This is a genomic window from Corynebacterium macclintockiae (assembly GCF_027570165.1).
Classification (GTDB): Bacteria; Actinomycetota; Actinomycetes; order Mycobacteriales; family Mycobacteriaceae; genus Corynebacterium; species Corynebacterium macclintockiae.
Genome location: NZ_JAKMUV010000002.1, coordinates 1 through 57671 on the forward strand (window position 1 = coordinate 1; position 57671 = coordinate 57671).

40 protein-coding genes and 3 pseudogenes (1 of these 43 running past the window's edge) are annotated in these 57671 nt (G+C 63.2%); 36 read left to right on the top strand and 7 right to left on the bottom strand.

All coding sequences use genetic code 11. The features are described 5' to 3' along the window. Positions 1–148 precede the first annotated feature (148 nt). The 6 genes and pseudogenes from L8U58_RS01690 (at position 149) to L8U58_RS01715 (ending at position 6791) form a co-directional block, all read left to right on the top strand. Entirely contained in the window at positions 149–1003 is an 855-nt protein-coding gene (locus tag L8U58_RS01690) for a siderophore-interacting protein (protein WP_051873816.1), read from the top strand. Continuing rightward, positions 990–2360 (top strand): MFS transporter, encoded by a 1371-nt coding sequence (locus tag L8U58_RS01695; RefSeq protein ID WP_051873817.1) that lies wholly within the window; start codon positions 990–992, stop codon positions 2358–2360. The genes L8U58_RS01690 and L8U58_RS01695 overlap by 14 nt, the downstream gene beginning before the upstream one ends. A 422-nt stretch (positions 2361–2782) precedes the next feature. Further along, on the top strand, positions 2783–3094 hold the full coding sequence (locus tag L8U58_RS01700; protein ID WP_230580187.1) for a hypothetical protein: 312 nt from the start codon (positions 2783–2785) through the stop codon (positions 3092–3094). A 248-nt stretch (positions 3095–3342) separates the two neighbouring features. Next, the gene (locus L8U58_RS01705) at positions 3343–4935 is read left to right on the top strand and encodes a type I restriction enzyme subunit R domain-containing protein (protein ID WP_420839823.1); all 1593 of its coding nucleotides are present in this window, start codon (positions 3343–3345) and stop codon (positions 4933–4935) included. 199 nt (positions 4936–5134) lie between these two features. Further along, positions 5135–5633 (top strand): annotated as a pseudogene (locus L8U58_RS01710) (DNA methyltransferase); the annotation flags it as partial. Between the two features lie 110 nt (positions 5634–5743). Continuing rightward, a pseudogene (locus L8U58_RS01715) lies at positions 5744–6791 on the top strand (integrase core domain-containing protein). A 178-nt stretch (positions 6792–6969) separates the two neighbouring features. Here L8U58_RS01715 and L8U58_RS01720 read toward each other — a convergent pair. Continuing rightward, positions 6970–7662, bottom strand: coding sequence for a DUF1707 SHOCT-like domain-containing protein (locus L8U58_RS01720; RefSeq protein WP_269954551.1), 693 nt, complete (start codon positions 7660–7662; stop codon positions 6970–6972). 249 nt (positions 7663–7911) lie between these two features. On the opposite strand from L8U58_RS01720, the gene L8U58_RS01725 reads away from it, so the two are divergent. Further along, positions 7912–8064: a hypothetical protein gene (locus L8U58_RS01725; protein WP_269954552.1), complete on the top strand. Its 153-nt coding sequence runs from the start codon at positions 7912–7914 to the stop codon at positions 8062–8064. A gap of 46 nt (positions 8065–8110) precedes the next feature. On the opposite strand, the gene L8U58_RS01730 is transcribed toward L8U58_RS01725, so the two are convergent. Together L8U58_RS01730 and L8U58_RS01735 are read right to left on the bottom strand one after the other, a co-directional pair. Further along, positions 8111–8350, bottom strand: a complete 240-nt coding sequence (locus L8U58_RS01730; RefSeq protein ID WP_420839818.1) for a carboxymuconolactone decarboxylase family protein — start codon at positions 8348–8350, stop codon at positions 8111–8113. A 57-nt stretch (positions 8351–8407) separates the two neighbouring features. Further along, positions 8408–9142 carry an IclR family transcriptional regulator gene (locus L8U58_RS01735; RefSeq protein ID WP_269954553.1) on the bottom strand — a complete coding sequence of 245 codons (735 nt, stop codon included), beginning with the start codon at positions 9140–9142 and terminating at the stop codon, positions 8408–8410. A 58-nt stretch (positions 9143–9200) separates the two neighbouring features. On the opposite strand from L8U58_RS01735, the gene leuC reads away from it, so the two are divergent. Further along, the gene (gene leuC, locus L8U58_RS01740; protein WP_269954554.1) at positions 9201–10622 is read left to right on the top strand and encodes a 3-isopropylmalate dehydratase large subunit; all 1422 of its coding nucleotides are present in this window, start codon (positions 9201–9203) and stop codon (positions 10620–10622) included. A gap of 109 nt (positions 10623–10731) precedes the next feature. Continuing rightward, complete coding sequence (gene leuD / locus L8U58_RS01745; RefSeq protein WP_269954555.1) at positions 10732–11328, top strand: 3-isopropylmalate dehydratase small subunit; 597 nt, start codon at positions 10732–10734, stop codon at positions 11326–11328. Between the two features lie 3 nt (positions 11329–11331). Here the strand turns inward: leuD and L8U58_RS01750 are convergent, their stop codons facing one another. After that, positions 11332–12315 carry an NUDIX hydrolase gene (locus tag L8U58_RS01750; protein WP_274706438.1) on the bottom strand — a complete coding sequence of 328 codons (984 nt, stop codon included), beginning with the start codon at positions 12313–12315 and terminating at the stop codon, positions 11332–11334. A 164-nt stretch (positions 12316–12479) separates the two neighbouring features. Between L8U58_RS01750 and L8U58_RS01755 the strand changes: the two genes are divergently transcribed. Then, positions 12480–13484 carry an NAD(P)H-dependent glycerol-3-phosphate dehydrogenase gene (locus tag L8U58_RS01755; protein ID WP_269954557.1) on the top strand — a complete coding sequence of 335 codons (1005 nt, stop codon included), beginning with the start codon at positions 12480–12482 and terminating at the stop codon, positions 13482–13484. Between the two features lie 57 nt (positions 13485–13541). Further along, on the top strand, positions 13542–14663 hold the full coding sequence (locus L8U58_RS01760; protein ID WP_269954558.1) for a D-alanine--D-alanine ligase family protein: 1122 nt from the start codon (positions 13542–13544) through the stop codon (positions 14661–14663). Between the two features lie 615 nt (positions 14664–15278). Here the strand turns inward: L8U58_RS01760 and L8U58_RS01765 are convergent. After that, a complete protein-coding gene (locus L8U58_RS01765) occupies positions 15279–16361 on the bottom strand; it encodes a DUF3515 domain-containing protein (protein ID WP_269954559.1) in 1083 nt (360 codons plus the stop codon). Between the two features lie 79 nt (positions 16362–16440). Between L8U58_RS01765 and L8U58_RS01770 the strand changes: the two genes are divergently transcribed. The 15 genes from L8U58_RS01770 (at position 16441) to lysX (ending at position 38349) form a co-directional block, all read left to right on the top strand. Next, entirely contained in the window at positions 16441–17439 is a 999-nt protein-coding gene (locus tag L8U58_RS01770) for a thiamine-phosphate kinase (RefSeq protein ID WP_269954560.1), read from the top strand. A gap of 9 nt (positions 17440–17448) precedes the next feature. Beyond that, a complete protein-coding gene (locus L8U58_RS01775; RefSeq protein ID WP_269954561.1) occupies positions 17449–18183 on the top strand; it encodes a uracil-DNA glycosylase in 735 nt (244 codons plus the stop codon). A 96-nt stretch (positions 18184–18279) separates the two neighbouring features. Beyond that, on the top strand, positions 18280–19785 hold the full coding sequence (locus L8U58_RS01780) for a DAK2 domain-containing protein (protein ID WP_269954562.1): 1506 nt from the start codon (positions 18280–18282) through the stop codon (positions 19783–19785). A gap of 3 nt (positions 19786–19788) precedes the next feature. Next, the gene (locus L8U58_RS01785) at positions 19789–21954 is read left to right on the top strand and encodes an ATP-dependent DNA helicase RecG (protein ID WP_070551599.1); all 2166 of its coding nucleotides are present in this window, start codon (positions 19789–19791) and stop codon (positions 21952–21954) included. Between the two features lie 53 nt (positions 21955–22007). Further along, positions 22008–22265 carry an acyl-CoA carboxylase biotin carboxyl carrier protein subunit gene (locus L8U58_RS01790; RefSeq protein ID WP_034982127.1) on the top strand — a complete coding sequence of 86 codons (258 nt, stop codon included), beginning with the start codon at positions 22008–22010 and terminating at the stop codon, positions 22263–22265. 16 nt (positions 22266–22281) lie between these two features. Continuing rightward, positions 22282–22851 carry an RsmD family RNA methyltransferase gene (locus L8U58_RS01795; RefSeq protein WP_034991541.1) on the top strand — a complete coding sequence of 190 codons (570 nt, stop codon included), beginning with the start codon at positions 22282–22284 and terminating at the stop codon, positions 22849–22851. 10 nt (positions 22852–22861) lie between these two features. Next, positions 22862–23347 (top strand): pantetheine-phosphate adenylyltransferase, encoded by a 486-nt coding sequence (coaD, locus tag L8U58_RS01800; RefSeq protein WP_034976117.1) that lies wholly within the window; start codon positions 22862–22864, stop codon positions 23345–23347. A gap of 72 nt (positions 23348–23419) precedes the next feature. Beyond that, a complete protein-coding gene (locus tag L8U58_RS01805) occupies positions 23420–24175 on the top strand; it encodes a DivIVA domain-containing protein (protein ID WP_034970425.1) in 756 nt (251 codons plus the stop codon). Positions 24176–24193: 18 nt separating this feature from the next. Then, positions 24194–24739, top strand: a complete 546-nt coding sequence (locus L8U58_RS01810; protein ID WP_034991546.1) for a YceD family protein — start codon at positions 24194–24196, stop codon at positions 24737–24739. 23 nt (positions 24740–24762) lie between these two features. Further along, complete coding sequence (gene rnc, locus L8U58_RS01815; protein WP_034976111.1) at positions 24763–25497, top strand: ribonuclease III; 735 nt, start codon at positions 24763–24765, stop codon at positions 25495–25497. Continuing rightward, positions 25490–26353, top strand: a complete 864-nt coding sequence (gene mutM / locus L8U58_RS01820) for a bifunctional DNA-formamidopyrimidine glycosylase/DNA-(apurinic or apyrimidinic site) lyase (RefSeq protein ID WP_269954563.1) — start codon at positions 25490–25492, stop codon at positions 26351–26353. Before rnc ends, mutM begins: the two co-directional genes overlap by 8 nt. 26 nt (positions 26354–26379) lie before the next feature. Beyond that, positions 26380–27855 carry an alanine/glycine:cation symporter family protein gene (locus L8U58_RS01825; protein WP_269954564.1) on the top strand — a complete coding sequence of 492 codons (1476 nt, stop codon included), beginning with the start codon at positions 26380–26382 and terminating at the stop codon, positions 27853–27855. Positions 27856–27875: 20 nt separating this feature from the next. Beyond that, entirely contained in the window at positions 27876–31364 is a 3489-nt protein-coding gene (gene smc / locus L8U58_RS01830; RefSeq protein WP_269954565.1) for a chromosome segregation protein SMC, read from the top strand. Between the two features lie 21 nt (positions 31365–31385). Then, positions 31386–35039, top strand: a complete 3654-nt coding sequence (locus L8U58_RS01835) for a hypothetical protein (RefSeq protein WP_269954566.1) — start codon at positions 31386–31388, stop codon at positions 35037–35039. Between the two features lie 22 nt (positions 35040–35061). Further along, on the top strand, positions 35062–38349 hold the full coding sequence (lysX, locus tag L8U58_RS01840; protein WP_269954567.1) for a bifunctional lysylphosphatidylglycerol synthetase/lysine--tRNA ligase LysX: 3288 nt from the start codon (positions 35062–35064) through the stop codon (positions 38347–38349). Here the strand turns inward: lysX and L8U58_RS10220 are convergent. Beyond that, positions 38318–39613, bottom strand: a complete 1296-nt coding sequence (locus tag L8U58_RS10220) for an alpha/beta hydrolase (RefSeq protein ID WP_269954568.1) — start codon at positions 39611–39613, stop codon at positions 38318–38320. The two genes, lysX and L8U58_RS10220, sit on opposite strands and share 32 nt — an antisense overlap. A gap of 91 nt (positions 39614–39704) precedes the next feature. On the opposite strand from L8U58_RS10220, the gene ftsY reads away from it, so the two are divergent. The 7 genes from ftsY (at position 39705) to trmD (ending at position 50703) form a co-directional block, all read left to right on the top strand. Continuing rightward, positions 39705–41132 carry a signal recognition particle-docking protein FtsY gene (gene ftsY, locus L8U58_RS01850; protein ID WP_080716697.1) on the top strand — a complete coding sequence of 476 codons (1428 nt, stop codon included), beginning with the start codon at positions 39705–39707 and terminating at the stop codon, positions 41130–41132. A 108-nt stretch (positions 41133–41240) separates the two neighbouring features. Continuing rightward, positions 41241–42824: a signal recognition particle protein gene (gene ffh / locus L8U58_RS01855; protein WP_034970463.1), complete on the top strand. Its 1584-nt coding sequence runs from the start codon at positions 41241–41243 to the stop codon at positions 42822–42824. Positions 42825–42874: 50 nt separating this feature from the next. Further along, entirely contained in the window at positions 42875–46969 is a 4095-nt protein-coding gene (locus L8U58_RS01860; RefSeq protein ID WP_269954569.1) for a hypothetical protein, read from the top strand. A 209-nt stretch (positions 46970–47178) separates the two neighbouring features. Continuing rightward, a complete protein-coding gene (rpsP, locus tag L8U58_RS01865) occupies positions 47179–47709 on the top strand; it encodes a 30S ribosomal protein S16 (RefSeq protein WP_034972974.1) in 531 nt (176 codons plus the stop codon). 232 nt (positions 47710–47941) lie between these two features. Then, positions 47942–49285: an NADP-specific glutamate dehydrogenase gene (gene gdhA / locus L8U58_RS01870; protein WP_269954570.1), complete on the top strand. Its 1344-nt coding sequence runs from the start codon at positions 47942–47944 to the stop codon at positions 49283–49285. A 3-nt stretch (positions 49286–49288) separates the two neighbouring features. Further along, on the top strand, positions 49289–49852 hold the full coding sequence (gene rimM / locus L8U58_RS01875; protein ID WP_034970475.1) for a ribosome maturation factor RimM: 564 nt from the start codon (positions 49289–49291) through the stop codon (positions 49850–49852). 2 nt (positions 49853–49854) lie between these two features. Then, complete coding sequence (gene trmD / locus L8U58_RS01880; RefSeq protein WP_035008288.1) at positions 49855–50703, top strand: tRNA (guanosine(37)-N1)-methyltransferase TrmD; 849 nt, start codon at positions 49855–49857, stop codon at positions 50701–50703. A gap of 6 nt (positions 50704–50709) precedes the next feature. On the opposite strand, the gene betA is transcribed toward trmD, so the two are convergent. Then, a complete protein-coding gene (betA, locus tag L8U58_RS01885; protein WP_269954571.1) occupies positions 50710–52494 on the bottom strand; it encodes a choline dehydrogenase in 1785 nt (594 codons plus the stop codon). A gap of 232 nt (positions 52495–52726) precedes the next feature. Between betA and betT the strand changes: the two are divergent. From betT to L8U58_RS01900, 3 genes and pseudogenes are all read left to right on the top strand, one after another. Further along, positions 52727–54911, top strand: a pseudogene (gene betT / locus L8U58_RS01890) (choline BCCT transporter BetT). Between the two features lie 62 nt (positions 54912–54973). Further along, the gene (locus tag L8U58_RS01895; RefSeq protein ID WP_269954572.1) at positions 54974–56545 is read left to right on the top strand and encodes an aldehyde dehydrogenase family protein; all 1572 of its coding nucleotides are present in this window, start codon (positions 54974–54976) and stop codon (positions 56543–56545) included. A gap of 124 nt (positions 56546–56669) precedes the next feature. Next, on the top strand, positions 56670–57671 hold the start of the coding sequence (locus L8U58_RS01900; protein WP_269954573.1) for a Tex family protein. 1272 nt of this gene lie beyond the right edge of the window; the window shows 1002 of its 2274 coding nt (coding positions 1–1002); the start codon lies at positions 56670–56672; the stop codon falls past the right edge of the window.

The following is a 57671-nucleotide window of genomic DNA, read 5'->3' on the forward strand; positions in this document are numbered from 1 at the left end:
CGATGGTTTGAGCATTACCGAATACCGAAAAGTCAATGTAGCGTGACATCGAAACTGTCTAAAAAAACGTCCGCATCCCCTTTTGAGCATTAACCCGGTTCCGGTGTACGATCCCTCTTAAGGTTAAGCTAACCTAAGAAAGGCTTACATGTCCAAACGACGCAATCTGCTTGAGAGCACCGCGAAGTCGACGATCCGTGCGGTCTACTCGCGGTCCATGGCGCTGCCACCGGAGCGCGACCACTGCCCCCAGTTCTCCGCTCGCGTCACCGCCGTCACCGACCTGACGCCGGCGTTCCGCCGCGTCACGATCACAGCCTCGGAGATCTCAGACGTGGCGCTGATGGGTCCGGATGAGTATGTGGGTCTCTTCATGCCGCCGCCCGGGCAGGGCCTCCAGATGCCCGACTACGCAGGTCTCAACCCACGATCGACTCTCTCGCGCATTCCGGAGGCCTCCCGCCCCGATCTGCGGTGGTACACAGTGCGCGAACATCGCGCGGCGCTCGCTGAGATCGACATCGACATCGTCAGCCGCGGACACGACGGTCCCGGCGCCCGCTGGATCACACGGGTGAAACCTGGCGATCCGGTCGGCCTGCGCTTTCAGACCGCGCCTTACGGCAGTGCTCCCGATGTCGGGCACCACGTGCTGATCGCCGATGAGACCGGTCTTCCCGGTGTGCTCGAAATCCTCTCCGCTCACAAATCGGACCCCGAGCTGCGCTTCAGTGCGATCGTCGAGGTGCCGAGCGAGGACCATGTCCTGCCGGGTACGCGCGAAGCCGGCATCGCCGTAGTGTGCCGCGGTGGAGACGACCCCGGTTCTGCGCTCGCCGCTGAACTCGGCCAGCAGCAGTTGGGCAGGATCGACTACGGATGGGTGTGTGCCGAGGCCAAGACTGCCGCGCTCGGACGGCGCTTCCTGGTCAAGGAATGCGATGTCCCCCGCCGTCAGGTGATGAGCTCGGGCTTCTGGAAGGTTGGTCGTGCGCGCCTCTGACACACGAATCCGCAACGGATCCTCGAAAACCCGGCTCAGCGAACGGCGCTTCCTGCTGCTTCTTGCGCTGTATGCCTCCCAGTACTTCGGCATCGGGTTCCTCATGACCGGCGCTACGGCTATCCTCCGCGAGAAAGGGGTCGCACTCGAATCGATGGCAGCCGTGAGTGCCCTGGGGATGCTCTGGGCGGTGAAGTTCCTGTGGGCACCAGTGGTCGACCGATTCGGCCGCAACCGGGCCGGGGGCCACTACCGCAGCTGGCTGCTCGTTCTTCAGCCGCTTCTCGCCTGCGTCCTTGCGGTCATCGCCTGCCTGCCGGATGTGCGCGCACAGTTCGGGGTCTTCCTGCTGCTGGCCGCCGTCTACATCCTCCTCTCGGCGACGCAGGACGTAGCGGCCGATGCCTTGGCGATCTCTTCGATCCGCAGTGATGAACGCGGATTCGCCAACGGCGTCCAGGTTGCCGGGAGCTACATCGGCCTCATCGTCGGAGGCGGACTCACGACCGTGATCTACGGGTGGGCCGGCTGGTTCGCCGCCCTCGCGACTCTTGCTGTGCTCACCCTCCTGCCGACGCTGCTGATCGCCGTGAGCCCTGAACCCCCAGCCAGCGCCGAGGCGCGGGCCGCGCGGATCTCGGTGAACACCATCTGGACGGTGGTGCGCCAGCGGGGCGCGGGGATCTGGATGCTGCTTGTGGTGCCGATAACGTGGATGGGCCTCACTGCAGGCTACAGTCTCATCACCCCGAGCCTCATCGACCAAGGTTGGAGCGCCGAAGAGACAGCCACCCTGACTACGCTGCTCGCTGGTGTCTGCGGGACAGCTGCCGCCCTCGGCACAGGGGTGCTGATCCAGCGCTTCGGCAGGGAGCGCGTCCTGCTGGTCGGCTGTGCACTGGCGGTTATCGGAATGGTCGCGTTCCTCCCCGTCATCTCGGGTGTAGCATCCACGGTCTACATCGTCGCGGTGACGATCGTGTTCTTCCTCGGCTACACCGCCGGCTCCATCATCGTGTACTCGATCAACATGGACTACTCGCGTCCGGGCAGCGCTGGGTCGGACTACACCACGCTCGCCTCGTTCGCCATGCTCGTGTCCTTCGGCGCTGGCGCGGTCTCCCTGTCTGTGGCCGGCCAGCTGGGCTACGTGTCGGTGTTCGTCGGTTCGAGCATCCTCTACGCCATCGGCGCGGCACTGACCGTGTGGCACCAGCGGCGATACCGGACGCAGACGCTCAACCACGGCGCCGGTCGCGCCGTGCTGCCGGTCGAGTCGGCCGCTGCGGGGCCCGAATCGGTCGTCAGCACCGCTCTCAGCGCGACTGCACCTGACCGGGAGGAACGTGAACGCTGAACCCGGCGCTTGCGCGTGTTCCGTCGGCGGGGTGCAGTGCCAAGTCGTGCCGGCCGAGGCTTCAGTCGTCTGAGAGGTAACCGGTCTCCGGGTCGATCTCGGCGAGGAAGTCGCGGATCGCCTCGATGTGGTCCTCATCCGTCAGCGTGGAAGACGGATAGGTCCCGCCGGCAAAGCCGTAGCCCGGATTGGGTCCGGTGAGCCAGTCCTAGTGATACTCCTGCAGATCACTGAGAAGGTCGATCCAATCACTGGTGTTCGCTCGCGTAGTAGGCAGATCATCTTCCCGCGCTTCCACCAGTGGGAGGCCGTCACTAGTTTGCTCGAGACCACGAGCGCTGAGGGGGGCGGGTAGTAAGTACCTGATCTAGCACTCTGCAGGATCAGGAAAAACGAACTCGATCGCGTGGCTGGCTCACGGGCTGGCGAACCTCCACAACGCCGATATTTCGAAGACTTTTGATTCGGTGATTGTCGTGACAGATCGTACCGTGCTCGATGACCAGCTTCAGAAGGCAATCAAGGCAATTGAGGGCACGAGGGGTTTGGTCGAAACGATTAACGCTGACGAGGTTTGTAAAGCGTCAGCTACCTCAAAATCGGACCTGTTAGCCAAGGAACTGAGTAGCGGCAAGCTCATCATCGTCACGTTCCAGACTTTCCCGTTAGTGCTTGAGGCGCTTGCGCAGCAGGGTGGGCTCGCGGATCGCAAGTTTGCGGTAATCGCGCACTAGGCGCACTCATCTCAGACCGGTACAAGTGCTCAGAAGCTGCGACAGGTTCTTTCACAAGCAGAGGTCGAAGCCCTCGAGGGCGGTGGCGAGGTAAGCGTCGAGGACGTGCTTGCCGGTGAGATGGCAGCGCGGGCGACAGCTCAGAACATCTCGCTCCATGCATTTACTGCTACGCCGAAGGGCAAGTCGTTGGAGATGTTTGGCGCCCTGGTGCGGATGGGTTGCCACAGCCTTTCCACGTGTACACGATGCAGCAGGCCATCGAGGAGGGTTTTATCCTTGATGTGCTGCGTAACTACACGACTTATGAGACGGCTTTCCAGCTCGCTCAGAGAGCTGGTGGTGCTGTTGGTGGTGAAGATCTCGTCGATGAGGGCACCGCGAAAGAGAGCCTCATGCGGTGGGTGAGTCTGCATCCGGCAAACATTGTTCAGAAGGTTCAGATCATCGTCGAGCATTTCCGCGAGAATGTTGCTGAGCTCCTCGATGGACACGCTAAGGCGATGGTGGTGACCTCGAGCCGAGCCGCTGCGCTGAAGTACAAGATGGCAATCGATGCTTATGTTGAGAAACACAATTACCCATTGGGAACCTTGGTGGCGCTCTCCGGAAGCTTAACCGCTGAGCAGATTGATGATTTCGTGCCCGGAGTGCAGGAGCCATATACAGAAACGAACATGAACCCTGACCTGCGCGGGCGCGGGATTCCACAGGCGTTCGCGGGCGATCAGTTCCAGGTTCTGATTGTTGCCAACAAGTACCAGACGGGCTTTGATCAGCCGTTGCTGTTCGCGATGTACGTGGACAAACGCCTTGACGGGATCGAAGCGGTCCAGACGCTTTCCCGTCTGAACCGTACCCTGCCGTCGAAGGGTAAAGACACCATGTACATTCTTGACTTCGTCAACGACACGGACACGATCCTCGACGCACTCCTGCCGTACTACCGCACTGCCGAAATCATTGAAACTACCGACCCAGACCTCGTGCATGACCTTGCGCGGAAGCTTGAAATTGCCGGGATCTATACGAAGGATGACGTGGATGCCTTCGCGCAGGCATTCATCATCGAGAAGAAGCACGGTAAGCACACTGCACCGCTGAAGCAAGCCGCTGATCGGTTCAATGACCACTACGTCGCAGCCTTGGCCGACAACACAAAGGCCGAGATTGACGAGCTTGACCTCTTCCGCAAGGACGTTGGCTCATTCGTGCGCCTCTACGATTTCCTGTCTCAGGTTGTCGACTATCAGGACACCGACCTCGAGAACCTCGCCCTGTTCCTCCGGCTACTACGACCGCGACTTACTGGTCGCAAGACTCCAGAAGAGCTGGACTTTAACAACATCGAGCTCACCCTCATCAAGCAGACGCGCCAGAGCGAAGGAGCTATTTCACTCGGCGGCGACGGCGAGAATCTCAACCCGATGGGAGTTGGCGGTGGACGTTCGCGCGACCCGCACCTGGTGGCCTGGGAAGAAACCCTGAACAACATCAATTCCCTGTTTGAGGACGAAGAGTTTGACCCTGGTTCAGTGGAGTCTTGGGGACAGGGCGTCGTCACGATTCTGGTTCAGAATGAAGAGATTAAGGATCAGGTCAACGCAAACACCAAGGAGCAGTTTCGTGAGTCGCAGACGATCGAAACTGCCGTCACGAATGCGGTGCTCGATCACCAGGACTCCCAGCAAAACATCATGGAGAAGTTCTTCGAAAGCGCTCATCGTAAGGGCCAGATCATTAAAGAGATCTCCGACCTTGTTTACTGGGAGCTTCGCCACCAGGCTGAGAAGGATACACAGCCTCAAGACGATGAAGAGGATGACGTCGACCAGGAGTAGCAATTGCTGCGCGCGAAATCCCGACTGGTTCACCCCTCTACGGAAGACAGCCGGGGTAGCGGCGTGCCGGACACTCAACGGTTAAGCAGCCTAATCTCCAAACGACGGCGACGGTACGAATTCCCAGTTCATAGCCGGTCTCGGCGCTATCGGATAGCACCACTCCGCACTGGGGTCTTGTATCCATCGTGACCAGTTGTGCGACCTGGCCTGTGGTTCTGGCAACTTCCTGCTTCTGGCGTATCGGGAGTTGCGGTATTGAAACAGACATCATTGTCGCTATCCGCCAGCGCCGCGGTGAATCGGGCATGTCGCTAAGCATTGAGTGGGAGCAGAAACTGTCCATTGGTCAGTTTTACGGCTTTGAGTTGAATTGGTGGCCTGCCAAGATTGCTGAGACTGCCATGTTCCTTGTAGTCCATCAGGTGAATAAGAAGCTTGCCAACGCTGTGGGTAGGCCACCGGAGCGGTTGCCGATTAAGATCACCGCCCACATTCACCATGGCAACGCCCTGCGGCTTGATTGGGCGGATATACTCCCGACTTCTGCCGCCAAGAACTTTATCTTCGGCAATCCTCCCTTCCTTGGGGACCACACACGAACACCGGAACAACTAGAGGATCTCAAAGCCGCGTGGGGTGGCATACCGGTTTCTCGACTCGTTTTTGTGACAGCGTGGCATGCTAAAGCGCTCAGCTTTGAAGCGTCCTGGGTTTAGTTCCTACCTCAGGTAAGGGAAGGATTAAGCACTATGCCCAGAAGTATTCCGTCGAGTTCAAGGAAAAGTCGGTCCATCAGATCATCGAAATGGTCCGCTTGGAGTTCTGCTCACTACAGCGTGCCTACGAACAGGTCGGCGAGCTCCTCGGCGTATCACGCCACACACTGCGGGCGTGGTACCGCGACAGTGCCTCCACACGAGACGGCCGCACAACGCCGGATAGCGAAACAATGGAAGAAGAGCTCAAGCTTCTGCGCCGAGAAAACCGTGAACTGAAACGAGCAAACGGGATTCTTAAAACTGCTTCGGCTTTTTTCGCAGCGGAACTCGACCGCCCCACGACCAAATGATCTCCTACATCGACGCGTATAAAGATCAGTTTGGGGTCTGGGGCCATCTGCCGCGTCCTTCGACAAGCAGATCGTGGATTTATCACCTCACGCGGCTGCCAGAAAGCCTCTCAACGTATCCCAAGTGCGAGAGCGTTAAGCGATAGCCTGCTTATCCCAGAGATTCCACGCGTGCATGCGGAGAATTTCTCGGTCTACGGTATCCGAAAAATGTGGCACGCTATGAACCGCGAAGGCTTTCATATCGGTCGTGACAAGACTGCCCGGTTGATGAAGCTAGCAGGTGTTTCCGGCCGCAGTCGCGTACGACACCCGGTAACAACGGTAAGCCCAAAGACACCTGATTGTCGCCCGGACCTGGTGCGACGAAGCTTTCGTGCGCACACACCGGGCAGGCTTTGGGCTGCCGATGGAGACTTTAGAGCACGCTTTAACCACTGCTGGAAGAATCCATGGCAACCAGTTGATTCACCATAGTGATCGGGGCAGTCAGAATGTGTCGTTGAAATACTCTACGGCTCTAGCTGAGTCTGGAATCCAGCCGAGTGTGGGAACAGTCGGCGACTCCTATGACAACGCATTGGCGGAGACAGTCAATGGGCTCTACAAAGCTGAACTCATCTACCCTCAAGGCCCGTGGACGTCAGTGGGAGAAGTTGAGTTGGCGACCTTGCGGTGGGTGCATTGGTGGAACACCACGCGCCTTCACGAAGCATTGGACTACACCACCCCACAAGAAATAGAAACCGAGTATTATCTCACCCAGCCCGTCAGTACGGGGTAGGAAAAGAAGCGGAACTAAACCCAGGACGCTTCAGTTCTTGCAGAAACCTAGTTCTGGCTGGTAGTTGAAGTTGGGGTTTCGCTGGTTTATAGCTTGGCTTACTTCGAGAAGGAGCTTAATTGGTTATCGTGCAAGGTTTCTTCGGTTTGGATAACGGTGTGACTGTTTTTAGTCGAGCCTAACCCCGCACAACCTTCACGGTCACACCGCCGAAAATCGACAGCCCGCGGATCAGCAGCAGGGGAGCGTCTTCCGGCAAACTGTTCGGGTGGATCGCGCCGTTCTCCACCACTAGCTCGTTGCCGCCGAAAATAGCCAGGCCACCCATATCAATGCGCACACCCTCCGGCACCAGCACATCCGCACCGCCAAAGCAGCTATTCAGCCATAGCGTGGTCACCGGATCGCTGAACCGGCATTCCCGCAGGTCAAAGTCCGAACCCCCGAAGATATTGAAGTTCCAGTGAGCCTTCGGCACCTGCCACGCCGCCTTCGTCACCCCGCCGAATATCGCCAGGCTGAAACCTGTCTCGGAGCCCCCGCCAGTCACCAGCGACCGCGACCGTGCAAGCACCATTTCGCGGTGGCGTTGGGCGTCCGAAGCCTGGTGAGCAGCCCACTCAACGTCACTCGGCGCGCGGTGCGCAACCGCAGTGCTCGCGCCAGGTCCAAAGAGCAACCCCGCAGGCTCATCCACGAGATCATCCAGCAAGTCCACCAACTCGCTACGCTGGGTAGCAGCATGCGCCTGCCCCGACCTCTCGTCGAACTCAGTAAGAGTCAACTGCCCATCGGCCATAGCCCCGGACAGCACCTCCACAGCGGCGGATCGTTCCTGGTCAGTGCAGCGCTTATCCTTGTAATCGCTCATACTTTTACCCTACTAAAGGAGTCCCCCATTCTCTCCCCATATCGTGTAAACCTGGACTGGCTCTGGGGCACCCCACCCGGCAACGACGGCACACCCGCCACTGTCCGCGCCGCTCTTTTTGGTATTGACGCCCACACCTCAGCCGAAGCCTGGCTCCGTACCCTCTCGGCGGACGAGGACGGCCGGCGGGGTGAGGGAGGCTGGGGCGCCGAACTGGCCAACCCCGACGACACGACTGGCCCGGCCTTGGTGGACATCACCTCCGCGGGCGAAGACGTGGCCGACGGAATCGAGGACGGCACGCAGAACCTCTACGAGTTCCTGGCAGAGCGTGCCAAGCGTGCCGACATCCCCGGTGCCAGCGAGCTGACGGTGGAGTGGCGCGAGCTGCCGCGTACTTAATCCTCCAGCGGTCCGAGCTCCGCTACCAGCACCTCCTGGGCGACCTTCATCGCCGACAGGGCAGCAGGCTGCGGTCGCGGCGGGCCAGACCGTCGCGCGTCCACACGGAACCCCACACGGTCTCGGTGACGTGCTTCTGCAGCGCCTCGCCGTCGGAGCCTGCGTTACGTTCGAGGGCGGCATCCACGAATGCATCACCCATGACTTCCCGGCGGACCTGAATGCCCGCGTGGTATCGCTTGTCGTTGGTGGCCGGATTCTGGTTTGCGGAGTTTTCGCTGGTCATGGTTGTGTTTTTCCTAAGGAATCGGGGCTCTAAAAAACTATTTCAGAAGGCCTTGCGCTACTTCCGCAGCAGATCCTCCAATAGCCGGGCGGAGTTCTTCAGCTCCGCGCCGAACTTCTCCGCCGGGTGGTCGCCCATGCGCGCCACGGGGCCAGAGATGGAAAGGCAGGCAATCACCGTTCGGTTCTGCGCGTCCGCCCCGAAGACCGGCACAGAGGCCGAAGCTAGGGAGGGGTCGCGCTCGGCGGAGGATTCTGCGATCCCGTCGGCCGCGATTTTCTCCAAGTCCTCGCGCGTGTACGCGGCCTGGGGGAGCACCTGGTTCTGGAACGCCTCCGGCGCATAGGCAACCAGCAGCTTCGCCGCGGAGCCCGCGTTCAACGTCATCCGGTGGCCCACCGGAACCGTGTCCCGCAGACCAGTGGCGGGCTCGGCGTTGGCGATGCACACGCGCTCCATCCCGGAGAGGCGATATAGCTGCACGGATTCGCCGGTCTTTGTCATGAGGTCGGGGAGGATGAACTCTGCGGCGTCCTCAAGACGAGAAGAGGTAGACGGCGCCATCTCGGACAGGGCTGGGCCAGTGACCCACGCACCGTCGACCCCGCGCTCGATCAACCGGTGCTTTTCCAGTGCGACGGCGATACGGTGCGCGGTGGCGCGCGGCAGGCCGGTGATGGCGCACAGGTCGGAAAGGTTGCGAGGTTCTGCTGCGATGACCGATAGGATGAAGATCGCTCGGTCCAAAACTTGAATGCCGCTTGTTGCGGGAATTTCCGTATTGTGTCCCATGATTTGATACTATACATTCCATCCAGTGGAACTGTATAGCGGACACAGAGGAGAGACCGTGACGAACCAACCCTTAACCCTCGCGGAAAAAGTCTGGCGCGACCACGTCGTCGCAGCGGGCGAAAATGGCGGACCCGACCTGCTGTACATCGACCTGCACCTGGTTCATGAGGTTACCTCGCCACAGGCCTTCGACGGCCTGCGACAGGCCGGCCGCACGGTCCGCCGCCCGGATCTGACCATCGCCACCGAGGACCACAACGTCCCCACCGTCGGAGTGAAGAGCGGCGATCTGCAGGAAATCCAGGAGCCCACCAGCCGCCTGCAAGTCTCCACCCTGCGCGACAACGCCAAAGAATTCGGCATCCGCCTGCACTCCATGGGCGACATTGAACAGGGCATCGTCCACACTGTTGGCCCCCAGCTGGGCCTGACCCAGCCTGGCATGACCGTCGTCTGCGGCGACTCGCACACCTCCACCCACGGCGCCTTCGGCTCCATCGCCATGGGCATCGGCACCAGCGAAGTCGAGCACGTCCTGGCCACCCAGACCCTTCCGCTGAAGCCTTTCAAGACCATGGCCATCGAGGTTTCCGGCGAACTGCAGCCGGGCGTGACCTCCAAAGACCTGATCCTGGCCATCATCGCCAAGATCGGCACCGGCGGGGGCCAGGGCCACATCATCGAATACCGCGGCGAGGCTATCGAGAGGCTGTCCATGGAAGCCCGCATGACCATGTGCAACATGTCCATCGAGGCCGGCGCCCGCGCGGGCATGATCGCCCCCGACCAGGTGACCTTCGACTACCTCGAAGGCCGCCCGCACGCGCCGACGGGCGCGGACTGGGACGCCGCCGTGGAGTACTGGAAGTCCCTGCGCACCGACGACGATGCGCAGTTCGATACCGTCGTCCACATCGACGGCTCCGCACTGACCCCCTTCGTCACCTGGGGAACCAACCCCGGCCAGGGCCTGCCGCTGGCAGAATCCATCCCGCAGCTGGAGGACTTCACCAACGACAACGACCGCCTCGCCGCCGAGCGCGCCATGGAGTACATGGACCTCAAGCCAGGCACCCCGCTGCGCGACATCAAGATCGACACGGTCTTCCTCGGCTCCTGCACCAACTCCCGCATCGAGGACCTGCGCGCCGCCGCGGACGTCCTCAAGGGCCGCACCGTCGCCGACGGCACGCGGATGATCGTTGTTCCTTCCTCCACGCGGGTGAAGATGCAAGCGGAAGAAGAGGGGCTCGATCAGATCCTTATTGACGCCGGGGCGGAGTGGCGCACCGCAGGTTGCTCCATGTGCCTAGGCATGAACCCGGACCAGCTTGCCCCGGGTGAGCGGTCGGCCTCCACCTCCAACCGAAACTTCGAAGGCCGCCAGGGCAAGGGCGGGCGCACGCACCTGGTCTCCCCGCCAGTTGCCGCCGCCACCGCCGTGACGGGCCACCTTGCAGGTCCGGCGGATCTGTAAAACAGACCGCTAGATACCCGCACAAGACCCGCCCAAAAATTTTTTTTTCGAGCCTCCCCGACAGCGAACTAATCAGCAGGTGGGGGAGCAGAAAGCAGAAGAGAGCATCATGGAAAAGTTCAACACCCACACTGGCGTGGCGGCACCGCTGAACCGCTCGAACGTCGACACCGACCAGATCATCCCCGCCGTCTACCTGAAGCGCGTGACCCGCAGCGGATTCGAAGACGGCCTTTTCGCCGGCTGGCGCAAGGATCCGGAGTTCATCCTGAACCAGGAGCCCTACAAGAACGCCTCCGTGCTGGTGGCCGGCCCGGACTTTGGCACTGGCTCCTCCCGCGAACACGCCGTCTGGGCGCTGATGGATTACGGCTTCCGCGTGGTTCTTTCCTCCCGCTTCGCGGACATCTTCCGCGGCAACTCGGGGAAGGCAGGCCTGCTGGCCGCCCAGATGGAACAAAGCGACATTGAGCTGATCTGGAAGCTGCTGGAACAGCAGCCGGGCGCGGAAATTACCGTGAACCTAGAGGGCCGCACCGTCACCCTGGGCACCCACACCTTCGGCTTCGACGTGGACGACTACACCCGCTGGCGCCTGATGGAAGGACTGGACGACATTGGCCTGACCCTGCGCAACGAGGAAGCCATCGAGGCCTTCGAATCCCAGCGCGCCAGCTTCAAGCCACGCACCATCCCCGCCAGCTAGCGCCTACTTAACGGACAGTGGGCTGGCTAGGTAGTCCAGCCCCAGCAGCTTATCCCCGGCGAAGTGCAGCACCCACGTGCTGGACTTCTTCACCCGCATATCCTCAATCTCCACGTCGTGCTCGCCCGCAACGCGGGCCAGCACGCCCGGGATCACCGTGCCCTGGGCAACGACCATCGACACAGGCGCGGTCGTGGCGGCGTGGAACGCATCCACCGCTGCATCCGAATCGGCAGCCCACCCTGCATCGCCCAGGTTGGCGTCATAAGAAACTTCCAGGCCCAAGTCCTCAGCGATAGGCGCAGCCGTGTGCTCGCAGCGCACCGGCACGGCAGACGCGATCGCCTCCGGGCGGTAACCCGACAGCTCAGAGACCAGCAGTTCCGCCTGGCGGCGGCCCTTCTTCGTCAGAGGGCGCAGGTCATCATCGCCAGCCCAGCCCTCGCGGGCGTGCGCCTTCGCGTGGCGGACGTACAGCACACGGCGGTCGCAACCCAGCTGCAGCAGCCCCATGGCGGCATCCACGACCTTGAGGTCAGCCTCGTAGCTCAGCAGCTCCTTCGCCTCGGCAGGGGAGACCCAGCGCAACTCGTCGGACTCCTCGTTGGCCTCGAACTCGCCGGACAGGTGCTGGGCAGTCCAGTAGTACACCACCTTCGTGCGCGAACCGACCGGGTAGTGGACGTACCCCAGAAGCCAGCCCAAGCGCACGTCAAAGCCAGTCTCCTCCCAGATCTCGCGCATGGCGGTACCCGGCAAGTTCTCGCCCGGATCGACCTTGCCCTTCGGCAGGGACCAGTCATCGTAACGGGGACGGTGGATCAGGGCGATCTCCACGTCCGTGGACTCTGGGGCGGAAGGGGTGGAGGCGGCGGCGTCCTTAGAAAAGCGCCAAATAACGGCACCCGCGGCGAAGGTGGGGCGGGCAAACTCCTCGCTGGGGCGGGATCCGATGCGGGTCACGTGCCCCTGATCGTGCCGCGACATGGCCAGGGACGTAGAAAGATCGCCAGTTCCTGTGTGAGTGATCACTTTTAAAGGGATCCCTTTCGATAGACTATTGCCGACAATCGTATAACGAACCCAAAAGTTATATCGAACTCAAGCAGACAAGTAAGCGCACGCAGTGCAGGTGGGAAGGCAACAAGCAGATGGTGCAAGTAGCAGTGATGGGCGCAGGATCCTGGGGCACGACTGTTGCCAAGGTATTTGCCGACGCCGGTAACGAGGTCCGCCTCTGGGCACGCCGTTCCGAAGTCGCCGAGGACGTACGCGACAATCACCGCAACAGTGCCTACCTGGGGGATATCGAACTGCCGGAATCACTGACCGGGACTTCCGACCCCGCCGAGGCCCTGGACGGCGCGGAGATCGTGGTGCTGGGTGTGCCTTCGCAATCGCTGCGCGGGAATCTGGAGAAATGGACAGAGGCCGAACTGATCGGCCCAGACGCCTCCCTGGTGAGCCTGGCCAAAGGCATCGAACATTCCAGCGGCCTGCGGATGAGCCAGCTGATCTCCGAAGTGGCGGGCGTGCCCAGCGAACGCGTGGCCGTGCTGACCGGGCCGAACCTGGCGCGCGAGGTGGCACAAGGCCAGCCCGCCGCAACCGTCGTGGCCTGCACCGACATGGACCGCGCGAAGCTGATCCAGGCAGCCGTGGCCGCGCCGTACTTCCGCCCGTACACGAACACGGACGTCATTGGCTGCGAGATCGCAGGCACGTGCAAGAACGTCATCGCGCTGGCGGCGGGCATTGCCGCGGGCATGGGATTCGGCGACAACACTGCCGCGACCGTGATCACCCGCGGCCTGGCGGAGACCACCCGCCTAGCCCTGGAAGTCGGCGCGGACGCGCGGACACTCAGTGGCCTGGCGGGCATGGGCGACCTGGTGGCAACGTGTACCTCTACTCTGTCGCGCAACCGCCGATTCGGCGAACACCTGGGCAAGGGGGAGACCCTGGAAGAGGCTGCTGCCTCGACTAAGGGCCAGGTTGCCGAGGGTGTGGTCAGCAGCCAGTCCGTGTTCGAGCTGGCGGGGAAGGTCGGCGTGGAAATGCCGATCACGGAAGCCGTCGTGGGAGTGTGCCACGAAGCCGCAGACGTGCAGCAGGTGATGATGGGGCTGCTTGGGCGCAGCCGGAAGGCAGAGTAGGGGAAACTGCGGGGCGGTGGGGATGTGGCGTCCAGAAAAGGGCTAAGGTAAAAACCCGTGAGTAACGAACCCAAGAAGCACGCACGAACCACCGTCGCCGTTCTGTACGGCGGGCAGTCGACTGAGCACTCCGTATCTTGCATTAGTGCAGGTGCGGTGATCGACCACCTGGATCCCGAGATCTACGAGGTGGTGCCAGTCGGGATTACGGAAACCGGCGCGTGGGTGCCGGGGACGACGGATACTACGCAGCTGCGCGCGGATGGGCGGGACATGCCGCGCGTGAAGGACGACGGTGTGCACGTGCAGCTGACTTTTGGCGGCTCGGCTGGCTCGGCTGACTCGGCTGAGGGCGGCGCTGGCGAGATGCGCTACGTGACCGGCCCGCAGGCAGGCGAGGTGTTTGCCCAGGTAGACGTTGTGTTCCCCGTGCTGCACGGCATGAACGGCGAGGACGGCACTGTGCAGGGCGTTCTGGATCTGGCGGGCGTGAGGTATGTCGGCAACGGCGTGCTGGCGTCTGCGGCGGGCATGGACAAGGACTTCACCAAGCGGCTGGCACGCGAAGCCGGGATCCCCGTCGGCGAGGAGCTGATCCTGTTCCAGCCACGCGAACTGACCGCGGAGGAAAAGGAGCGGCTGGGGCTGCCCGTGTTCGTGAAGCCCGCGCGCGGCGGATCCAGCATCGGCATTTCCAAGGTGGACAGCTGGGAGGACTTCGATTCCGCCGTTGACCTGGCCTTTTCACACGACGGCAAGGTGATCGTGGAGGCGATGATCCACGGCGCCGAAGTCGAATGCGGTGTGCTGCAGCACGCGGATGGCTCGATCGTGTCTTCTGTTCCGGCGATGCTGAACGGTACTGAGGATGGCGCCGAAGGGTTCTATGGTTTTGACGCCAAGTATGTCGATTCGACCGTCTCCGCCACCATCCCGGCGCCGCTGCCTGCGGAGACGTTGACGGAGATCCGTCAACTGGCCATTCGCACATTCAACGCGCTGGGGTGCGACGGCATCGCGCGAGTGGACTTCTTTGCCACGGAAAACGGGCCCGTGTTGAACGAGATCAACACGATGCCTGGGTTTACCCCGATCTCGATGTATCCGAAGATGTTCGCCGCTGATGGCGTGAGCTTCGGCGACCTGGTCAGCGCGCTGATCGCCCGCGCCCTGGCCTAGTGACATTTGGCGCGGGGAGTGTCTGTTTTAGCCAGCTGCGGGGGCAGATTTCCGTTCTGACGGCATTGGGGCTGGGTGTGCCTATTGTCAGCCTGCGTGAGGGAGGGGGTGTGTCGGAACGGTTGTAGTTTTTGGCCGCGGAGGGCGGGGCAGTGCCGGGACAGTTGCAATATTTTGGGCCGCGGAGGGCGGGGCAGTGCCGGGACAGTTGCAGTTTTTTGGGCCGCGGAGGGCGAAAGTGTCGGAAAAGTTGCAGTTTGTTACTGGGGCGCATTTTCAATATTGCAAACCTGCTGGTCAGGAGCTTTTTGCTCGCGAGGGTGCGAGAGACAAGTTTACGTTCTGCAACTTTTCCGACATTTAGCGACATTTAGCGACATTTAGCACTTATAGCATGGTGCGCGTGAGGTTCCTGTTGCAGCTGGGAAGCGCCGGACTGCGGGGAAGGGCTGCTTCTGCTGGGCCTGGGGGCTGCTTCTGCTGGGCCTGGGGGCTGTTGCAGCTGGGAAGTGTGGGACTGCGGGGAAGGGCTGCTTCTGCTGGGTCTGGGGGCTGTTGCAGCTGGGAAGCGCCGGACTGCAGAAGTGAGCTGCAGAGGTGAGCTGCAAGGGCGGGCTACTGCTGGGCAGGGGCAGGCTGCTTCTCAGTCTTCTTAAGGGAAGAGGAGATTGCACTGGTCACGGAGGCAATGACCTCGTCGCCGGCGGATTGAGGCATCGCGAGGCCGACGATCTGTTCGTGGCCAAGTGCATACCAATGGCCCATGGTTGAGCCTCGCGAAAGCGAGGGGTCGGAGAACCAGGGGACGTCGTCTACCTGGGTCAACTGGGCTCCCGGGGCGTAAGACTTTGGTATGGCCAAGCCACAGCGAATGACCACCGGCTCACGGTCGTCGGCCAAGTATGTGGCCGAGCCGCTGGGGGCCTTGTCAAGTGCGGAGCGGCTCACATCTTCGGGAAGGGAACCAAATTTGGCCTGGTCAGAGAGTCTGCCGGAGCCCGTGGAAGTGTGGACCAGGCGCCAGCTGCCCAGTGCGGTCGGCAGGGAGTCGAGGAACTTACGGCACGCGGGAGAATCAGTCTCGCCACCGGAACCGTCGGAACCGCCAGCCACCGGAGCATCGGACAGGGGGTAGGGGGCGGGCTTTGCTGGAGAGTTGGCGTCATAAATAGAAGAAAGAGCGGAACCCACCGCGCCGAGCGCGCCACCCACATCCGCCGACGTCGTCACCGCCACCGCGGGCGACCCCCCGACCGCATACCAAGTCCGCAGGTCAGAGCCAGGAGTCGCATCGGACACAGCCGTCCAGCGCACTTCCCCCGCAGAAAACACCGGCGACAACACTGTGTACTGGTCGGGGACGTTCACTCCGCAGCGCACGGAAAGCTCCGCGCCGGAAGAGTCGCGGTACCCGGCAGCACCCGAAGGCGCGGGCTCCCGAAGTTCCACAGCGCGGAAGCGCCCCAGGTCGCCCGGCAACCTATCCACGAAATCGGCGCACACCTGCGACGACGCCTCCGGCGCATCCACCGGCCCCATCGCCATCGGTGCGTACACCTTCCGATCCACCGTGATCTTCGCAGCCGTAATCACCGCGATAATCAGCGCAACGGCCAGCACCGTCGACAGAATAATCAGGTACCGCGGGGTATCAACGGCACGCGGGGTGGAGTCGGGGGAGGAGGCTTCGTCACTCATAGCGCACCATCTTAATTAGACTGTTCGCGGGATCCCAAGGTGACCCCGCCCGCACACCGCACTACGGAAAGACTGTTGCATGCGCACTTCACTCACTGTCGCCGAGGCCGGCGAGGCCGCCACCATCGCGGCGATCCGCAACGCCGCGCCGAGTTCTCTTAATGGTGATGACGCCGCAGTGTTGGAACCCGCCGGTACCAATTCACGGCACGTGTGCTCGACGGACATCCTCGTTCAGGGGCGGCACTTCACGTTCGACTACTCGACTCCGTGGGAGGTCGGGGTGAAGGCGGTGACGCAGAACTTCGCGGACATCCAGGCGATGGGCGCGCGGCCGACGGCGATTCTGATGGCGATTGCCACGCCGGGGGATCTGCCGCTGCAGACGGTGGCGGATATTGCGCGCGGGATCGACGAGGCCGCATCGCCGTGGGCGGCGGAGCTAGTTGGCGGGGACGTTGTGACCAGCAAGGACCTGGTCATTTCCATCACCGCGATGGGGGAGCTTTCCGGCCCGGCCGCGGCTTTGACGTTGGATGGCGCGGGCGTGGGGCAACGGATCATCGCCAGCGGGCCGATTGGCTACAGCGCGGCTGGCCTGGCGATTCTGCGGCACTATGGTTCGCGCAAGGCGATCCCGGCCGACGATCCGATCCTCAACGAGCTGGCGGATTGGCACTGTGCCCCGCGCCTGCAGCCGGGCCGTGGCTCCGTTGCGCGGGCGACGGGTGCGAGCGCCATGACCGATAACTCCGACGGGCTGATCGTGGACCTGTGCGCCATCGCAGAGCGTTCCGGGGTGTGCCTGGACTTGGACGGGGCGGCGCTGGTGCCCGACGAGAAGCTGCGGCACGCGGCGCAGATGACGGGCAAGAACCCTCTGGAGTGGATCTACACCGGCGGCGAGGACCATACTCTTTTGGGAACTACGGACGCCCGCATGCCCAGCGGCTACCGCCGCATCGGGACTGTGCGCAGCCTCTCGGAGGAGGTTGGGGAGGACCCGGCTGGCGGGTTGGATTACGTGCTGGTCGACGGTGGCCGCCCGCCATTTACAAACGGCTGGCAGTCGGTGTAGGCAGTGGATATGGACTCTGCACAGGCACAAGCACATGCACAGGCGCAAGCGCAGGCGCACCAGCTGATCGAGCGCATCCACCCGGCGTGGTACCTGCCGGGGCTGCAGTCGGTGCTGGCCGGTGCGCTGGAGGAGGCCCAAGCTGCGGCAGGCCGGGCACAAGCTGCGGCAGGCCAGGCGCAGCGAGCGCAGACCCTGCCTGCGCCAGAAAAAATTCTGCGAGCCTTCGAAGTCGACCCCACCCAGGTGAAAGTGCTGATCGTCGGGCAGGATCCGTATCCCACGCCCGGGCACTCAGTGGGGCTGGCGTTCTCCGCGGAGCTGCCCGCGGGCGAACCGCTGCCGAAGTCGCTGAAGAACATCTACATCGAGTACACAGACGACCTCGGGCTGCCCGCCCCTGCCGACGGGGATCTCTCCCCGTGGGCCGACCGTGGGGTGCTGCTGCTCAACCGCGTCCTCACTGTGCAGGCGGGCAACGCGGGCAGCCACCGCGGCCGTGGCTGGGAGGCCATCACGGAGGCCGCCGTCCGCCAGGTTGCCGCCAACCCGCACTTCGCCGCGATCCTGTGGGGTAAGCAGGCCCAGCAGCTCGCACCCCTCATCGGCCCGGAGCGCTGCGTGATGTCCCCGCACCCCTCGCCGCTGTCCGCCTACCGGGGTTTCTTCGGTTCGCGACCGTTTAGCAGGGCAAATGCGATCCTCCAGGCTTCCGGCGGTGCGCCCGTCGACTGGCGGCTCTAGCACCCTCAACGCGCCACGATCCCGCAAACCGCCCTGCTGTCCGGCTGGTTCGCTAGGGTAGTGGGAGTGAAATCTAGGAAGGCAGAGGCGCAACCGGTGGCAGAAGCACAGCCGGTGAATCAGGCACCCGCCCAGCTCGACGCGCAGGTTGTCGCCCAGTGGGCGCGGCATTCCGCCAGCCAGTTGCGCGAGAACTGCCAGGCCATCAACGCCCTCAACGTCTTCCCGATCCCGGATTCCGATACCGGCTCCAACATGGCCCACACCATGGCCACCGCCGTCGCCGCCGTTGATGCGCTGCCGGAGGGCGCAACCCTTTCCGAAGTCACCATCGCCCTGGCCACCGGCGCTGTCCGCGGCGCCCGCGGCAACTCCGGCCTGGTGCTCAGCCAGGTGATGCGCGCCCTCGCCGAAAGCGCCTCCAAGGGGCACATCGACGGCCCCGCTGTGGCCGACACTTTGTCGCAGTCGGTGGGCTTCGTCCGCGCGGCGATTTCCTCGCCTGTCGAGGGCACAGTCATCACCGTCCTCGATGCCGCCGCAGCCGCCGCCCACAATGGTGATCCGCAGCTTTCCGCCGTCGCTTCCCGCGCGCTGCACGCCGCCGAGCAGGCCCTGGCCGATACCCCCAACCAGTTGCCCGTCCTCGCCGAAGCGGGTGTTGTCGACGCGGGCGGCCAAGGCCTCGTGGTGATCCTGCAGGCCCTGGTCGATGTCCTGGAGGGTGCTGGTTTTACTGATGACGCCCCCACGTCCGACCACGACCGAACCCAGCAAGAAGTCGAGGTGATGTTCTTCTTCGAGGGGAACCTGGATGCCCTGCGGGAGTTGCTGGAGGCCCACGGCAACTCCGTGATCGTGGGGCCGCTGGCCCCGGAAGCCGGCACCGCGCACGTGCACACCGACCAGGCCGGCCCGGTGATCCAAAAAGCCTTCGAACTGGGCACCGTCACCGATCTGCGCATCGAGGTTCTGCCCGCCGACGGGGAAGCCAGCCACCCCGGAATCCAGGGCGCGCCCGCCCCGACGACCAGCCAACCCAAGGCGGAAAACCACGGGCCGTTCATCGTGGCGCTCACGCCCACCGGCGGAGTGGCCCAGTTGTTTGAGGCCGCTGGTGCTGTGGCTGTGGCGTCACCAAACAACAAAACCTTGGGCGAAGCAATGCGGAACCTGGGCAGCGGACCGGTCGCCGTGCTGACCAACGGGCAGGACATGTCGGTGCTGCGCGGGCTGGATGGGGCGCGCGAGATCGACATCATCGACACAAAATCGCTGGTCGGCGGCCTAGCGGCGCTGGCGGTGAACGATCCCGGGGTGGACTGGGACGACAATGTCGAAGAGATGATCGACGCAGTAGACTCGCAGCGTTACGCCACCTGTCCGCCAGAAGGCATGGTCGATACGCTGAGCTCTATGCTGGCCGACGGCGGCGAGCTAGTCACCCTACTGTGGAGTGCCCCGGCAACCGATCAGGCGACCATCGAAGGGCTCAAGGCCACGTTCGCGGAGCTCTACCCGGACGTGCAGATCGACGACCACCGCATCGAACTACAAGGCAACGACTATGACCCGCGCCTGGTGCAGATCGGAGTGGAATAGCCCATGTTGGGGTGGCAGGACCCGCGCCCGCTATCGGTAGCGATCTCCAACGACCGCGCCAAACGGCTGGCGGATAAACCCGGGATCAAGACGATCGCGGATGCGGTGCTGAACTTCCCAACAACCTACGCGCGGCTCGGCTCGCCGCAGAGCCTGGACGAGCTGCGCGTGGGGGAGAAGTACACGTGCGCCGGAGAGATCCTCCATGCGGCTGAGCGGGAGAACCTCTCCGGGCGCGGGCCGCGGAAGTTCCTTTCCTTCACCTTCACCGACGGCGTGCGGAACTTCCGCTCCGCACTGTTCGGGAACGTGGCCTACCACCGGCAGCGCATCAAGAAGGGCTCGATGATGCTGCTGCACGGCAAGCTATCCGAGTTCAACGGCCAGTGGGAGCTCAAAAACCCCAGCTACGTATCCATCCTGCCCGCCCTGGATGCGGAGTTCGGGATGTTCGGGCCGCTGAAGACCATCGTGGACGTCATGGGGTCGGAGACCGCCGCGCAGGAACTGCTGGCCAAGCCGTGGATGGCGGGCTACAAGCGCCGCCCCGGCACCTCCACCGCGGAGATGTTGGGCGTGATGGACCACGTGTTGCGGGTAATGGACGAGCCCGGCGAGTTCCTGCCCCTGCCACGGCGCAACCCCGGCGCGCCCGCCTGGCCCGTCGACGGAAAGGGGCGGCCATTGATCAGCTTCGCCGACGCACTACGGCACATTCACCAGCCCACCGAAGCCGGGCCCGAACCCGCCCGGCGCAGGCTGAAGTTCAACGAGGCGCTGGAGTTGCAGCTGGTCATGGCTCTGCGACGTAGTGACGCCACGAAGCGCACCGGCGTGGCACTCGCGCCGGGGGAGAACGTGGGGAAGCTCATTGCGGGGCTGCCCTTCGACCTCAGCGCGGGACAGAAAATGGCGCTGGAGGACATCGGATCCCGACTGGGCGGGACGACCCCGGCGAATCTGCTGCTGCATGGCGAGGTCGGCTCCGGCAAGACGATGGTGGCGCTGATAAGCATGCTGTGGGCCGTGGACTCCGGCTACCAGTGCGCCTTTATCGCGCCGACGGAGATCCTGGCCGTGCAGCACGCCCGCAACCTAGTGAAGATGCTGGAAAACACCGACGTGCGGGTATCCGTGCTGGTTGGATCCCAGAAGCAGGCCGACAAGCAGCGCACGCTATTGGATCTGGTGTCGGGGCAGACCGACATCCTGGTGGGCACGCACGCGGTGATCCAGGACTCGGTGGAGTTCTATCGCCTGGGCATGGTCATCGTCGACGAACAGCACCGCTTCGGCGTGGAACAGCGCAACAAGCTGCGGGAATCCGCGCCGGTGGACGCGACCCCACACATGATGGTCATGACCGCCACCCCGATCCCGCGGTCGGTGGGAATGACAATGTTCGGCGACCTGACGCCCATCACGCTGGTCGGCAAACCCGGCGGACGCGGGGACATCGAAACGGTTGTAGTGCCCGCCGACAAATACCACTGGGTGCGGCGGGCCTGGCAACGCATGCGTGAGGAAATCGACGCTGGCGGGCAGGCCTACGTCGTCGCGCCCCGCATCGACGGCTACTCCGGCGTGGAACAATGGAGCGAGCGCATCGCCACGCAGGAACTCCCCGGCTGCAGCGTGGCCATGCTGCACGGCAAAATGGACGCCGCCGACAAGGACCGGGTGATGCAGGACTTCGCCGCCGGGAAGATCGACGTGCTGGTCGCCACCACCGTCATCGAGGTCGGCGTGGACGTGCCGAACGCCTCCATGATGATGATCCTGGAGGCCGAGAATTTTGGCTTCTCCCAACTCCACCAGTTGCGCGGGCGCATCGGCCGCGGGCGGCGGGATTCGCTGTGCCTGCTGCACACCACCGCCGCGCCGGATAGTCCCTCCTTCCACCGCCTGCAGGTGGTGGCCGACAGCAACGACGGATTCCGCCTGGCCGAGGAGGACCTGAAGATGCGCACCGAGGGAGACATCTTGGGCGAGGACCAGTCGGGGCGGTCGGCGCGAAGGGCGTCACTACTAGACCTCAGCACCGACGGCGAGATCATCGAATCTGCGCGCGACTACGCGGAGGCGCTGGTGGCCTACGACGAGCAGCTGGCGCGCTCGCTGGTGGTGGACATCGAGATCGACGACCAAGACTACATCGAAAAGAGCTAGGCGGCAAGAGCCAGGCGCCAATACCAAGGCACTGCATTGCTAGACTCTGGGGCATGGAAATCTGTGCCCCATTCGCGGGAGTCGTGCACTTCCTCGTCGCCGACGGCGAACCCGTAGATACCGGCGACGCGCTATGCACGGTGGAATCGCTGAAGCTGGAAGCGCCTGTGCTCGCGCCGGGGCCCGGGGTGGTGCGCAGGACGAACTCTCAGGACTACGTGGATGTGCACGGCGGGGACGTGATGCTGCGCGTGGAACCTCACCCGGCTGCCCAGCCCACCCAGCACCAACCCGCCCAGTACAACAGTTAGGCAGGACCCAAGAACAATGACACGCATCATCTCCGGCACCGCCCGCGGCCGCAGCATCAAGGTTCCCAGCGAGGGCACGCGCCCCACGGCTGACCGCGCCCGCGAGGGACTGTTTTCCTCCCTGCAGGTCCGTTTCGGCTTCGTCGACGAGGTCGTGCTGGACCTCTTCGCCGGTTCCGGCGCCCTTGGGCTGGAGGCCGCCAGCCGCGGGGCGAAAGAAGTCACGCTCGTCGATAACAGCGCCGCTGCGATCAAGGTGATCAAGGACAACGCGCGCGTCGTGCCTGAGGCGAAGGTGCAGGTCGTGGAGGCGAAAGCGTCATCCTTCCTGGCCGGAGCCCCGCGCAACCACTACACGATGGTTCTGGCCGACCCGCCCTACGAGCTCACCGACGAGGCTGTCGCCGAAATGGTGGAGGCGCTGATTCCTGTTCTTACTAGTGACGCCGTCGTGGTGATCGAGCGCAATAGTGCCTCACCAGAAACCGCGTGGCCGGAGGGTTTCGAGCCGACCGGGCAGAAGCTAAAGAAGCGCACCTACGGCATCGCCCGCTTCGACATGGCGATATGGCGGGGCGAGGGTTAGGTTAGTTGGCATGCGAGTAGTTTGCCCTGGATCTTTCGACCCCATCACGCTGGGACACCTGGATATCTTTACGCGCGCTGCGGCTAACTGGGAGGAGGTCGTGGTTCTGGTGACCTATAACCCGAACAAGAACGGCCTGTTCACCGCGGAAGAGCGTATCGAGCTGATCGAGAAGTCCATTGCAGCCATTCCAAACGGGCCGAAGAACATCACGGTGGATACCTGGGACAAGCTGCTGGTGGACTATCTGAAGGAAAACGACATTCAGGCGATGGTCAAGGGGCTGCGCAGCTCCCTGGACTATGAATACGAGCTGCCGATGGCGCAGATGAACCAGCGCCTGTCGGGTGCGGAGACGTACTTCCTGCTGACCTCCCCGGAGTACGGGTACGTGTCCTCCACCCTGTGCAAGGAGGTAGCGAAGTACGGCGGGGACGTGTCCGGGTTGCTGCCGGAGCCGGTGGTTGCGGCGGTGGAGGAGAAGTTCCGCGGCTAACTCGCCCAAAGCCGTACCCAAAAGCCGTGTCTAAACCTGTAGTTGAGGTCAAGTGATGGCATGGTGGGAGCCATGTACAAAACATTCCAGGGTATGGATGACCTACAGCAAATGGTGGAGCAGGCCTATGGCGTGCCCATGACCTCCAACTGCATGGTTCCGCGGCGCGAGGTTCTAGACATTCTCGACGAAATGCGCAACGCAATTCCCATCGAAATGGACGATGCGCAGGACGTCCTCGACCACCGCGACGACATCGTTGCGGACGCGCAGGATCAGGCGGACGCCACCATCTCCAGCGCCAACTCTGAAGCTAATGCGATCGTGCAGGACGCACAGAACCGCGCCGACCAGATCCTCCAGGATGCCCAGGAACGCGCCACCAACACCGTCGCGCAGGCAGAGGATCAGGCCGACCGCCTGGTCAGCGATGCTCGCCGGGAATACGACCAGGTCACCGGTCGCGCCGCCGATGAGGCCGAGCGCCTGGTCAGTGAAGGTAACGCCAGCTACCAGCGCTCCGTCGACGAAGGCCTGGCAGAGCAGCGCCGCCTGGTCTCCGAGTCCGAGGTCGTGCGCAACGCAGAGGCCGAGGCCAAGCGCATCATCGAATCCGCCCACGCCGATTCCGACCGACTGCGCACCGAGTGCGACCGCTACGTCGATTCCACCCTGGCCGAGTTCGAGGACACCCTCACCACCACGCTGCGTACCGTCAACCGGGATCGCTCCGCACTGCGCAAGGGCGCTGGTGCTTCCGGCTACCAGAACGGCACCGCCGGCTACCAGAACGATTCCGACCCCCACGGTTACCGTCAGCAGCGATAACCGGGTAGAAAGAAGGGTATGAGTAACCCCTTCGTTCTTGCAGTCGGCGATATCCCTACTGGACTCAGCGAGCCGGTCGACGCCCAAGGGGCGTCCCCAGTACCGTGGGGCGGCAACATGCTGGGCGTTGCAGAGGGCGCGCCCGTCGAAGTTCATGGAACCCTGGCGAACTTGGGCGAGGCGATAATGGCCACCGTACAGGTCAGCGGTGAGGCCACGGGCACCTGCTCGCGCTGCCTGCAGGATCTTTCCACCACCCTGGAATACTCCATCAGCGACGTGTTCGGCCTGACCCCGGACTTCATCACGGCCGATGACAGCGCGGACGACGAGGCCGAGGAAGAACTCGACGAGCCGCTGCTGGTCCACGACAATGCCATCGACATCACCCAGCTGGTGATCAACGAGGCGGGGCTTAACGCCCCGTTCAGCCCCGTGTGCACCGACTTCGGCACGGAGTGCCGCGAGGATACCCCGAGCCCGGACGGCATCAGCGAAGAGGCAGACGACGAGGACAAACCCGATCCGCGCTGGGCTGGCCTGGAAAAGTTCAAGAACCTCTAAAAGGAAAGGCACCCTAAAACCACATGGCTCGTAAACGCCGACTGACCGGCGAGGCCGCCCTCAACGCCGCCTATGGCAAGTCCGACCACGCCCCGCTGCTGGAAGCCTGGGGCGTGGATCTGCCAGATGATCTGCTGCGCCTGGCACTGACCCACCGCTCCTTCGCCAACGAAAACGGCCATCTGCCGAACAACGAACGCCTGGAGTTCCTCGGCGATGCCGTCCTGGGCCTGGCCGTTGCAGAGCAGCTGTACCGCCAATTCCCGGAGCGTGCGGAATCCGATATCTCCAAGATGCGCTCCGGCGTGGTGAACATGTACGCCCTGGCCGGTGTTGCCCGTCGCCTGGGCATGGGGGAGTACATCCTGCTCGGCCGCGGCGAAATGCTGACCGGCGGCAAGGACAAGCACTCCATCCTGGCGGACTCTGTGGAGTCCATGCTCGGCGCGATCTACCTGCACCACGGCTTCGAAGTCGCCCGCGCCACAGTGCTGCGTATTTTCTCCGACATGATCACCGAGGCTCCCACGACTGGCCTGAACATGGACTGGAAGACCGTGCTGCTGGAGAAGCTCTCCGACATGAAGCTGCCCCTGCCCACCTACGAGGTGCGTGGCGAAGGCCCGGAGCACGACAAGACCTTCTTCGCCACCGTCACCATCGACGACCTGGTCGCCCACGGCGAAGGCCACACCAAGAAGGTCGCCGAGCACGCCGCCGCCAAGCAGGCCGTGCAAAAACTTAAAGAGCGTGCCTGAGCTACCCGAGGTTGAGGTTGTCCGCCGCGGCCTCGAAGAGCACCTCGTCGGCCGTCGCTTTACCGACGTCGAGGTCTGTCACCCGCGCGCCGTTCGCTCCGGCGACCCGGATGCGCTTGTCTCTTTTCTTTGTGACGCCACCGTCTCCGCCGTCAAACGCCGCGGAAAATTTTTGTGGCTGGATTTTGGCCAAGACCTCCTGCTGCAAGTGCACCTGGGCATGAGCGGCCAGATGCTCGTGGCCGACCCCGGCCAGGTGCAGTCCCCGCACGTGCGCATCCGGGCGGGCCTATCCGATGGGCGCGAACTGTGCTTCGTGGATCAGCGCACCTTCGGCGAGTGGCGGCTGGAAAAGACCGTGCCGGATCCGTGGGGAGTGAGGGCCGAGGGGGCGTCCAAAAAATTTTTACCCCACAACGTCCGCCACATCGCTGCCGATCCGCTAGAGCCCGCCTTCGATGCGCGGGAAGCGGTGGAGCGGATGAAGGCCAAGCGTGCGGCGGTGAAGACGGTGCTGCTGAACCAGGAGGTTGTCTCCGGTATCGGCAACATCTACGCCGATGAGGCGCTATTTCTGGCGGGCGTGCGGCCGCGGCGCAGTGCCGCTTTGCTGAGCAGGCCCACGCTGCACCGGATCGTGGACGCGGCGGCGGAAGTGATGGAACGCGCCCTGGAACAGGGCGGCACCAGCTTTGATTCGCTGTACGTCAACGTCAATGGAGCATCGGGCTATTTCTCGCGTTCCCTGAAGGTGTACGGGCGCGGCGGAGAGCCGTGCAAGAGGTGTGGGTCACTGATCAAGCGCATTGTGATCGGTGGCAGATCCACGCACTATTGTGCTCAGTGTCAAAGATAGCAATCGTTTCGGGTAAGTTTTTTCCCATGGAAATGATTGAAAATTTCGTTGCGAATACGCTGAACGAAAATATTTGGAAGATCATCCCCGTCTTCCTGCTCTCCGCCGGCGCTTACTTCGGCATCCGCACCCTGCTGGTGCAGTTGCGCATGGTGCCGGACATGTTCCGCTCGGTGAAGGAACCCGCGGTCGGTAAGAGCGGAGAGAGCATCTCCGCGTTCCAGGCCTTCAGCATCTCTGCTGCCTCGCGCGTGGGTACAGGCAACGTCGTGGGTGTGGCCATCGCCATCACACTCGGCGGGCCGGGTGCAGTGTTCTGGATGTGGATGGTCGCCCTCGTCGGTGGCGCGACTGCGTTCGTGGAAGCCACGCTGGCTCAGCTGTGGAAGTCCCGCGACAAGGACGGCTACGTGGGCGGCCCGGCCTACTACATGACGAAGGGGCTGGGGGCGAAGCCGCTGGCGCTGATCTTCGGCATCGCCATCACCATCACCTATGGCTTCGTGTACAACGCGGTGCAGACCAACTCCATCGCGGAGGCCGCGGGTTCGTCCCTGCACGCCCTGAACTCCAACATCGCACCCGATGCCGCGTGGCTAAAGGTTGGCGTTGGCCTGCTGGTGGCACTGCTGACTGCCCTGGTGATCTTTGGTGGCGTGAAGCGTATCGCCAACGCCACCCAGGTGATCGTGCCCCTGATGGCCACCGCCTACATCCTGCTGGGCGTGCTGGTACTGGCAATCAACATCAGCGAGGTGCCAGCTATGTTCGGCACCATCGTGGAGCACGCCCTGGGCATAAAGGAGATCGCCGGTGCCACCCTGGGCGCGGCGTTCATGAACGGCATGCGCCGTGGCCTGTTCTCCAACGAAGCCGGCCAGGGTTCCGCCCCGAACGCGGCTGCAACCGCTGCGGTATCTCACCCGGTCAAGCAGGGTCTGGTGCAGACCCTTGGCGTATATTTTGACACCTTGGTGGTTTGTTCCATCACGGCCTTCATCATCCTGCTTTCCGATCCGGCTTATGGTGAAGGTGTGCAGACGGCCAACCTGACTCAAAGCGCGCTGTCGGCTCAGGTGGGCGAGTGGGGCACCCACTTCATCACGATCATCCTGTTCTTCCTGGCATTTTCTTCCGTGCTGGGCAACTACTACCTGGCTCAGGCAAACGTGGAGTTCTTCACCAAGTCCAAGGCAAAGCTGAACGTCTTCCGCGTGCTCGTGGTGCTCTGTGTGTTCGGCGGCGCCATCGGCACCGTCCCGCTGGTCTGGTCCCTGGCCGACACCTTCGCCGCCTCGATGGTTCTGATCAACCTTTGCGCAATCGTCCCGCTGGGTGGCGTGGCTATCAAGCTGCTGCGCGACTTCTCCCAGCAGAAGGCCGCGGGCGTGGATCCGATCTTCCACCGCGACAGTCTGCCGGAGCTGAAGAACGTGGAGTGCTGGGACGGTACGGACCCGGAGTGCCAGCGCCGCGAGGTTCACAACGGAGCAACCGCCTAGCTGTTTGATAGCATCAGGCAATGCACTTAAAGTCGTTGACGCTCAAAGGATTCAAGTCCTTCGCGTCCGCGACGACCCTGAAATTAGAGCCGGGCATCTGCGCCGTGGTGGGGCCGAACGGCTCCGGAAAATCCAACGTCGTGGATGCCCTGGCCTGGGTCATGGGGGAGCAGGGCGCTAAGACCCTGCGCGGCGGGAAGATGGAAGACGTCATCTTCGCCGGAACGGGGGACCGAAAGCCACTGGGGCGCGCGGAAGTCACGCTGACCATCGACAACTCCGATGGCAAACTACCCATCGAATACTCCGAGGTTTCCATCACCCGCCGCATGTTCCGCGACGGTGCCTCGGAATACGAAATCAACGGGGCCAAGGCCCGCCTGATGGACATCCAGGAGCTGCTGAGCGACTCCGGCATCGGCCGCGAAATGCACGTGATCGTCGGACAAGGCCGACTATCGCAGATCTTGGAATCCCGCCCCGAGGAGCGCCGCGCCTTCATCGAGGAGGCCGCTGGTGTGCTGAAGCATCGGCGTCGCAAAGAAAAGGCACAACGCAAGCTCGTCAACATGCAGGCCAACCTCGACCGCCTGCACGACCTCACCGACGAGCTGCACAAACAGCTCGGGCCGCTGGCGCGCCAGGCAGAGGCCGCACAGAAGGCCTCCGCAGTGCAGGCCACCATCCGCAGCACGCGCGTGCAGCTGGCCGCGCACAAGGTTAAGCAGCTATCCGAGGAGCTCAACGACTCCACGCGGCGCAGCGAGATGCTAGCCGAACAGCGCGCCGAACTACAGGCTGAGCTGGAGGAACACAGCGAGACCCTGGCCGTCACAGAGGAAGAACTGCGCACCGCCCTAGAGGAAGCCGAGGCGGCCAAGAACCTCTGGTACCGGCTGTCCGCGGTGCAGGAGAAGAACTCCGCCACTCTGCGCATCGCCAGCGACCGCGCGGAGCAGGCGCAGGTTGCCGAATGGTCCGGCCCGGACCCACAGGAGCTGCTGGAACGCGCCGAGCGCGCCGCCGAGGAGCAGGCCGAGCTGGAAGAAAACGTGGAGATCGCCGCCGAGAAGCTGGAGACGATCGCCGAGCAGGTCGCCGAGGCAGAGGAGGCCGCCCGCGCCGCCGAGCAGGAGCACTTCGCCCAGGTCCGCGCCATCGCCGACCGGCGCGAGGGCGTGGTTCGCCTGCTTGCCCAACACGAGGCTGCCGCCACCCAGCGCGACAACGCCGCCGCGGAGGTCGAGCGCCTGCAGGACAACGCCGCCGAGCAGCAGGAAACCCTCGACGGCCTGCTGGAGGACATCACCGAGGCAGAGGAAGCCTTGCGCGAGACCGAAGCCTCCGGCGGTGACCTGGAGGAAACCCGCGCCCAGGCCGACCGCGAGGCCGCAGGCGCGGAGGAGCGCGCCGAACAGTTGCGCGCCGAGCAGCTGCAGCTGGAGCGCGACATCGCCACCGCCGAGGCCACCATCGCCGCCTGGCAGGACCGGCTGACCCCCACCGACGGCGCTGCGGTAGTCGTCCGCGCCGCCGACAAGGCGGGCATTGCCACCCTCCGCCTGGCCGAGCAGCTGCACATTCACGACGGATGGGGTGCCGCCGCGGCCGCCGTTTTGGGCGATGCGGCGAGCTCGGGAATTGTGGCTCCTCTTTCGGACGCCCTCATCTCCGCCCTCATCGATGCCCGCGAAGGCCGCGCGGTGCTGCTGGACCCGTCGGCTCCGGAAGGGGATGCCAGCGCGACGTTCCGCCTGGATACGGACGTTTCGGCGGGTAAGTGGCTGCTGGACCTGATGGACGTGCCCGCCGACCTGCTGCGCCCCCTGACCGCCCTGCTAGTGGACGTTGTGGCGGTGGATAGTGCGGCGGAAGCCAGGAAGGTCGTGGCCGCGGACCCGCGCCTGCGCGCGGTGACGAAGGACGGCTCCGTCTACGGCGCCGGCTGGGTCGCCAGTGGTTCCGGCGGGACCACCCCAGTCGAGTTGGCGGATAGGATCGCGGCGGAAACAGAGGGCGTCACAAAGAAAAAAAAGGAACTAGGCGACCTGCAGGCCGCACTATCCGGTGCGCTCGACGCGGCCAGCGACCTACGCACCGCGGCGGCTGCGGCGCGCGCGGCGGAGCAGGAACACCGGGCTCTGCGCGACGCGGCAGCCAAGCGCCTGGGCGCGCTGCAAAAGCAGGGCGACGCGGCGCAGAGGCAACTCGAGCGCAGTACCGCCGAACAGCAATCGGCCGAGCAGCGCTTGGCGAAGGCCACCGAGGAACTCGACGAGCTAGCCGACCGCGTGGCGCGCGTGGACGACGAAGACCACACGACCGAGCCGTCGTCGGCCGAGCGCGATGCCGCAGCGCTGCACCTGTCCCAGGTCAAGGCCATGGAAATGGAAGCTCGTCTGGCGCAGCGCACCGCGGAGGAACGCGCGCAATCCACCCGCGGCAAGGCCGAGAACCTGCGCCGACAGGCCCGGGCGGAAGAAGCCGCGCGTAAACACCACCAGCAGCAACAAGCCCGTCGCGCCGCCGCCCGGGAAATGGCGACCTGCGTGCGCGAACAATCCCAGCGCATCGCCGACCGCATCGCCGACGCGCTGGCCACCGCCGAAGCCAACCGCTCGCAGACCGAGCACGCACACAAGCAGTGGCAGACCACGATGGCGCAGCAGCGCGACAAGGTATCCGCCCTGACCGCGCAGCTGGGGCGCATGAACGACAACGCGCACACCGCCGAACTGGCGCGCACCCAGGCGCAGGTGAAGATCGAGCAAGCCGTGGCCGGGGCGATGGAACAGCTGGGGCTCACCGCCGAACAGCTGCTGGCCGAGGAGCTGCCGGAGGACTTTGACGCGGCCGCCACCAAGGCCGAGCTGAAGAAGGCCGAGAAGGCACTGAACTCCCTGGGCAAGGTGAACCCGCTGGCGCTGGAGGAGTTCAAGGCGCTAGAGGAACGCTACAACTTCCTGGCTCAGCAGCTGGACGATGTGGAGCGGGCGCGCAATGACTTGCACGAGGTCATCGCCGACGTGGATGCCACGATCCTGCAGCTGTTCACCGAGGCATGGAAGGACGTCGAGGTCGCCTTCCCGCAGGTCTTTAGCACCCTGTTCCCGGGTGGCGCGGGCCGATTGGTGCTGACCGACCCGGACGACATGCTGACCACCGGCATCGAGGTCGAAGCCCGCCCGCCGGGCAAGAAGGTCAAGCGCCTGTCGCTGCTGTCGGGTGGTGAGAAGTCCCTGACCGCGCTGGCGATGCTGGTGGCGATCTTCAAGGCCCGCCCGAGCCCGTTCTACGTGATGGACGAGGTCGAGGCCGCGCTGGACGACGTGAACCTGCGGCGCCTGATCGCCCTATTCGAGGAGCTGCGGAAGGATTCGCAGCTGATCGTGATTACCCACCAGAAACCCACCATGGATGTGGCCAACGTGCTGTACGGCGTGACCATGCGCGGCGACGGTGTGACCAGGGTTATTTCGCAGAGGATGGCTCCCGAGAAGACCGCCTGAACGGTGGCGTAGGATGGTCGCGTGAGTTCTAGCGAGAAGAGTCCAGCCAGCGCAACAGCTAACACCAGCCCGATCTCTGATCTGCAGGATTCCCTCCTGCCGTGGGCATCGACGACGGAGGCGACCCTGGCCGGGAAGCTGGCGGACGTCGAGCTCTTCGTGGAGCTGGATATCGACGGCGACGAGCTAGAGCGTCTTACCCGCTTCTACGGTACCTTTATCGCCCGCCAGGTCGCCGCGGGATCCACCGAGAAGGCCCTGCTAGAGGCCTGTCCCGCGCTAACGATCGCCACTCTGCTGTCCCGCGCCGCGCGGTTCAATGAAGTCTCGGAACTGCCAGCGGAGTACTGGTACGGCCTTGGTTTGGAGCCGACGCCCACACGTACCCAACTGATCGAGGGACGGTTCGCGGAGCTACTGTCCGCCGCTGGGCTGGATCCCATGGACGGCGTATCCGGCGGGCCTGATGGGGAACTCGGGCGCCTGTTCGCCCACGTGGGCATTGCCTCCGACTGGGTGCCGGAGCTAATCGAGCTGGTGGATAGGCACCGCCAGCAGGGCGCGGATGCCGCGACGGAGATAGACTCTTCCGAGATTGCCGCCGAGATCTCCCGCGGCATCGTCGCCGAGCTGGCCGACGAGCCCCGGCAGGTGGGGCCACTGTGCGCCACACTGCCGGACACCGCGGCGAAGCTGATCGCCCCGATCGTGGAGATCGTCACCCACGCCGCGGCGCACCCGGACTCCTGGGAGTACACCCTTCCGCCGGTGGAGCTGCCAGCACTCATCCTCGAGGATGTGATCGAAGAGCTGCGTGAGAGGCCGGTAGGAACGGAAGATCGGCGTCACAGCGTAGGCGTGGCGCACCGCGAGGACCAGCCGCGCCTGCAGCTAGACACGCTGCGACAGCGCGTGGTTCTGCGCCTGCCCGCCCAGCCCCTAGAGGTCGACGGGAAGCTACACACCGAGGTGCGCTGGCGGGTTGACTTCGACGGCGCGCCCGCGGCCTTCCGCACGATGCACGCCGACAACGCGGGGCGGGCCGTATCGGAGATCCTGGACATCCCGGTGCGCCAGCCGCTGCGCAAGGTCAGCGTGCGCAACGCCAACGACGGGCAGCACTGGCAGCTGCCACTGGTGGATAACGATGATCCGGTGCTGGTGTTCACCATCCGCGGGGCGGATCTGACCGGCCGAGTTTCCCTGCACCACCAGCAGGTCTACGTTGTCGTTCCCGCCGAAACCACCGCCGTGGATCCGGTGACCGGCACGGACATTCCGGTACTGGAAGAACAGCCGATGAAGAGCTGGAACGGGTGGGTAATCCGACTGCTGGACCTCAGCGAATCCCTGAGCCTGCACATCGCCAAGCCCGGCGAGCACAGCCCGTCCATGGTCGGCGTGCGCGCGGTGGACCCGCGCCAGCGCGTGCAGTTCGTCGAGCCCGACGACGTAGTTGGAGGCGTGGAAACGACTAGTGGCAAGGTGATCCACTGCGAAAGCCTGCAGGTGGAGTTCCCGCCGACGATCTCCGGCGCAGCGGAGACCTGGTACCTGTCCGTCTCCTCCTACGCCGGACCCGGCGAAACGGGCGAGGAAGTCTCGGACGAGGAACCGCTGGAGGTTCCGGCCGAGGGTGGCCTGTTCGACGTCTTCGACCCCGAGGCCTGGGAAAGCCCCTGGGTCGGCGAGTACCTGGTGCGCCTGCGCGGCCCCCGCAACGAATCTTTCCGCCACGAATACGCGCTGGTGGAAGGCCTTTCCCTGGAGATGGACTTCAGCGGCCCCAGCGCCCAGACGCGCCTGCCGATGGCCGGCGGCCTGAGCCCTGTCACGGTGCGCCTGCTGCCGGGGGACAAGCCTTTCGAGAAGATCCCTCCGCAGAAGCTCGGCCCCACCGACCGCTTCACGACGACAATCGTGGAGACCGACGCGGGCGATGCGCTGCCCGTCATCGTGAAGCCCTCGCGCCTGCGCTATCAGCTGACGATGCAGGGCGAGGATCCGATGTGGCGCACCGACCCCATTGAGGTCTCCGCCCGTTCCATCGACACGCAAACCCGCTTCCGCGTGCGCCCTGGCTTCCGCCCTGGCATGGGCTCGAAGGCAGAGAACCGCGCGCTGATGGGGGACGCCCGCGTGGTGATCCGCAACCACCACGGCTCGCCCGTGCGCACCCTGAAGCTGCAGACAATCGACGAGGTCACCTGGTTCGTAGACCTGGCCGAGGCCGAGGCCTCCCTGGCGACCCTGACCTCCGGCTCCATCGAGTTGGAGTTCGTCGAGGATCGCCGCGTGAGCGTGCGCCTGGCCCGCATCGTGCCGAGCTTCGATTACTCCGCCACGGTCGACGGGGCGGCACTTTCCATCACTAGCGACGCGCCGGATGTTCCGGTGAACTTCGGGGCTCCCGGTGCTGGTGCGTGGGTCTGGCCGAACACCGCCCCCTGGCAGCCGGCGACCTTCGTCGAGTTGGCAGCTGCCCCCGCTGGAGCAGAAGGCGGGGCCATCGCACAAGGTACCCTGCCCGCTGAGCTGGTGGGCGCCGGCCCGTTGAGCGTGCAGCTGTTTGGCCGGGATCGCTTCAACTACCTGCGCGCCCCCGTGGCCGCTGGCCAGCACAGCGCGGTCGCAGAGGCCATCGGCTACTTCGGAGCCCACAGTGAAGGCGCGGACGAGGATCCGTGGGCGAAGCTCTCCGCATTCCTAGCGGGGGAGTCCACGGAACTGCCCAGCGACACGGCCACACTGTCTACCCTGTGGGACGTGCGGGCAGGCTGGCTGCGCGGACGTTTCGACGTGCTGGATAACCTGCGCACGGCGCTGACCAAAAACCCGCGCGAATCCGTTCACGCCATGTCCCAGTCTCTGGTTCCGGCGGCGGACCGACCCGCGCAATTCATCCTGTCCGGGCTGGTGCATTCCACCCTGGTGGGTGCGGAAGCCGAACGATCGAACACGCCCTGGATCGCAGCCCTCGAGATCCTGGGGGACCTGTCGCTGGTGGACCCGGAGGGGGCGTCAGAACTAGAAGCGCAAGAAGCACAGACCCAAGAAGCGAAGGCGAAGGACAAGCGCCTGCGCCAGGAACTCAAGCAAGTCGCCGGGCAAGCGGTCGTGCAGACGCTGGACACGGGGCGCGATGTCTCGCTGGATACTGCCTGCATCGATAACACCACCGTGCAGATCGCACACATGGACGCGGCACAGCAGCAGGCCGTGCTGGACATGTTCTTCGGCAAGGCGGGCGTGGTACCGGGCGCGCTGAGCGACGAAAACAGCCGCCTGATCGCGGTGTTCGAAACGTTTAACAAGCGGCAGGAACTGTCCGCGCTGCTGGGCGACCCGGAACTGATGAAGACCGCCGTCACGCTGCTGCGGAAGGTTAAGTCCGCCAACCGCCAGCTGTACCTGTCGGCGCGCGTGCGCTTCGACAAGCTGGAGGGCGTGGATACGGATACCCCGGAGAACCGCTGGGCGCTGGCGCCCGTCGTCTCCATGGTCTTCGCGCTAGCCACCCGCATGTACGCGCACAAGAAGATGTCCAGCCTGGGCAAACTGCTGGATGCCTACCCGGGGTGGGCGGCCATGGCGCGCCTAGTGCCGGATCTGGTGACGGGCGACATTGTGATGGCAGATGCGATGGTGCGCGGCGTGTTCGGCCCGACTGTGTAACCCAGCGTGCATAATTCATTGGGTGAATGTTGATCGCAGAAACCTACCAAAGCTGCGGACCCGCGCAGGGGGCCGCGCCGCGAAAGACCCGCTAGCGACACAGGCGTTCTTCCCCCGCTTCATTGGCACCATCCTGTGCGCCTATGCGCTGATGGCACTGGTGCTCAGCATCTCCAGCGCCGCCCGCGTGCACGTCCGCCAGATGCTGGTGGTGATGGATAACGTCTTCCTGCCAGTGCCTGTGCCCTCGGTGGCGTGGTCGGCCGCGCTGCTGGTGCTGGGCGTGGGGCTGTACAAAGCGAAGCGTGCCGCCTGGGTCGTGGCCGTGGCAGCGCTGCTGATCCTCAACGTCAGCAACGTGCTACTTCTTTGCCTGCCGCAGTACTTCGACCCGGTCCCACAGTGGGCACATTCCCTGTTTGTGACGGGTATGGGGGTGCAGTTCCTGCTGCTGCTGTTGATGCTCAGGCAACGCAGGGATTTCTTCACCCACACCGTCAAGGGCGCAATCCTCGGCGCATTCCTGACGTGGCTGGTTGGCACCGTCGCGGTGTTCCTCATCGCGCTGGTGCTGGTTCACGTGTTCCATGGGAACCTATCCGCCGAAACGCGCACGCTGTGGTCGTTGAACCACTCCGCTGGGTTCTCCCTGTTTAACCACGCCCACGTCGCCGGCACCCCGCCGAAGGTCGTCAGCTTCCTGGTATCGGCCCTGGCCGCGGTCGTGCTGTTGCTGGCGGGGCTGTTTCTGCTCCGCTCGCACCGCGACGAATACGGTATCGGCCCGGAGGACGAGGCAGCACTGCGAGCCCTCATCCGCCGCTTCAACACCAACGACTCCCTGGCATACTTCGCCACCCGGCGCGACAAGTCCGTCGTCTATGAACCGAAGGGTCGGGCAGCGGTGACTTATCGCATCGAAGCTGGCGTGTGCTTGGCGTCAGCCGACCCGATTGGCGATCCGAGGTACTGGGATCAGGCAATCTCCGCCTGGCTGGACCGTGCGCGTTCGTTTGGATGGGTTCCGGCTGTGATGGGGGCGTCCGAACCAGCGACCAGAGCGTACGAACGACATGGGCTGAGCTCGATCCACCTGGGGGACGAGGCCGTCATCGACACGCAGAACTTCCGCCTCTCCGAGCTGCGCGAGGTGCGTCAGGCCCGCGCGCACGCACAGAAGGCGGGCGTGCGTGTAAGGATCCGCCGCCACGGCGAACTCAGCGCCGAAGAGATGCAGCGGGTGGAGGTGCTGGCCGACCAGTGGCGCGATACCACCGACGAACGCGGCTTTTCCATGGCCCTGGGCAGACTTGGCGACCCGCAGGACAAAGACTGCCTGCTGGCCGAAGCGCTGGTGGGGGAGGAAACGGTGGCAGTGCTGTCGTTTATCCCCTGGGGGCTCAGCGGCGCGTCGCTGGATCTGATGCGCCGCAGCCCAAGCGCCCCGAATGGCACGGTCGAAACCATGATCGTGGCGCTGTGTACCGAGGCGAAGCTGCAGAAGCTATCGCTGAACTTCGCCGTGTTCCGCGAGCTCTTCGCCAGTGAGGATGCCGTGGCCGTCGGACCGGTGCGCAGGCAAGCGCGCCGGGTGTTGACGTACCTGTCCAAGTGGTGGCAGATGGAGACCCTCTACAGGTCGAACCAGAAATACAAGCCCGTGTGGATTCCGCGCTATGTCTGCTACCCGGATTCGCTGTCGATGGCGCGGGTCGGGTTGGCCTCCGGCATTGCGGAGGGCTTCGTGCCGACCATGGGCACCCTGTTCAACCGCAGCGGCAGCGAAGAGCACCGTGGCTACACATCCACAGCCACCAGCCAGCCCGAGGCAGCCCAAGCGCTGAACTACGTGGAGCAGGTGACGGATGCGAACAAGCAGACCGCCAGCGAACAAACGGCCGTGCGAATCAAGAAGGCCATGGCGCTGCGGGAATCTGGGGTGGAGCCCTGGCCCGTTGCTGACCCTATCGCTGGCTCCGGTGCCGTTACGGTTGTGCGGTGCGCGGAGGTTGCCGAAGGTCAAGGCAATGGTAGTGACGCCCACCGTGGCGGTCCGCTGCGCGTATCCGGCCGGATCGTGGCCAAACGCGACTTTGGTGGGGTGACTTTCTTTGAACTGCGGGATGCCTCGGGCACCTGCCAGCTCCTGGTCGAGGCGCCGGGGGAGCAGTTGGCCTGGAAGATCCGTGCGCTCGACTTGGGTGACCTGGTGGCGGCGACGGGTGTGCGCGGGGAATCCCGTACCGGCGAGCCTTCGCTGCTGGTGGACGACATCACGATGGAGGCGAAGGATCTACACCCATTGCAGCGCCGCGGTGCTGGCATCGGGGAGGTCAGCCAGCGCCTGCGTGCCCGGTCGGTGGTGAACGCGGCGATCCGCAGCACCCTGGACGGGCTGGGATACATGGAGGTTGAGACCCCGATTCTGCAGCGCGTGCACGGTGGTGCGAACGCGCGGCCGTTCAAGACCCGCAGCAATGCGGCCAACCAGGACCTGTACCTGCGCATCGCGCCGGAGCTGTACCTGAAGCGCCTGCTGACCCAGGGGGCGGAGAAGGTCTACGAGCTGGGGCGAGTGTTCCGCAACGAGGGAGTGGATGCCACCCACAACCCGGAGTTCACTACGGTAGAGGCCTATGCGGCGCACGGCGATTACGAATCCATGCGATTAGTCGCTCAGAAGATCATCCAGGCCGCCGCCACGGCCTATTACGGCGAGCCAGTGGTGATGGACCCGGAGGGCAAGCTGGTCAGCATCGCGGAGGACTTCCCGGTGAAGACCGTTTACGGCGCCATTAGCGAGCGTCTGGGGCAGTCCATCACGCCCGAGACGGACTTCGAACAGCTGCTGGCCCTGTGCGCCGACCGTGACATTGCGGTGCAGCCGGGCTGGGATGCCGGCGAAGTGGTGCAGGAAATGTATGAGCAGTTGGTGGAGTGCACCACCACCACGCCGACGTTCTATACGGACTTCCCGACCAGCGTGTCGCCCCTGACCCGCCAGCACCGCAGCCAGCCCGGTGTGGCCGAGCGTTGGGATCTGGTGGCCTGGGGCGTGGAGCTGGGAACGGCCTACTCGGAGCTCACCGACCCGCTGGAGCAGCGCGACCGCCTCGAGGCGCAGTCGTTGAAAGCCGCTGGCGGCGACCCGGAGGCGATGGAGGTCGACGAGGCTTTCCTGCGCGCCCTCGAAAACGGTATGCCGCCGACCGGCGGCTTGGGCTTGGGCGTGGACCGGCTGATCATGCTTCTCACGGGCCGTTCGATCCGCGAGGTCCTTAGCTTTCCAGCCCACCCCGGCGGACAATAAACGGGAAGGCCAGGTTCAGTCCTCCGCGCCAGGTCTTAAAATTGTGCGCGCCGGATATCTCGTGGTAGCTGGCCTGCATCTTCGCGGCGACGGCCAGTGGTTGCAGGTGCTTGAGGGCCGTCTTGGCAGAGCTATCGTCCCGGCCGGCGATAAACATGCCCGCGGTCCGTGGGTAGGTCCGCTTCTTCAGCAGATCTTCGGGGTTCTGGGCCTTGAACTTGTCCTCGGAACCGCCAAAGAAGTTCTGCACTGTGGATTCGTGGCTGGTGCCGTCGTCGGGGGTGCGTTCGCCAGAGATGTTGACGAAGCTGCCGTAGCTGTCGGGGTGGTTGGTGATCACCTGGAAGGCGCACGTGCCGCCGTAGGAAAGCCCGCCGATCGTCCACGTGTGCTGATCCGGGTTGGGGGACAGGTGCTGTTGCGCCCAGCGGGGCAGGTCGACCGTGAGGAAGGTCTGCACCTTTCCCTTGTTGGAGTCTGTACACACTGGGTTTTCCCAGGTACCGCCCGTTGCATCTGCGGAGATGATGATCGGGGCTACACCACCGTGCTGTTGTTGGTACCGGCGAGCGATCTCGGTAGCTTGTCCCGAATCGAACCACTGGTCGGGATCGCCCGGGATGCCCGCGAGCAGCACCAACACCGGCAGTTGCGGCCTTGGCGAGCTAAACCATGCCGGTGGCAGGTAGACCCGCAGATCCCGCGCATGGAATCCCGATTCCTTCTTCGGTGCGGAGACGTTGAGCATGCTGCCCTCTGCAGGCAAATCGGGGTGCTTGGTTCCTCGCCACTGCTTCAACGGTACGGCCGGTGCTTTCGGTAGTTCGTCCACGCTGTGGAAGGTGCGCAGCTCCACGGGGTCTACCTCGCCGACGTCTTGGTATAGCTCGTAGGACTGGTTCGCCGCCGCCACTGCGCCCACGGCAAGTAGCGCTACGAGCAGGATCGTCCAGGATTTTTTTATTGACGCCCCCACGCACCAACCCGCCATGTTTGCAGCGAGGATCAGCGCGCTTGCACCCAGCAGTAGACGGAAACCGATCTCCGACCAGGGAGTGGTGGTGCCCAACATCAAGAATGCGAGCCCGGCGCCGGTGAGCACGACAGTGACGGCGAGCGACCACAGGACTGCGCGCCATCGGCGCCCTGGGGGATCTGAGGGGAGGGCGAAGAAGAGTGCGGAGAGTACCGCCAGAATCACAGCCCAGGTGACAACCTCTGGCCATGTACCCGTGAGGGGAATTTCGCGAATGAACTCGATCACGAAGGCTTATCTTATGCCGGTCGAAGCGAAACTTGGTACACGTCAGTGCTGAGCACGACATTATGTGCAAAGTTCTGATTCACTGGAGGTCATGAATAGTGTTTTGATGTGGGTCCTCATTGGACTATTGATTCTGGCCATCATCGTGGCGCTCCTGGTTGTCCTAGGTTTGCGCCGGAAGAAGGCCAAGCAGATCTCCTTCGAGAAGAAGGAAGAGATTGAGCAGAAGAAGCCCAGTAGTGGCGATTACCAGGCGCAGGGTGGATTCAATTTCACCGCCGGTGGTGGCGCCGGTGCAGCCGTCGCCGAGAAGCAGCCAGAGAAGCAGCCGGAACTGCGCCCCGACCAGGAGCTGAAGCAGACCGCGCCAGCCCCCGAGCCAACTCCAGAGCCCGAGCCAACCCCAGAACCGGAACCAACCCCAGGGCCGGAGGCCACTCCTGAGCCCGAGGCTCCGAAGGCAGTGCCCACCCCGGCGCCCGTCGCTGAACCGGAGCCAGAACCAGAACCCGAGCCTGTCGCAGAGCCCGAGCCAACCCCAGAACCCGAGCCAACCCCAGAGCCAGCCCCAGCCCCAGCCGAGCAGCGCGAGGAGATCGCACCCGTCCAGGGTCGCCTGGGCAAGTTGCGCGGACGCATGTCCAAGTCGCAGAACGTCATCGGCCGCGGCGTGCTGGGCATCCTCAGCGCCGGTGACCTCGACGAGGACGCGTGGGAGGAGATCGAAGACACCCTCCTTATGGCCGACCTGGGCACCCCAACTACACTGAAGGTGGTCGAGGACCTGCGCGAGCGCATCGCCGTCAACGGTGTGTCCAGCGAGGAAGAAGCCCGTGGCATGCTCCGCGAGGCTCTGATTGATGCCTGCAAGCCCGACATGGATCGCTCTATCAAGGCCATGCCCTACGAGGGGAAGCCGGCCGTGATCATGGTGGTGGGCGTCAACGGAACCGGCAAGACCACCACCACCGGCAAGCTGTCCCGCGTGCTCATCGGCATGGGGCACAAGGTTTTGCTGGGGGCGGCCGATACGTTCCGCGCAGCTGCGGCTGACCAGTTGGAGACGTGGGGGCGTCGAGTAGGAGCAGAAACAGTACGCGGCGCCGAGGGTGCAGATCCCGCCTCGGTGGCCTTCGACGCGGTGGCGAAGGGCGTCGAGGCAGGCGTGGATGTCGTTCTGGTCGATACCGCCGGCCGACTGCACACCAGCGTGGGCCTGATGGATCAGCTGGGCAAGGTCAAGCGCGTCGTGGAGAAGAAGGCCAAGGTTGACGAGGTGCTGCTGGTGCTGGATGCGACCGTCGGCCAGAACGGCCTTATGCAGGCGCGCACGTTCCGCGAAGTTGTGGACATCACCGGCGTGGTGCTCACCAAGCTGGACGGTACTGCCAAGGGCGGCATCGTCTTCCAGGTGCAGGAGGAACTCGGCGTTCCGGTGAAGATGGTGGGCCTCGGCGAAGGTGCGGATGACCTGGCGCCGTTCGAGGTTGAAAGCTTCGTCGACGCACTGCTGGGATAGCTGACCCGCTGCCCGAGTAGAGGCCGGAATGTGACTGTTTTACTGCCTACTGGCTAAGCTGGGGGAGTTAAAAGCCATCCTTCGACACCTACAAGGGAGCACTCACTAGTGTTTGAGTCTTTGTCAGACCGCTTGCAAAATGCCATGAAGGGGCTTCGTGGCAAGGGCAAGTTGTCCGAGGCTGATATCAATGCCACCGCACGCGAGATCCGCCTTGCGCTGTTGGAGGCCGATGTTTCCCTCCCGGTGGTGCGCGCCTTCATCAAGCGCATCAAGGAACGCGCCGCCGGGGCAGAGGTATCCGAGGCACTAAACCCCGCCCAGCAGGTCATCAAGATCGTCAACGAGGAACTCAAGGAGATCCTGGGTGGCGAGACCCGTCGCCTGAACCTGGCCAAGCACCCGCCGACGGTCATCATGCTGGCCGGTCTGCAGGGTGCTGGTAAGACGACCCTGGCCGGCAAGCTGGCCCTGCACCTGGCCAAGAAGGGTCACACCCCGATGCTGGTGGCCTGTGATCTGCAGCGTCCCGGAGCGGTGCAGCAGTTGCAGATCGTCGGCGAGCGCGCCGGGGTGAAGACCTTCGCCCCGGACCCGGGCACCAGCTTGGATTCTCACGATCACGAGATGGGCACCAGCCACGGCGATCCCGTCGACGTTGCGCAGCGCGGTATCGAAGAGGCTTACCGCAGCCAGCACGACATCGTCATCATCGATACCGCAGGTCGCCTGGGTATCGACGAGGAGCTCATGCGCCAGGCGCGCAACATTCGCGATGCGGTGGAGCCCGACGAGGTGCTCTTTGTTATTGACGCCATGATCGGCCAGGATGCCGTTACGACGGCCGAGGCGTTCCGCGATGGCGTGGATTTCACCGGTGTGGTCTTGACGAAGTTGGATGGTGACGCCCGCGGTGGTGCCGCCCTGTCGATCCGTGAGGTCACCGGCAAGCCGATCCTGTTCGCCTCCACCGGCGAGAAGCAGGAAGACTTCGACATCTTCCACCCGGATCGCATGGCCAACCGCATCCTCGGCATGGGGGACGTGCTGACCTTGATCGAGCAGGCCGAGCAGGTTCTGGACGCCGAAAAGGCCGAAGACTCCGCCATGCGCATGGCCTCCGGCGAGCTGACGCTGGAGGACTTCCTCGAACAAATGCTAATGGTCCGCAAGATGGGTCCCTTGGGCAACATCCTGAAGATGATGCCCGGCGGCTCCCAGATGTCGAAGATGGCCGACATGGTGGATGAAAAGGAGCTCGACCGCATCCAGGCCATCATCCGCGGCATGACCCCGGCGGAGCGCAAGGATCCGAAGATCCTTAATGCCTCGCGCCGCAAGCGCATCGCCAACGGCTCCGGCGTTAGCGTCTCTGACGTCAACAAGCTGGTCGAGCGTTTCTTCGAGGCCAAGAAGATGATGGGCAAGATGGCCGGCCAGTTCGGGCTGGGTGGGCGCTCCGCGACCAAGAAGCAGAAGAACCACCGCAAGGGCAAGAAGGGCAAGAACGCCAAGAACAAGAACCGCAAGAACATGCGCAAGGGCATGGGCGGCGGCATGCCGGGAATGCCGGGGATGCCGGGCATGGGCGGCGGAATGCCCAGCATGAAGGACCTGGAGAAGATGCAGGAGCAGCTTCCCCCGGGGTTCGAGGGCATCGACCTGTCGAAGATGAACTTCCCCAAGAAGTAGCGTCTGGCTTCGCCCTGTAAATCCAGGCGAACCGCTGTAGCTTGGGCGATATGGAATTCGAGTTTCATTTCGTCCGGCCCGAGCCACGCATTCTGAACAACGCTGAAACTCAGGCCACGTTGTTGCGGGATGCGGATCTCGACGAATTGCGTGGCACGCCGGATCCAGAAATGGAAGATTTTGCCCAGGAACTCGGGGGAATCCTGGGCGCAGATTTCCCGCCGCGCCGCCTGATATGCGCCACGGTGGACACCGAGGATCCTTTTGTGGTGGGAGATATTCGGCGCGCAGCGCTGAAGCACCGTGTTTCTGCTTTTGTGGGTACATCGGATCTTTTTGTTGACGCCAGCGGCATCAGCGGGGCGATCGCTCCAGAGTTCTATGTGACAAATTCCCTGGGCACGGCGTGGGCCCAGGTCAGTGAACGCACAATTGACTGGGCGTTTGCGGATGCTCTGCGTGCACCCGTTAGCGAGGGGGTGTGGGTGCGCATCACCACGTACGATCCGCGTCCCGACGAGTTCGGGCACTCGATGCGTTTTCACCTGCTGGATAGCGGGGAGATCAAGGTGGTGTGGGCAAGATCCACCAATGAGATCTTCGATGTTCAGTGGCGCCAGGCGGTGACGTATGAGGAGGCGCGAGCTCAGCTCCTCGCCTTCGCCGATCGCTGCCCGACAACTCTTCATCACTACTGGCAGGATCCTCAGCGCCACGGAAACGCGCCGGTCGCGGAAACCAGCATCAAGACCTGCGAACTCAGCCAACGTTCGCAGTACAGGCTGCGTCGGCTCGGGGCATTCCGTGAACTTCCTCCGGGTGTTCCGCTACGCCTGCACGACCAGGTTGAAGGTGCTCTGGAGCTGGGTAGAGATCAGGAAGGGCAGTGGCGTGCTTCCTTGAAGCGATCGCCTTACGAAGGGGTTGAAAAAAACTTTGAAAGCCCCGATACCTTGCTGGAGATCGCGGAGGCCTATACCTGCAAGGAGAGGGGGAAGGTTCTCGACTACTTCCCGGAGACCGCCGAAATCCCTGCGCCACTGGCGCATACCGTGAGCGCCGTGGTGCTTCCGGAGCGCGACGAGCCGTGGACCAACTCCTCGGTGTGCAGAATGCACCTGTGTGCGATGAGCCATAACTTTGCAGCGGTCGGCTCTGTGGAAAATTTTTTCCAGAAGATAAACCGGGACTTCGCTTCGTGGTTCGATGTCATCGACCCACACAATGCAGAGCGCGGGCAGATTAAAATCAAGATCCCGCGAAAGGAATCCAACCGTGCCTTCGACCTGCTAACTGCAGTGGCGATGCGGCACGGCGTTTCTTTAGTTGTTGACAACAGTGAGGTGCTGTTCAATTCGTCTGGGCGGCGCCGAGAAGGGCAGTGGCGCAGCACAGCAGAACTTTTTGAGTCCGGCCAGTGCCGAAATCGGTGGGAAGTCGCCACGCCTCAGGTGCTATTGGAAGCGATGGTGCTGAACTATTCGAACTGGCAACTCCGGCTAACCTACACGTCCGAAGATCACCCCAGGTGCCGACAAATTCTCATCGTCGAACCGAACAGCCAAGAGCACGACCGCTTCACCATCACGGCCTACGAATCCGGCAGTTTCTTCCATGAGCAATGGCGGAGCCGGACCACACGGGAAGCTACGTCGCTGTCGCAAGGACAAACCCTCGACCTTATCCAGCAGGTAGCCTACGAACCGCTACAGCTTGACGAGTTCATTCACTGGGACTCTAGGCTTGGTTATTCGCTTGGCCCTGAGGAGCTGCCGTTCAAGATCAGCACCCACACTCGAAAATCCACCTCCTTGGACGACCGCCTGTTCAAAAAGGCACTAAGGGAGTTTGCGTCCGAAGAAGCTGGCGGCTGGATCGAGATAACGGACGTGCGCACCCCCGGAGATTTCCTCCGGATCGAACCTGCCGACAACCCCGGGTGGGTCATTACCAAATGGGGCTACAACCGCGGCGGAACCGAACGCGGCAACGTATACGCCAGCGATATGGACGCGGCCACCGAGATCTACCAGTCATTCGTCGGCGACAACTGGACTTCGCTGGATAGAAGGCGAATTAAGGTAGAGCCGAAGAGGGCGCACACCCCGTTGTACGTTCACTTCCCTAAAACTCAGACACACACAAGCCACCACGAGCTTGTCCACGAGTTTTATGCCCAAGAGCAGCCGGATCTGGACGTTCCGCCTCCAGGGATGGAGGACGTATGCCGGGATCTCGAAGGCTTTTTGAAGCAGAAGTATGTGCCACAGCAACGGGTGAAGATCCTCGTAGATCCGGTCGATACGGAACGGATTCGGGGCATCTGTCAGATCGCAATGAAGCACCATGCTCTCGTCTTCGATGACGATAGAGGTCTACTCGCGAACGGCGTCGGCTCCGATATGCAGGTCGGCAGTGGAGCCAGATTGACGAACTCGCTCGGAAGTTTTTGGCGCGAAGTCTCCGGCAGAACCTTGGACCTAGCCTTTGAGGATGCTCTGCGCCCCCGTCATCCGACCGACGTATGGCTAAAGGTGGGGATCGGACGGAACTTTATCCGGCCAAGCGACACATTGTCCTCCACACTTGAAGCGGACGGCAGCTGGCTGATGACATGGCAGTTTGCGGAGACTGCGCTCGGCGTCCATAAAAAGAACCTCGAGTTTCGTGCCAGTAACTACGAAGAAGCACGAGAGTTGCTGCTCGCGTTCGCGGATCGTAGCCCATACCTTGAGCATCTCCCGTGGCAAGAGAGTGAAGCAAAGACCACGTCAGAGAATGTAACTCTGGTGCAGCGAGCGGCGATGCCACTGCGCAGGTTTGAGGCTGTGCTCGAACTGCCGCGGGGAACCATGATGCCGCTGCAGGACAAGAATGGTGAGCGCTTACTATTTGGCCAGACTCGCACGGGCCAATGGCTCGCTGCCTTAAGCCGGGACAACGGGTTTGTTGCGACCCGCACATTCACCAGCGGCCAGGGGGTAGTGGAGTTTGCCCGCTGGTACGTAGCTGCTGACGTGGCCGAAGTTAATGATGTCTTCAGAGCTTTTATCCCATCGCTGGAAGAGCGCTGGGCACCCCGAGGGATGGCGGAGGTGAGCTTCCTGATGCTGCCGCAGCGCGCCGAACCGTGGGCGGATACGACCGTTGTGCACTTCCAGCACTGGCTTGCGCAGAACAACCACGCCGCCTCTGAACAGATGCGTGGTTTTGTCGGAGCTTTGCTGGAAGCGCGTTCGGCTGGTTTGCAGTTTACGAGTTCGGCTGGTGGCGCTGTCGAAGCTCAGGCTCTAACGAGCGTATGGGTGGATCGCGCCGGGCTTTTAGATACATTGACGCAGATGTCTAACATCGCAGTGGCTCACGGTATTTCCATGGTGGTGAACGGAAACCACGTGCTACTGAACTTTGCATGGACTGCCACAGACTCGTCGAATATCTGCCTCATGATGAAGGGAACCGATAGCTTCACTAGTAAATCTTGGATGCAGCCGTCCAGTGCCGCTTTTGCGCAAGCTATACAGAGAATCGCCGACGATGAAAAGGTAGTTGTGTGCAACCGTATTCACACGGGACCTGGTGTGGCGGACGAAGACTTCCAAGAGTTTCTGATGGTTATCGAAACCGATAAGCGAGGCTACTGCCTATCGTACGAATTGCCCGGTGGGATGAAGAATGATGCGCATGATTTGTCGGGTGGGCAGGTCAGCGATGCTTTCAAAATTTTTGTTCAGTCGCCAACGCAGCTTCTCGGTTCAGTGAGCTGGGACAGTTTTGGTCAGTCGCAGATGCTAACGGCGGAATTGGAGCGTTTCGAGATGCAGTCGAACCTTTTTGAACCCGTTCCGCTGGGGGCTGACAACCTGCACGAACTGCAGGCCGTGAGGCTGCCGGCGACCGGAGATTTCATCCAGGTGCTCGACTCGCAGGTTGAGGGCGATTATATCCGCGTCTACAACGACAGCGGTCGGTTCCGCATGGGGTTCCTCGTCAGCTGGGGGCACGACTTTGGGCAGATCGAAAATTATCAGCGCAAGACCAAGCACCTCGACGAGGCTCTGAAGCTCGTCGCGCACTACGTTGCGGGCGATCGTCGCGAATTTGCCGGGCTCGGTTGGAAGCGACGGGAGGTGAAGGGGCGCTAGGAAGGGGGATTTGGTTAACGCAGGTACCGGCCACTACACTTATCCAGGTTGTCTGTGTAACACCGTTCCCGACCACGGTCGGCCGGTGGTCACGCGCAGCAAAAATACCAAGGGCTGAACCGGCTCCGAGCAGGGAAAATTTTTGCAGATATTTTTTCTCGGAGCGTCTGAACTGCCCAGTGACCATCTCAAAGAAAAGGAGCCAACACATGGCCGTCAAGATTAAGCTGCAGCGCCTGGGTAAGATCCGTACCCCGGAGTACCGCGTCGTCGTTCAGGATGCTCGCACCAAGCGTTCCGGCAAGGTTATCGAGAACCTGGGTATCTACCAGCCGACCCAGGAGCCGTCCCTGATCCAGATCGACTCCGAGCGCGCACAGTACTGGTTGGGCGTCGGTGCACAGCCGACCGAGCCGGTTCTGGCTCTGCTGAAGATCACCGGTGATTGGCAGAAGTTCAAGGGCATCGAGGGCGCCGAGGGCACCCTGAAGGTGGCCGAGGAGAAGAAGTCCAAGCTGGATCTGTTCAACGAGGCTCTGGCTGAGGCTGCCGATGGCCCGACCGCAGAGGCTATCACCGAGAAGAAGCGCAAGGCCAAGGAAGAGGCAGAGGCTAAGGCCGCTGCTGAGGCTGCCGCTGCTGAAGAGGCTGCTGCCAAGGAAGCTGAGGAGGCCGAGAAGGCTGAGGCTGCTGAGGGCGAGGCTTCCGAGGGCGAGGCTGAGGCTGAGTCCGCAGAGTAAAATCTGCTGGTAGTTTTCACTACTTACTCCACTAACCCCAGGACAGGTGTTCGCACCTTGCCTGGGGTTAGTTGCGTTTGAGGCCATTTGCGTTTGGGGTTAGTGTGTCCCGCCCCCGAGCCACCACCATAAAGGTGTTGTCCACCACGAGGAGTAGAGTGAATGACTGTCATCACAGATCGGCTGAATGCCGATCGCGGATTCTATGCAAGAAGCGAAGAAGGCACTTTTTATGAACGTCGAAGAAACCGTCAGCGGCTATTACCAGCAGATTATTCAGCGCAATGCCGGTGAACCCGAGTTCCACCAGGCTGTCGCAGAGGTGCTGGACAGCCTGACGTACGTGCTGAAGAAGGACGAGCACTACGCAGACTATGCCCTCATCGAGCGCATGTGCGAGCCGGAACGACAGGTGATCTTCCGCGTGCCGTGGATCACGGACGAGGGCGAGGTGCGCGTGAACCGTGGCTTCCGCGTGCAGTTCAACTCCGTGCTCGGCCCGTACAAGGGCGGCCTGCGCTTCCACCCATCCGTCAACCTGGGCATCATCAAGTTCCTCGGCTTCGAGCAGATCTTCAAGAACTCCCTGACCGGTCTGCCGATCGGCGGAGGCAAGGGCGGCTCCGACTTCGACCCGAAGGGTAAGTCGAACCGGGAGATCATGTCCTTCTGCCAGTCCTTTATGACGGAGCTGCACAACCACATCGGCGAGGAAGTGGACGTTCCCGCCGGCGACATCGGCGTGGGTGGCCGCGAGATTGGCTACCTGTTCGGCCAGTACCGCCGCATGACTAACCGCCACGAGTCCGGTGTGCTCACCGGAAAGGGTCTGACCTGGGGCGGCTCGCTGGTTCGCACCGAGGCCACCGGCTACGGCACCGTGTACTTCACCCAGGAGATGATGGCTGCCCACGGCGACCGCTTCGACGGCGCCAAGGTGATCGTCTCCGGCTCCGGCAACGTCGCCATTTACGCGGCTCAGAAGGCTCAGGAGCTTGGCGCAACCGTTGTGGCTATGTCCGACTCCTCGGGTTATGTGCACACTCCGGAGGGCGTGGATATCGAACTGCTGAAGGACGTTAAGGAGGTGCGCCGCGCCCGCCTGTCCGACTACGCCAAGGAGACCGACGGCGTGACCTACCACGCGGGTGGCAATATCTGGGAGGTCGAGGCCGACGTGGCTCTGCCGTGCGCCACCCAGAACGAGCTGGACGGCGAGGCCGCGAAGACGCTGGCCGACAACGGCTGCCGCTACGTCGCCGAAGGCGCGAACATGCCCTGCACTCCGGAGGCCATCGAGGTCTTCCGCAAGCGCAGGATCTTCTTCGCCCCGGGCAAGGCTGCCAACGCCGGCGGTGTGGCTACCTCGGCGCTGGAGATGCAGCAGAACGCCTCCCGCGATTCCTGGTCCTTCGACTACACGGACAAGCGTCTGCGCGACATCATGCGCAACATCTTCAAGTCCTGCGACGTCACGGCCAAGGAATACGACAAGGAAAACGATTACATCATCGGCGCCAACATCGCCGGCTTCCGCAAGGTAGCGGACGCAATGCTGGCCCAGGGTGTTATCTAGCCTATGGAGTTGCAGATCGGACGGGTTATCAAGCCCCACGGCGTACGCGGCGAGGTTGTCGTCGACGCGACCACCGACATCCCGGAGCAGCGCTTCGCCGCAGGTGAGGTGCTGAAAGGCAAGCAGGCGGGCAAGGAGCTTTCCCTGACGGTGCGTTCCTACCGCCCGCACCAAGGCCGCCTGTTGGTCACCTTCGAAGAAATCGCCGACCGCACCGCCGCCGAGTCCCTGCGTGGCGTGCGATTCTTCGCCGCCCCGGTGCACGACGAGGACGACGACGGCTACTACGACCATGAACTCGAAGGCCTCACCGCCTACCTGTTGGCCCCCGACACGGATCTCGAGGGCGACGAGATCCAACTCGGCGATCTGGTCGGCCAGGTCGTCGCCGTCGAGCGCACCCCGGCCGGGCAGTTGCTGGTTATTCTTATCGACGCCGAATCCCAGCTGCCAACGGCTGGAAAGGAAGTGCTCGTTCCCTTCCGCCACGAAATCGTCCCCGTGGTGGACCTGGAAGAAGAAGTACTAGTACTCACCCCGCCTGAGGGGCTTTTGGAGCTGAGCTAGCCGTGCGCCTGGACGTAGTAACGATCTTCCCCGAATACCTCGAGCCCCTGCGCCACGCCCTGCTGGGCAAGGCCATCGAACAGGGGATCCTCAGCGTCGGCGTGCATAACCTGCGCGACTGGACCAGCGACGTGCACCAGTCTGTGGATTCCACACCCTGTGGCGGCGGTCCCGGCATGGTGATGAAGCCCGAGGTCTGGGGGCCTGCCCTCGATGACGTCGCGGCCGGCACCGGGCCGGTGGCTGCCTCCGCCGACCTGGAAAGCTCGGCGGAACACAAGCGCAACCTGCTGCCCGCAGCACCCGAGGGGAAGGCTGAGACGGCAGGGGAGGAAGCGGGTGGCGTCCAAAAACCGCTGTTGATCGTGCCCACACCGGCAGGAAAGCCTTTCACCCAAGACATGGCGGAGCGGTGGAGCAGGGAAAAGCACGTCGTATTCGCCTGCGGCCGCTACGAGGGTATCGATCAGCGCGTGGTCGACGACGCGCAGAACCGCTACCGGGTGGAGGAAGTCAGCATCGGCGATTACGTGCTGATCGGCGGCGAGGTCGCGGTGCTGGTGATGGCCGAGGCGATGGTGCGGCTGATCCCCGGCGTGCTGGGCAACCAGGCCAGCCACCAGGAGGATTCCTTCCAGGACGGGTTGCTGGAAGGCCCCAGCTACACGCGCCCCCGGCAATGGCGCGGGCTGGACGTGCCCGACGTGCTGTTTAGCGGCAACCACGCCAAGATTGCGCAGTGGCGCCGGGAACAATCCCTAGCTAGAACCAAAAAAATACGCCCTGACCTGCTGGATAGCGTGGAGCTATCCGAGGCAGATCGGGCGTATCTGGACGGCTTAGAGCCCTAGCCGCATTTAGTGGTCAGCGCCCGGGATGGCGTTGACGTGATCGCGGACCTCTTCGCCTTCTGCGTACAGCGGCATGCCCTGCTTTGCGCGGTAGAAGGGGATGTCGATCGGATCCAGGGGCTTTTCGCCCTTGATCAGGTCGGCAGCCTTCTCCGCCAGCATGATTACCGGGGCGTAGATGTTGCCGTTGGTGATGATCGGCATGACGGAAGCGTCGGCGATGTACAGGCCCTCAACGCCGTGGACCTGCATGGTCTCCGGGTCGACAACCGCCATCTCGTCATCGGCGGGGCCCATCTTGGCGGTGCAGGACGGGTGCAGTGCGGTCTCCGCATCGTTGCGGACCCACTCCAGGATCTCCTCATCGGTCTGCACGGCAGCGCCGGGGGAGATCTCGCCGTCGGTGAATTCCTTCATCGCCGGGGTATCCAGCAGTTTGCGGGAGGTGCGGACAGCCTCGACCCACTCGCGGCGATCCTGGTCGGTAGCCAGGTAGTTGAACAGGATCTCCGGCTTTTCCTTCGGGTCGTTGGACTTGATGTGTACGTGGCCCAGGGTATCGGAGTACATCGGGCCGACGTGGAACTGGAAGCCGTGCTCGCCCTCCGGCTGGGAGCCGTCGTAGCGGATCGCCATCGGCAGGAAGTGGAACATCAGGTTCGGGTAGGCCTCGTCGTCGTTGGAACGGGCGAAGCCACCGGCCTCGAAGTGGGAGGAAGCAACCGGTCCGCGGCGGGTCAGCAGCCACTGCAGGCCGATGAACGGGCGGTTGATCATCTTGTAGTACGGCTGGGAGCTCACCGGCTGGGTGCAGTTGTACTGCACGTAGACCTCGAGGTGGTCCTGCAGGTTGTTGCCTACGCCGGGCAGGTGCTTCTTGACCTCGACGCCCGCCTTTTCCAGCACCTCGCGGTCACCGATGCCGGACAGCTCCAGCAGCTGCGGGGTGTTGAAGGCGCCACCGGAAAGGATGACCTTGTCCGCGAATACGCGGTGGGTCTGACTCTTCCATTCGTACTCCACGCCCACGGCCTTGCCGTCTTCGATCAGGACCTGGGTGGTGAATGCGCGGGTGCGGACGTCCAGGTTCTTGCGGTCCTTCACCGGGTGCAGGTATGCGCGGGCCGCGGACAGGCGCTTGCCGCCGAAGATGTTGCGGTCGAAGGGGGCGAAGCCCTCCTGGCGGTAGCCGTTTACGTCGTTGGTCAGGTTGTAACCGGCCTGCTGGACGGACTTGAAGAAGGCCTGGAACAGCGGGCTGGTAGCCGGACCGCGGGTCAGCTTCAGCGGGCCGTTGTGGCCGCGGCGCGGGTCGTTTGCGTCGGCGCCCAGGGCGGTTTCCATCTTGTTGAAGTAGGGCAGGACGTGGCTCCAGCCCCAGTTGGACATGCCCGGCAGGTTGCCCCACTTGTCGTAGTCCATGGGGTTGCCGCGCTGGAAGATCATGCCGTTGATGGAGGAGGAACCACCCAGCACCTTGCCGCGTGCATGGTAGATGCGACGACCGTTCATCTCCGGCTCCGGCTCGGATTCGTACTTCCAGTCGTAGTGCTTGTCGCCGATGGGGAAGGAGAAAGCGGCCGGCATGTGGATGAAGAGGTCCCAGAGGGAGTCCGGGCGGCCTGCCTCCAGCACCATGACGTCCTTGGTGGAATCTTCGGACAGTCGGTTGGCCATCACCGAACCGGCGGAACCGCCACCGACGATGACGACGTCGCGCCGGCGGTCCTCGATTACCTGGCCAGCGGTGTCGTTCTTCTTACCTGGAATCAGCTTGTCGATGAAACCCATCTATTCACTTGCCTCCTAGTTAAATGATTGGTCGTTGAACAGTATGCCACATTTATTTATCGCTTCGCTAGGTAGCAGGTCGGAAGCATGATTAATGCACCTCGCTAGTGAGGTAGATAAAGCACCTATGTGAGGGGATGTGCTGACTTCCTAGTAATACCTGTGTACTCTAGACAATTGTATTTCTTAGAAAATGAACTCCCTTTGGCGGGAAGTACTTGAGGAGAATTACATGACAAATTCCGAAAACGGCCACCGGCGGGCATCTGCCGACGGTGCCGAATCGACCGGCGCCACCCCGCGCGTCATCGTCGGCTCTTTCGATGTTAACGACCGCGACAGCTATTCGCCGGGCGAAGTCACGCCCCCGAAGCCCAACTGGCCTGTTTTCGCTATCTCGGCGGTCGGTATTCTGATCGTCGCCTTGTACGCATTCTTCGGCCGCGAGCAGGCAAAGGATTCGCTGTTTTCCGTTACAGGTTGGATTTCCACCAACCTCGGCTGGTTCTACATCGTTACCGCAACCGTTGCCGTGATCTTCGTCCTGGTCGTCGCGTTCTCGAAGTCCGGCTCCATCCGCCTCGGTCCGGATCATTCCCGCCCGCAGTTCCGACTGTTCTCTTGGTCGGCGATGCTCTTCGCAGCTGGTATCGGCGTAGACCTCATGTTCTTCGCCGTCGCCGAGCCGGTGACTCAGTACATGGCGCCTCCGGTGGGGGATGGGCAGTCCCGCGAGGCTGCCGAGCAGGCCGTCGTGTGGGCGCTGTTCCACTACGGCATCACCGGCTGGGCTCTGTACGCGCTGATGGGTATGGCCTTTGGTTACTACGCCTACCGACTGAACATGCCCCTGGCCATCCGTAGCGCTCTGTACCCGCTGATCGGCAAGCGTATCCATGGCCCAATCGGCGGTGCGGTGGACGTCGCCGCAGTGCTGGGAACCGTCTTCGGTATCGCAGCCTCCCTGGGCATTGGCGTGGTGCAGCTGACCTATGGTCTGCACCTAATCTTCGGATGGGAGGAAGGCGTGGCCGTACAGTCCGGCCTGATTGTCTTCGCCGTTGGCATTGCCACTCTGTCCGCTGTCTCCGGCGTGGACAAGGGTATTAAGCGCCTGAGTGAGATTAACGTGTTGCTGGCCATCGGGCTGGTCATCTACGTCACGGTTACGGGCCAGACTGCTTTTCTTCTTGACGCCCTCGTCATGAACATCGGAGACTACGTGTCTTCCTTCCCGGGCATGACGATGGATACGTTTGCTTTCTCCGAGGATCCGGAATCCACCAAGGCCTGGATGGGCGCGTGGACGCTGTTCTTCTGGGCTTGGTGGGTGGCCTGGGCTCCGTTCGTCGGCCTATTCCTGGCCCGCATTTCCCGCGGACGCACCCTTCGCCAGTTCGTGGTCGGCGTGCTGACCATTCCTTTCCTCTTCATCCTGCTGTGGATGAGCCTGTTCGGTAACACCGCCCTGAAGCGCGTGATCGGTGGCGACGATGACTTCGCCAACAGCACTATGGAAAACCCAGAGCAGGGCTTCTATGCCCTACTGCAGGACATGAACGGCGGCACCGTGCTGATCGTCCTGTCCACGCTGATCGGCCTGCTGCTGTACATCACTTCCGCCGACTCCGGCGCGCTGGTGACCGCCAACTTCACCTCCAAGATTGAGGATTCCCGCCAGGACGGAGCCAAGTGGTCGCGCATCTTCTGGGCCGTGCTGGTCGGTGTGCTGACGTTGGTCATGCTGCAAATTAATGGCGTCGAAACAGTACAGTCCGCGACGATCGTGATGGGCCTACCGTTCACCATCGTGATCTACCTGATCATGTTTGGTCTGTGGCGTTCGCTGCGATTGGAGAACTACGCGGCCGAAGCGCGCGGGGTGTCCCTGCACGCCGCAATGTCCGGTCGTTCCAGTGGTGGAGGAGACAAACAGACCTGGCGCAAGCGCCTGTCGCGCGCCTCCACCTGGCCGAGCCAAGACAAGGCAAACGAGTACCTGCAGAACGTCGCCCAACCCGCGCTGGAATCCGTCGCTCGCGAGCTAAAGGCAAGAGGGGATCGAAACTACGTTGGTGGCCGCCAAGGTGCCGAACCTGCCGGTGAACCAGCTGGATCTGACCCTCCACCTGGGCGAAGAGCAAGACTTCCGCTACCAGATCTACCCCATGGAGCACCCGGTGCCGAGCTTCACCCGCAGCACCAGCAACGAGGAGAACTACTACCGACTCGAGGTGTTCGACAACACCGGCTCCCTGGGCTACGACATTTACGGTTACACCACCGAGCAGCTGATCGATAACGTCCTGGACCTGTACGAGCGCCACCTGGAGTTCCTGCACATGCAGCGCGACCTTCCGGGAACTTCGGACATGTCCGACGGTGCGGATCCGGTGCGCACCTGGATCGAGGACTAGCCCGACATTCCCGCCCAGACATTCCCGCCCTGAAGAACCCCAAGAAAGCGAGAAACCCAACTATGAACAATGCACTGTTCGACCCAACCACCTGCGAGCTGCTGGCCGGAGTGCACAAGAACTCTGGCGCCCCCGCTTCGCTGTTCATCAACGGCCAGTGGGTGCCAGCCGAAGCCGGCGAGACCCGCACGATCATCAACCCCGCCGACAACACCACGGTCGGTGAGGTCTCCGAGGCCTCCGACGTGGACACGGAAAAGGCCATCGCCGCGGCCCGCGCTTCCTTCGACTCCGGCGTTTGGGCCGACGTACCCGCCGTCGAGCGCGGAAAGCTGCTGCTGCAGGTGGCGGCCAAGATCCGCGAGAACAAGGACGTGTTCGCCCGCGCAGAATCCGCCGATACCGGCAAGCGTCTGGCGGAGTCCGAGATCGACATGGAGGACATTGCCAACTCCTTCGAGTACTTCGGTACGTTGGTCCAGCACGAGGCCGGTCGTGTGGTCGATCCGGGTGACGCGAACGTGCGGTCCCGTATTGACGCCGAACCGGTTGGCGTCTGCGGCCTGATCACCCCGTGGAACTACCCGCTGCTGCAGGTGGCCTGGAAGGTGGCTCCCGCTCTGGCCGCCGGTAACTCCTTTGTGCTGAAGCAGGCAGAGCTGACCCCGCACACCGCCATGCTGCTGATGAGCATCCTGGATGAGCTGGGCCTGCCGGCTGGCGTGGCCAACCTGATCACCGGCGCAGGCGCGAACTGCGGTAACCCGCTGTCGCAGAGCCCGGACGTGGACATGGTCAGCTTCACCGGCGGTCTGGTCACCGGCAAGCTGATCGCCCGCAATGCGGCGGAGACCGTCAAGCGCGTGGCCCTGGAGCTGGGTGGCAAGAACCCGAACGTCATCTTTGCAGACGCAGACTTCGACGCTGCCGTGGATAACGCGCTCAACGGCGCGTTCGTCCACTCCGGTCAGGTGTGCTCCGCGGGCTCCCGCATCGTGGTGGAGGAATCCATCCACGACAAGTTCGTCGAGGCGCTGGTGGCCAAGGCCGAGCAGATTAAGATCGGTGGCCCGCTGGACGAGGCCGCCGAGACCGGCGCCCTGATTTCCGCCGATCACCGTGACAAGGTCGCCGCCTACGTCGACCACGCACGCGAGCAGGGGGCGAAAATCCTCTGCGGCGGTCGTATTCCGACGGCTGAGGACAACGAGGGCTCCCACTCCACGGGCAACACTGATCTGACCAATGGCGCGTTCTACCTGCCGACCGTCATCGACGGCTGCACCAAGGAGATGGACTGCGTCCACGACGAGGCTTTCGGCCCGACCGTGACGATCGAGACCTTTACCTCCGAGGAAGAGGCCGTGGCGATCGCCAACGACACGGAATACGGCCTGGCCGGCGCCGTGTGGACCTCGGACGCCGGAAAGGCAGAACGGGTTACGCGCAAGCTGCGTCACGGCACCATTTGGATCAACGACTTCCACCCCTACTTGCCGCAGGCGGAGTGGGGAGGAATGAAGCAGTCCGGTAACGGTCGTGAACTCGGCCCCACCGGGTTGGCTGAGTACCAAGAGCACAAGCACGTCTACACCAACATCGCCCCTGCCGTGACTGGTTGGTTTAAGGGCTAAGGCTTTCAACGCCAGGTGGTTGGTTGCCGACCGCCGCCTGGAATGACTGCAACGGAATTCACTGGTGTTGCTCCCGAGTGGGGCGAGGATTTCGGCAAGCAGTAGCCCCTCTAGAATGTGGGGAATGACAGATAGCATCGCTAGCATCATTGCCCGTGAACTCGGAGTAGATACGCCCCGGGTTCAGGCCACCATAGACCTATTGGACGATGGGGCTACCGTGCCTTTCATCGCCCGCTACCGCAAGGAAATCACCGGCGGTATGGACGACGGCCAGCTGCGTCAATTAGAGCAGCGCCTCAACTACCTGCGCGAGCTCGCCGCCCGCAAGGAAGCGATCCTGAAGAGCATCGATGAGCAGGGAAAGCTGACCGACGAGCTGCGGCAGAAGATCATGGCCGTGGACACGAAGGCGCGCCTCGAAGATCTTTACCTACCGTTCAAGAAGTCTCGCCGCACCAAGGCCGCCATCGCCCGCGAGGCCGGTCTGGGCGAGCTGGTTGACAAGCTGCTCGCCGGTGGCAGCCCCGATGCGGCGGAGGACTACGTCCAGGAAGGGTTTGTGGACGCCGCCGCCGTGATGGCCGGCGCCCGTGCCATCGTGGTCGAGGACATTTCCACCGACGCAGATCTGGTGGGGGAGATCCGCGAGGAATACTTCCGCCGCGGCCGCGCGGAATCCGCGGTGATCGAAGGGCAGGAAGAACAGGGGCAGAAGTACCGCGATTATTTCGAGTTCGACGAATCCTTTGAGGATCTGCCGAGCCACCGCATCCTGGCGCTGCTGCGCGGAGAGAACGAGGGCGTTCTGCGCGTGAACTTCGCGCCAGGGGAGGACGACGAGTTCTACCAGGGCATCATCGCCGACCGGACTGGACTGCAGCCGCAGGGGGACGACGCGGACAAGTTCCGCGCCGAATGCGTGCGCTTCGGCTGGCGCACCAAGCTGGCCGTCAGCTCCGCGGTGGATGTGCGCATGCGCCTGAAGGAAAAGGCCGATGAGGCCGCCGTGAGTGTGTTCTCTAAAAACCTCAAAGACCTACTGCTGGCCGCCCCCGCTGGTCACCGGGCAACGTTGGGCCTGGACCCGGGGTACCGCAACGGCGTGAAGTGCGCCGTGGTGGAC

Bases quoted from the DNA above. Each gene is read 5' to 3' on its own strand.
- L8U58_RS01690 (WP_051873816.1), top strand. From the start codon at position 149: ATGTCCAAACGACGCAATCTGCTTGAGAGCACCGCGAAGTCGACGATC.
- L8U58_RS01705 (WP_420839823.1), top strand. From the start codon at position 3,343: ATGCAGCAGGCCATCGAGGAGGGTTTTATCCTTGATGTGCTGCGTAAC.
- L8U58_RS01720 (WP_269954551.1), bottom strand. From the start codon at position 7,662: ATGAGCGATTACAAGGATAAGCGCTGCACTGACCAGGAACGATCCGCC.
- L8U58_RS01730 (WP_420839818.1), bottom strand. From the start codon at position 8,350: ATGACCAGCGAAAACTCCGCAAACCAGAATCCGGCCACCAACGACAAG.
- L8U58_RS01735 (WP_269954553.1), bottom strand. From the start codon at position 9,142: ATGGGACACAATACGGAAATTCCCGCAACAAGCGGCATTCAAGTTTTG.
- leuD (WP_269954555.1), top strand. From the start codon at position 10,732: ATGGAAAAGTTCAACACCCACACTGGCGTGGCGGCACCGCTGAACCGC.
- L8U58_RS01750 (WP_274706438.1), bottom strand. From the start codon at position 12,315: ATGTCGCGGCACGATCAGGGGCACGTGACCCGCATCGGATCCCGCCCC.
- L8U58_RS01755 (WP_269954557.1), top strand. From the start codon at position 12,480: ATGGTGCAAGTAGCAGTGATGGGCGCAGGATCCTGGGGCACGACTGTT.
- L8U58_RS01765 (WP_269954559.1), bottom strand. From the start codon at position 16,361: ATGAGTGACGAAGCCTCCTCCCCCGACTCCACCCCGCGTGCCGTTGAT.
- L8U58_RS01770 (WP_269954560.1), top strand. From the start codon at position 16,441: ATGCGCACTTCACTCACTGTCGCCGAGGCCGGCGAGGCCGCCACCATC.
- L8U58_RS01775 (WP_269954561.1), top strand. From the start codon at position 17,449: ATGGACTCTGCACAGGCACAAGCACATGCACAGGCGCAAGCGCAGGCG.
- L8U58_RS01785 (WP_070551599.1), top strand. From the start codon at position 19,789: ATGTTGGGGTGGCAGGACCCGCGCCCGCTATCGGTAGCGATCTCCAAC.
- L8U58_RS01790 (WP_034982127.1), top strand. From the start codon at position 22,008: ATGGAAATCTGTGCCCCATTCGCGGGAGTCGTGCACTTCCTCGTCGCC.
- L8U58_RS01795 (WP_034991541.1), top strand. From the start codon at position 22,282: ATGACACGCATCATCTCCGGCACCGCCCGCGGCCGCAGCATCAAGGTT.
- coaD (WP_034976117.1), top strand. From the start codon at position 22,862: ATGCGAGTAGTTTGCCCTGGATCTTTCGACCCCATCACGCTGGGACAC.
- L8U58_RS01805 (WP_034970425.1), top strand. From the start codon at position 23,420: ATGTACAAAACATTCCAGGGTATGGATGACCTACAGCAAATGGTGGAG.
- L8U58_RS01810 (WP_034991546.1), top strand. From the start codon at position 24,194: ATGAGTAACCCCTTCGTTCTTGCAGTCGGCGATATCCCTACTGGACTC.
- rnc (WP_034976111.1), top strand. From the start codon at position 24,763: ATGGCTCGTAAACGCCGACTGACCGGCGAGGCCGCCCTCAACGCCGCC.
- L8U58_RS01825 (WP_269954564.1), top strand. From the start codon at position 26,380: ATGGAAATGATTGAAAATTTCGTTGCGAATACGCTGAACGAAAATATT.
- smc (WP_269954565.1), top strand. From the start codon at position 27,876: ATGCACTTAAAGTCGTTGACGCTCAAAGGATTCAAGTCCTTCGCGTCC.
- ftsY (WP_080716697.1), top strand. From the start codon at position 39,705: ATGAATAGTGTTTTGATGTGGGTCCTCATTGGACTATTGATTCTGGCC.
- L8U58_RS01860 (WP_269954569.1), top strand. From the start codon at position 42,875: ATGGAATTCGAGTTTCATTTCGTCCGGCCCGAGCCACGCATTCTGAAC.
- rpsP (WP_034972974.1), top strand. From the start codon at position 47,179: ATGGCCGTCAAGATTAAGCTGCAGCGCCTGGGTAAGATCCGTACCCCG.
- gdhA (WP_269954570.1), top strand. From the start codon at position 47,942: ATGAACGTCGAAGAAACCGTCAGCGGCTATTACCAGCAGATTATTCAG.
- rimM (WP_034970475.1), top strand. From the start codon at position 49,289: ATGGAGTTGCAGATCGGACGGGTTATCAAGCCCCACGGCGTACGCGGC.
- betA (WP_269954571.1), bottom strand. From the start codon at position 52,494: ATGGGTTTCATCGACAAGCTGATTCCAGGTAAGAAGAACGACACCGCT.
- L8U58_RS01895 (WP_269954572.1), top strand. From the start codon at position 54,974: ATGAACAATGCACTGTTCGACCCAACCACCTGCGAGCTGCTGGCCGGA.